This window comes from Chryseobacterium oryctis (genome assembly GCF_025971925.1).
Lineage (GTDB): Bacteria > Bacteroidota > Bacteroidia > Flavobacteriales > Weeksellaceae > Chryseobacterium > Chryseobacterium oryctis.
Map to the genome: position 1 here is coordinate 1 of NZ_JAPDHV010000010.1, position 57,671 is coordinate 57,671.

Sequence of the window (57,671 nt, forward strand, 5' to 3'; positions counted from 1 at the left end):
GTACAATTCATTATTTAAATTTTTTTTCAAAATAAAGAATTAAAAATCATAAAGCATCAACTCTATTTATAAAAATTATTAGTTTTCAGTAATTATTTTTATAAATATTCCTGTTCTAAATTGTTTATTGTACCAAATAATTACAAATAAATATTTACAAAAACTATTTAAGGCATAGTTTTTGTAAATAAATGTTCCATTAAAAAAAATCAAATTCAAAATCAAGACAATTAAACAAAACCTAGAAATATATTTTCTAAGAGTTTTAAGATAAATCTTGATTTTTTACTGTAGAAAATGTTTTGACCCCGAATCTTAACTATAATATATTTTATTATGAAAAGAGATTGACAATAGTCAATCTCTTTTTTGTATAGTTTATCAAATATTTATTAGTTAAGTTACTTTTTTCTTTTTCTTCTTAATTCCCGAAGTTTTAGTGTTAATAATTTTCTCAATTCTGCATGATAATCTCTGTATTTTTTTATACTCCTCTCCAGCTTTTTTTTGTCCTGCAGATAATCTTCATAAAGTTTGGATAATTCTGAAATATTGGTAATAGCAATATCGTTAAACTGATCGTCAGAATCAGCTTTAGCCTCATTCAACAGACCACGATAATATTTTATTCTTTCTATAAGTGTACTATGAAGTTTTGGTTCTATTCCCTGCATTTATTGTTGGATTTTACTATTAAAACTGAATAAAAGGACTATCACTTTGAAATAAAACTTTCATTTTTGTCTGTGAAGTTTCTTTATTCGCAGATTTTGAATAAATTTTATTTAAAACCGAAGAAAGCAAAACCTCATCAGAATCTCCTAAAGGACGCAAGGGTAAGTTATCATATTCATCAACCATTATTTGAGGAGTAATTCCGTTATTATAACCTCCTTCTCCATTGGCATTAAATACTTTATAAATAACAGGATGCATCTGCCAACTGATTTTTTTAGGTTTCCTTTTATCTTCAACAACAAATCCTGCCATATCTTTTCCTAAAGTAACATCGCCTACTTGAATGACTTGTAAATAAGGTTTAAGATTATTAATAACTATTTCGGAAGCTGAAGCCGTACTACTTGAAGTGAGAATATAAACTTTATTAAGATTTAAAGAATTATTATGCAAAGTATTAAAATCTAAAGCATTGGGATCATAAGCAATCTGTTGCGAAAAAGTTCTTTTTACTTCTCCTCCGTTTTTGTTCCCTTTATAAGTAATGAATTGAGAATTTGCTGTAATTCCTGAAGGCATCAGCGAACAAAGTGCTGCAGCCGATGATACCGAACCTCCATAATTATAACGAAGGTCTAAAATAAGTTCCTGAACTCCTTCTGCTTTAAATTGAGCAAATTTTTGATTTAAAATAGGAGTCATTCCATCCGGAAAATCATAAATATATAGATATCCTGTTTTTTTGCCATTTTGATCAAAAATCTTAGACATTAATGGTTGTTCTAATGAATAACCATAATACACAGTAACATTTTTGTCATTAATAATTGAACCATTTTCCCAATTTCCTACAGTTAATTCCAGAATTGTTTTGTTTGTAATTGATAGTGTCAATTGTTCTGCATTTAAAGGGGTAATGGTTTGTCCGTTAATTTTTTTAATCATCATTCCCCTTTCCAATCCGGCATTTGATGCAGGAGAATTTTTTAAAACTAATTTTATAACTGTTGCAATTTCACCATTTGCCAATTGCAAAACAGCATAATCAAAGCCATACATATTACGGACAGATCTAGGATAGGTAGAAGAATCTGTTGTATTAACAATGAAAGAAAATCTATCTTGAGGTGCTAGTAAACTTTTAAAAAAATCTTTTACGGGGAGATGATAATTGGGTTTAACAGGCATTTGATCTGCCCAATAATAATACCTTTTCATACTATCCTGAACCCATACATTTACAGACTCTATACTTCCTTCCGGGAAAACAGGAGCCTCATCATCAGCCCGATTACAAGATAGTATTGTAACTGATAATAGTATAAATGTTGTTATATGAATTTTAAAAAAGTTCTTCATGGAATTTTAAATCATTTATAAATAATCTACAACATCTATTTCTCCTTTTACTTCGAAAGTTCCATTAATCATTTTCTCTTGTAGAACAATTAAATTTGCTCCTATATCTTGTTTTATTTTCACTTTGATAATATTTGAACCCATATAAGGTTCTGTAGTTCCTGGTTTATATAATTCTAAGTAAACAGGTTCTGTAGCACTGAAAAAGGTATAAATTTTTACTTCTGTAAAATCTTTCTTGCCAATATTATTAAATTCGGCAAGTATAGCTCCATTTTGTTTTCTTAAAACACCTTTTACACTTTCTAGCGATGATCCCGAAAACTCTCCAAGGTTTGGAAAAATAAACTCAAACCCGACTCTTCCCAAATTTACCTGAGGTTTTACAACATAAGTCTGTAAAAAAATATCAGGCAAATTGAAGAAATACAAGTTTTTATAATCATCAATATTATTGTAATTTATGTTGTATTTAGCAATTTGATTTCCTGTTTGATTATTATAAATTCCCAGTTCATTAGTTTCGTTTTTATCCAACACAAAGTTGATTTTTGTTTCAATTTTATCTGTATAAGAATTATTTCCATTGATAATTATAGGATTTCCGTTCATTCTCATCTGTATGATATCAGGTTTAGAATACCCTTTTATATTTATTTCTGCGCCTTTCTGATCTTTATCATAAGGCATCAAATCACTATTATCAATACAAGAAAAAAGGATGGTGAATATTACTAATGCTAAAATATTTTTCATTTATAAAATTTCAAATTGTAAAATTTAATCTTAGAAAATGCCCCAGCCCGAAAGCTTGGGGCGATACTTAATTATAAAAAAATCTAATTGGGATATTTTTTTGAATACAAGTTTTTTTGATTCATTTTAGTTTTCATGGTTATTCTTAACCTTACAAAAGGTTAGTTTTTAATAAACTTCAGTTTTTCTGTGATATTTCCATCAGAGATTACCGCGATGTAAGTTCCAACTGAAAGCTGATTTACATTTATATTTTTAGAATATTTTGATGTAAATATTTTTTGACCTGCCATATTATAAATATTTACTAACGTATTACTTTCTTTTAAACCAGAATTCAGTTTTAATTGTAAAGAATTTTTCACAGGGTTTTCTAATATTTTGGTCAAAGCTTTTCCTGTATTGGTTTCATTGGTTTTTAATACAGATGAATAAATTGCCATTTCATCGATATTAATATTCTGAATATTATTCTCATTTGCTCTTCTGTTTGACCACATTCCTATATAAATTTTTTTACCAGCAAAGGCAGAAATATCTACAGTACATTCAGCAAACTGAGTAAGATCATTTGGAAAAGGATTGGTACTAGTTCCTGCTAATAGCTTATATGGGGTTGGTATACTATTTCCGTTATTATCAACCGCCATAGCTTGAAAATCTGATAATTCAGGAACTTCTTTAGCTGGAGTACTCACAAAAATATAAAGATCTCTTCCAAGATTTAAGTGATTTGATCTTTGTCTGCCAATATAAGCAGCTAATGTAAGTGTTCCACCAGCACCTGTAAGATCAATTTGAGGAGAAATAACCCAATCATTTTCTGTAGCAAATGAAGGAGCGCTTCCTGTTGGAACTAAACTCATAGAATAACGAAGGACACCTGCTGTTCCGTAAGCAAGTTGTGTTCCGTTGTAATAAATATTCTGCCCTTGAACCCATCCATTTCCGTTTCCATTTAAATCATGAAAAGTCCAACCTTGAAGATCATTCGGAGTATCAAATGAATTTGACCAAACAGGAAATTGAGCAAATATAGACTGAGATAAAAATATAATAAATAATAAAAATAATTTTTTCATAACAACAGTTATTAATTGGTAAAAAGAATAAAAAGCAGGGAACGCAATTGTTACCCTGCCTACATTTTTAGATATTATTCTTGGATTGCAAAATCATATTTAGTCCAAATTCCTTTGAAGTTTCCACAATCTCTTGGTGAAACGTTCCAAGCTCCACTGTTGAAGAAAGGCTGAGTCATACCAAATAAAGCAGCAGATGATGCAACAATTAGATTAGTAGCAGGAATTCCTGCTGTACCAGCTCCTGTAACAGCAGTTGTAAAACCATGTACTTTTATTGAACTATAAGTAGACGAAGAAGATAATTCTGAACCTGTACCTTCCACTTTAATACCTGTTGGATATCCCGTAATTACGGCATCATTTAATGTTAATCTACCATGTCTTCTGATATGAATACCGTTTTCATATAATGGACCTGAAGGTGTAGTTGTTGGGAATAACAAATTAGTACCTATTCCTACGATAGTAAGATTATTAATAACAGGATGCGTAATTAATGTTGTAGAAGTACCGCTTGAGTTATTATCCAGCTCAATACCGTTAGTATCAGAAACACCTCCACTTAAACTATGTGTAGAATTAGAATCTGCTAATGCAAGAGCACAAGTAATAGTTCCTGTATATCCGTTGTCAAAATCGAAGTTATCATCATCTGACGCAAATGAAACTAGATTAGATGCATTTACTGTACCTCCGAAGAATTCGAAAGAATCATCTTTACCATAAGAAACCTGAATATGGTCTAATGTAGTACCGTTTCCAACTCCTCCTAAAGTAAGACCATTAATTTCGTTTCCTGAATTTGGAGCTAATAAATCATAACCTGCAAATTCAATACGAACATATTTCAAAATTCCACCGTTATGAGAAGGGTTAGTACCTCCAAAGTAGAAATCTGAACCGCTTAGTCCTTCAATAGTTGTAGTATTAGGTACGTTTGTAGGTGCATCTCCTAATATTATTACACCTCCGAAATCCCCTGGAGCTGCAGTTGTACCTTCATCTCCATCTAAAAGTTTATAACTAGTGAATACAATTGGCTGAGATTCTGTACCTACAGCGTTGATTTTTCCTGTTTTAGCAATTACCAAAACACCTGTAGCTGTATTTGAAGTATTTGGTTTTGCCTTAATAAATGTTCCCGGCTGAATAGTAAGAGTAGCTCCGTCTTTTACAGTAATTACACCATCTATTTCTACTACACCGCTCCATGTAGTATTAGAAGTAATGTTACCACTAACGGCTGTTACAGGAAGTGATGAAGCTGTAAGATACTCTGCCGAAGTAGATTTCATCTCAAATGAATTTGAAGAATCTGCTAATGAATCATTTTGACAAGCAGTAAGAGATAAAGCTGCTGCTGCAATTAAGGTTAGTTTTTTCATTGTTACAATTTTTAGACCAGGTTCTTTCTTTTTTAAACCTGTTATTTTGTGATTTTAGAAATATTCTCCTCAATATTCCTTTGATTTGGTTATAATTTTTTACTTTACAATCCATGAGAAGCTACATTGCAAAGTTTCCCTTTTTATACACTATAACTCGGGAATAAGTAATAGTATCGGCTTTATTTAAACCTAGACTTATGTGCGCATCATAAATAATATTGGTTTTATTCTTCAGGATTCCTTGCCTGTACATTTCTATATTTGAGCTCGTTTATTTTTTACAATATTTTAAAAGGTATAAGTCATGCTTAATCCCAATACTCTTCCATTGTAAGCACGAAATAGAATCTTATCAATATTCTTGTCATATTTATTAGATGCTCCCGGAAGAAGTTGCCATGCTTCCCTTTCTGTACTGAGATTACTTCCACCTTGAGAAGCGGGAAGAGAATAGGAATTAAAATTATTGTAATACTCTTTTACCCGATTAAAAAGGTTTCTGGCATTCAGCTTTATTTCAAGGTTTTTATTTTTAAGAAGTTTGTATGAAATTTGGGCATCAGCAACTGCATACGGGCGCTGTATCTCTTCAGCATTATAAGAATATCCTACTGTGATGTATTGGTCACCTTTGGCATTATATAAAAGACTAAATCCTAATCTTTCACCTTCATACATCAGCCCAAGATTATAAGCATATGGAGTTTGCCCGTATAAAGGTCTTTCTACTTTATAAGTTTCATCTGAAATACCTGTTTTTTCTCTATCTTTAAAAGAAACCACTTTTGTATTATTGTAAGTGAAATTCCCACTTATAAAAAACTTATTAAGAAAAGAATCTGTAGCTAGGAACCCTAAACTCTTCCGAACTTCTACTTCAAAACCGGTAAGTTTTGCATTTTTTGAATTTCCGTTGTACAAAAACAGATTCCCTTCATTTGAAAGATATCCTTCTCTTTCAATCGGTCTGTCTATATCTTTGTAATACAATCCTGCCGATAAAATTTCACCCAATCCCGGAAACCACTCGAATTTAAAATCATAATTATTGACAACCGAAGAAGTCATTGCTGTATTATAGATTAGTCCGTTTGCGATCGGATCAAAATATGGCAATCCGGTTCTTTCATTAAATTGTGGACGAATAACCGCTTTGTTATAAGCAAGCCTTACATTAATCTTATTTGTGGGACTATATGTAAAGTTTAATGATGGCATAAACTGCCAAGGTTTATCATCAATTTCAGCTTTATTCAAGTTTCTGGAATCAGTAGGATCCAACTGTTGAGAAATCAAATCATACTTGAAATATTCTGCTCTTAATCCCCAAACAAACCTAAATTTTTGCCACCTATTATCAAACATTACATACATGGCATGCTGCTTAACTTTACCTTCGTATTTGTCATTTTTATAGAGTGCTTTTGTTTCCCATCCAATTCCTCCAGGAACATAATGAGAGCCATCAAACCAATCTGAAAGTGCTCCATTCATCGTTAAATTATTCGCTGCACTTGGCGGAACATTTCTATTTTCGTCAACTCTTAAAAAAAACTTCTGCTGTTGATTTATGTTATTTTTTATCGCTCCCGTATATCCGACTTTAATATCATTCTTTAAATTCCAAAAATCTTTTCTCCATTTAAAAGAAACTCCATAATTGTAGTCCGTCTCTTTATTTTCAATATATCCTCTTGAAAAATTGTTTCCTGAGTTATAGATTTGATGATAAGCTAAAATTTCATTGCCAATAAAATCATATAAAGTCTGATGTTGTGTATAATCTTTAGTATCAGATTTTACATTTGTTCTTGCTGCAAACCAGTCGATATCTACACTCCCAATTTTATGATTACCTTCAAGCTTATTTTGTAAAAGTGTCTGATAAATCGGATAATCTGTATTATCAGTATAAGGCTTATCTAAAGATTGGATTTGAGAAGGATCATTATTCGGGATAATTCCGTTGTAAAAATAATTGTAGGATAATTCTGCATTGCTCGGTAATCCACTACCTCCAGTATATTCGTTCCAACCTGTAACCCGGGTTAATGTATTATCATAAATGTGTGTATAAGAGTTTCTGAAAGAAATTCTGTTTTTTCCTAATTGTAGTCCAAAATTCAGCATTCCTGCAACAGTTGAATTATAGGTATAAGAAACTCCTTTATTTTTAAAATTATAGAATGTAACTGGTTCTCCGCCATTTGTTTGCCAGTTATCTGTAAACTGAGTTGTATCTAGCCAGTTTCCTCTTCCTGTATGATCTATTTCCAGTTTGTTTTGTTCGTTTCTTATGGTTAAAGCTCCTGCAAATCCCCATTTATTACTATTTTTAAGCTGATAATTTCGTCCTAAAGCAATTTGCATATTTGAGCCTAAGTCTGCTTTCGTTCTGTATGTTGTAAAATTGTCATTAACAAACTGTTTTGATTGCTCAAAAAACAAAGGGTTCGTCCAGTTCATAGGCTCTAACCCTCTAGGGAAATCTCTTGTTCCATCATCATATCCCCAATAGTCGTATTTTCCGTGTTTACGCGTTAAAAATTCTTTAAAAGTCGATAAATCATTATAAGAAGTCCCTAAACTTACTGTTGTGAAGTTTTCATTAGGTATGTCTTTGGTTTTTACTTCTACATACCCTCCTGCAAAACTTGCATTCATATCTGGTGTTGCTGTTTTGCTTACAACTATACTTTCAACCATTACAGTCGGAATAATATCGAAAGAAAAATTTTGATTATAAGCTTCCGTACTTGGAAGATTGATTCCGTCCATCGCTGCTGTATTCCAGCGTTCTCCCATTGAACGTACTACTACATATTTATTATCAATTGTTGTAATACCTGTCACTCTTTTCAAGGTTCCTCCGACATCATTATCCGGAGTTTTTGAAATTTGTTCCGCAGAAATTCCATCACTCATTTGTGCAGCTTTTTTTTGCTGAGCCAATAATCCTGCCTGAGTATCTGCCTTTCGTGTGCCTGTGATTACAACTTCTTTAATGTCTGCAACCTTATCAGAGATAGGCTTCATTGCAAAGGAAACTGTATTGGTTTCATTATTATTTACAGCTAATTTTTCTACCCTTAAAGCATTATATTTTGAAGCTTTTACAGTCAGTGTATATGTTCCTGAGGGAAGCTCGATTATAAAATCACCATTATTATCGGTAATTACTTTTTTTCCGGCTATATTTACTTCTGCACCCACTACCGGTTCTCCTACTTCGTCTACAATCTTTCCCGAAATTTTACCCTTTCCAATCACAGAAATACTTGTTCCCTCTCGTTTTATTGAAATTAAATTTCCCTGTAAACGGAACACAACAGGAAGTCCGTTTGTAATATCCTTGAGACAATTATCTACAGGAATATTTTCGCATTTTATTCCGTTTACTTTTATTTCTTTAATATCTGCTTTGGAATAAACCAACCTCATTCCTGTTTTACCTGCAAATTCTTCTAACGTTTCTATTAAAGGTTTTCCTGTTGGTACAGAAAATGATACTTTTTGTACTAATTCCTGCGCTTCTGCTGTTACGGTAAAGAATATTGCAGCTATGGTAAGACCACATTTCAGACTTTTCATTTTCACTCTGACTTTTATTTTAATTTTATCTGACTATTAGATTTTAGTTTTGAATATTATTTCTCTAATAAATAAGTCTGATTTTGTTTTTGAACTTTTAATCCAAGGATAAATGCCAATGCTTCTATATTGGCATCGGTATCTCCACCTGTAAAATCGGCTGTAATTTTCTTTTCAGCTATTTCTTTAGGATAAACAATATTGATATTGTAGTTTTTTTGCAGAACTTCTGCTACTTCTTTCAAAGCGACATCATTAAAACTTAAGGATAATAATGATGGTAATTCTTTCTTAGAATCAATCTCTTTTTTAAATGAAATAACTGCTGAAGTGCGGGCTAACCCGAAATTTGTCCACTTTTGTTGAGGTTTCAAGAAAGTAACAGGAATTCCTTCATAAGAAACAGCCACTTTTCCTTCGTAAAGGTCAACTGCTTTATCGTTTCCAACTTGAGTAATTTTAAAAACAGTTCCTAAAACTTTTGTACTAAAACCATCTGCAATTACAATAAATGGATGTTCTTTTGATTTTGCCACAGAGAAAATAGCATCTCCTTTCAAATCAACGATTCTAGTATCTGCCGGAAAAGATTTATCTACCGTAAGCTCTGCTCCGGGAAATAGTGTAACGACTGAACCATCTGCTAAATGTACTTTTTTATTTCCTGATTTTGCTGTATAAACATCCGGCTTAAAGAAAGTATTATAAGTAAAAATTCCTCCTACTGAAAGAATAAGAAGTATGATGGCTGCGATTTGGTAAAAATACTTTCTAAAGCCATTTGGATGATTAATAATTGTTGGTGGTGTAAAATATGATTCTAGAGTAAGCAATACCCTATCTTTAGATTCTTTCATGTGTTTTTTATCAAGAGATTTTTCAGTATATGCTTTCCATGCATTTAAAAGCTGAGTTTCTTTCTCTGAAATTTTCTCTTCAGAAACCTCTCTCTGCCAAAGTCTGAAAACAAAAGATTGAATATTTTTATATTTAAAGTTTTTCATAAATGTCTTGATGTAAGTACACGGTTACATCTATAAAACAATGAAAATGAAAAACTTCCCTAAGCTTTTGTTAACTTTTGATTCATACAAAAACCAACATATTAAGATTTTCAAGAAATTTCCATCATTTCGCAATATTGACTTCATATTTCACTTTGTATTTTCAGAAATAATTAATATAAAGTCACCCAAAATTCACAAAAGCTTAATTTTTCTTTAGGTAATTTTGTCTCATTAATATGAACCAGACAGATCACATTTTATTGAAGCAAATAAAAACAGGTAATCATTCTGCTTTTACGATTCTTTACGAACGGTATTGGGAAAGTTTGTACAGCTTTGTTTTTACGAGAACCAGAGATAAAGAGGTTACAGAAGAACTATTACAAAATCTTTGGGTAAAAGTACTTGAGAACACTGAAAACATACAAACGGATATCCAAGAAAGCGCAAAAGGATATCTTCTGAGGTATCTTCACTATAGAATTATCGATTATTTTAACAGTCATAAAAAGATATTTGACGTAAACATTGATGAAACTGAAGATTCTATGGACATCACAGACACAGACTATTTTGAAATTCTTGAAGAAAATAAAATTTCGGAATTATTTGCAATGATTGATGAAATTGTTTCACAACTTCCAATTACTGAACAGAAAGTTTACGATTTAAGAATTCGCAAAAATATGTCTGTCAACGAAACTGCCGAAGCATTAGACATCAGTAATAAGACGGTTAGTAATAAATTAAGTAAAACTTTAGGTGAAATAAGAGAAAAAATGAGTGGAGAATATCAATCATCTAAAAAACTTGTTCCATTATTGATTTTATTTGACATATTTACAAAACAATAGTCTCATATTCCGTAAACTTCAATCTAAAAAGGCTACCATAAATGGCAGCCTACTGAATATTTTGGTCTTAATAATTTAAACAAGGTAAAGCATTATTTAGCTTTTGAGGTTATTAATTCCAGTTCAATATCCACGTTTGGTAAAATGTAAAGAGGTTGTGCAGGATCACTGTCCGTTAGCATTCCCCATTTAGTTCTGTCAATTTTAAATTTAGCTTCTACTTTTAAACTTCCATCTGCATTTGTACTCACCTTTGCAGGGAAAGAAATACTATGCGTTTGACCAATCATAGTAAAATCTCCTGTAAGTGTGTAATTAGCACCATTTACAACTTCTTCTTTATTCCCTCCTGAATAAGATGTAACCTTAAGCAAGTTAAATTTTGCGTTAGGGTGTACCGCCATATCAAAGAAATCAGAACTTTTTAAATGATCTAATAATTGCTTTTTTACAGGATCTTCCAAATCATAGTTTTCTATGGAAGAAATCGGAATAGTAAAGCTTCCAGACTTCAATTTTCCGTCACCATCAGCTTTCAACTCTCCTGTTACTTTAAACGATCCTATATGAAAGTGATCCGGAGCCGAACCTTTCCAATTAATAACAGATTCAGTTTCATTTACCTTATGATTTTCCGTTTTATCCTGATCAGATGAACAAGAACTTAGACTAAAGATTAAAGGTAATAACGCAATTTGTAATAGCTTTTTCATTGTTGATTTTATTTATTGTTTATAATTTAGTTTATATTTTTCAGGCATAAGAATACCCCGCCACCTCCGCGGTGGCATATCATTAGTTTTATAGAAATTTTAAGTTAATTAACTGTGGAAAGAATTATCTGACAGTTGATTTGATAGAATATTTTAAAAACTTGAATTATTTTCTAATCCCTAAATGAGTAGATGAGAAATAACACAGGCATTCAACTTTGTTAAGGCAATAGTATTATCTTAGCAGTGTTGAGAACCTGCGTTATTACAATTTCAGCTTTATATAAAAGCCATTTTATTATGAGTGAGATAATTTCTGTTTTCATGGTTAAATTTATTTGTGCAAAGATGAACAGATTCTCACTAAGCTTTCTTGATTGAAATCAAGAATTCATAATACGGCTTAAGGTTTCGGGAGTCATTCTAAGATAAGAAGCAATATACTTTAGAGGAATTTGTTGAAATAAATCAGGACTTCTTTCTAAAACACGTTTCAATCGTTCTGATGGAGAGAATGTCAATAAATCTACTTCGCGATCAAGCTGTTGTGCGATTACTGTTTCTAATAAACGAGCGTAACCCAACAAACTTTCTGCATCATTACTAATGATTTCATTTATCTTTTCTTTGGAAATAACTTTTAAAGTCGTTTTACGCATCGCTTCAATATAGAATTCGGAAGCATCTTCTCTAAAATATGAACTTAAAGAATTAATAATTGCTCCTTCAAAACCAAAACGAATACAATGCTCTTCATTTTCAGATAACAAAAAAATACGTACCGCTCCAGAAGTTATGAAATATAGATTTCTCTCTATTTCCCCTGCTTTAAGAATCAGATCTCCTTTAGAATAGTTTTTTTCAATTCCCGAAGTCTCTAATTCGTTTATCAGATTTTTAATAAAAATATTTTCCAAAATATTATGATACTAAATATTCAACTGGTTATTCTCAATCATAAAACCATAAAAACAACAGTTTTATATTAATTATAAAATACTAAAACATTACTATTTTTAAATCAATTGTAACATTTTGTAAAAAAGTAAATACAAATATCTAAAATTTAACATTATGTTTCGTTATTTTATTACAACAATCGCATTATTTATTCCTTTTATCCTATTTTCTCAAAATATAGTAAAACCAAATATTGATAAATATAAAAAGGACACTTTAATTCTGGTTTCTAAAAATCCTGAGAAAGGGTTTTACAATGACTATCTTTTGTACATACCAAAAGGCATGAAAAAACATAACAAAAGTATATTACTTGTTGAGCCTAATAATACAGGTAAATTATCCGACTCCATTGAATTTCATCAAAAAAGTGCCATAAATCAGGCTAAAGGTAATTCTATAGGCAACAATATTTCAACAGAATTAAAAATTCCTCTTCTCGTACCAATTTTTTCCAGACCTGCATCTAAACCTTTGGTTTATACCCATGCATTGGACAGAGATGTTATGCTTGAAAAAGAAACAGAGCTACAGAGATTAGACCTTCAGCTTATTAATATGATTAAAGATTCTAAGGAAAAATTAAAAATATTAAACATTCCTGTTGACGATAAAGTATTTATGAATGGATTCTCTGCCTCTGCCTCTTTTACCAACCGTTTTTCACTGATGCATCCTGAAATGTTGAAGGCGATTGCAATAGGAGGTTTCAACGGAGCTCTTATTTTCCCCATGAAAAAACTTACGAATACAAAACTTAACTATCCTCTTGGGATAAATGACATCGAAAAAATTTCAAAAACGAAATTCAACAAAGAAGCTTTTCAAAAAATTCCTCAATATATCTATATGGGTGAATTAGACGATAATGATGCGGTTCAGTTTGATGATGCTTATAATCTCACAGAACGAAAAATAATCAATTCGCTTATGGGAGAAACAGTACAAAAAAGATGGAAATTTGGTCAGGAAATATATCGTAAAGAAAATTTAAATGTCACATTTACAACTTATAAAGATGTTGGACACTGGACTACGTCAACCATGAACATCAATACAATATTATTCTTTCAAAAGCATTTAAACTAAAATCATCATACAACAAACAACAAAAGGCTTTAAACCTAAATGTTTAAAGCCTTTTTTAATTTCTTTTACCCCGAAGCCTACTAAGTGTTTCTCTTGATATTCCTATATAAGAAGCGATATGAGTAAGTGAAACACGCTGGAAAAGTTCCGGTGTATTTTCTATCAATAATCGATATCTTTCCATTGCGGTATGCATTTGAAAAAAAAACAATCTGTCTTCTAAAAATATTGCATAGTCTTCAAAGGTTTTGTTAGCAAAGTTTGTTATTTCGTTATCAACATATAAATATTTTTTTAGTTCAGCTAAATTAATCACCACCAAGGTAGAATCTTCCAATAATTCAACAGTTTCTTTTGAAGGAAGTTCATTGAAATTTGATAGAGAGCCTAGCATTTCGTTTTCCATAGAAAAATAAACAGTAACTTCGGTACCATCTTTAAGATAATAAGCTCTTGCAACGCCTTTTACAATAAAATACAAACAATTATGATTCTTTCCCTCATGCATCAGTAGATGTTTTTTCTTAAATTCTTTGACTGAGAAAATTTTTTCTATTAACAAAACAGTCTCTTTATTCAAATTTTTCGAAAAATACTTATTCAGAAAAGACTCAAAACATTTATCCATAAATATTAAGTATGTAACTTTTAGACCAACAAATTTACGATATAAAATTTCTGTCTAAAAAACAATATGACCTCTCTAGAAAGAAAGATCATATTAATAAATCGTTGGATTTTATAGGGCATATTTTATACTCATAAACGTAAAAGGAGTAGCTTTTTTGAATAATGCTGAAGTCTCACCAACATAACTTTCATCATTTTCTAATGACAGCTTTTTAACACTTGCTTTTTCACTGAAATCTAGTTTTTTAAGATCTACAGAAATAAGATTTGGAGTTAAAACATTATCAAAATAATAGACAAGATTTTTGTGATCTGCTACTGTTCTCCAACGTGTAGAAGACATATCTGGCTCAATTTCAGAATTTATTCCGAAAGGAACTGATGTAGTTCTTAAAACACTTAAAACAGACGGAATAGCAATACGTGGGTCATCTACTTTAGGTATTGATTTTGCGTAATAACTGGCTCTTGTAAACCTATCTGAACCTTTGTAACTTCCTGGTATAAATGCATCTCCGGGAATGGCATTCCAATATTTATACAAAGCCAATTGTTGGTCATAAGATGGTGAATTTGTCATTGCAATATATGATTTGTCGTGATAAATTTTCAGCTTACCATCGATATATTCAAATATGGCATTGTCTCCTGAAGCATCAGATATCGACAAGTGTAGCGTAGAAACGGCATCTGTACCAAGAAGATTTCCTGAAAGAATCTGGATTTCATCTTTTTTAAACTCATTCACAGCTTCTGAAACTGTTGCAAAATTATCAAGTACATACTGCGCCCAGCTACAAATTTCCAAATTCTTTTTTCCAGGTGTAAATTGAGATGTCGGATACTTTGATTCCGCCAGCCATAATAAGTTGGCAACCAAACCTTTTTCATTCATTCCATCAACAGAACAAGCGTCCCAAGAAGTTGTTACAAGACTTCCGTATTTTGCCTTCCATTTAACTGAATTATTGGCAACCATACCTGTACGCTCCATACCTCTTGGCAATACCCATAAGTTTGCCGGAATTTCTCCGTCCCAATCCATCGAGCGTGCTGTTACTACAGTTCCGTTTAGTCCGTGATAGACAATCCTTGTACAGGCATATACATATTGAACAAGTACCGCAAAGGCAACAACAGCTAATAATGCAATTTTTTTCATAACTATTTATATTTTATTTGACTAAACAAAGGTATGAGCCAAGAAAATCATAACATTTGACATTTGTCACAAAATGAAATTATGAAACTTGATATTTATCACTAAATAGTGATAATTTAATTATAATTTAGAAAAATTTTAAAACTTGAACAAATAAAATTATTTATTCATCATCTCAATTTACTAGATAATCTGATGTGATATGTTTCGTATTTAAAATGAAAAAACAGCCTTAATATTTTAGATACATACATTATTGTTAGGCACATTGAAAATAATGCAAGAAAAAAAGATAGTTTAAATAATAAATAATGAGATCATGAACTCAATTGATACTGTTGAACAAATTCAGCTAAAAGCTCCGACACCCTTTGCACAGACATATTTTCATAGAAAAAAAGAGGCCTCTTAAAGAAGCCTCTTCCAGCGGAGAGTGAGGGATTCGAACCCCCGGACCTGTTACAGTCAACAGTTTTCAAGACTGCCGCAATCGACCACTCTGCCAACTCTCCTTAAACTTTGATGTTATCGTCGTTTTCAGTGGTGCAAATATAAAACGTTTTTTGATTCTGACAAAATATTTCTCTCAAGATTATCACGAAAAGCACCTATTTATCTAGTTTTCAATAATAAAAAAACTCAGAATAATTCTGAGTTTTTTACTTTAATTATTTTAGCTTTTCACAGGAACGGCAATTTCCTTTAATATTAATTGGTATTTTGAAAGCTGATTAATAATTTTCTCTTTTTCGGCTTTAAAAAAATTAGAACTTTCAAAAAGGTTTTCATAATAAGAAATACCTACTAAAAGATTATCTTTAAAAGTATTCCATTTCTTGATTTGAGAATTGGTAACCTCTTCAGAGAAGTTTACAATTTCATTCTTCAAATGTTCAACATATAATTTCAGCTCATTGATAAACATATTCGGGCGATTATTATCAGGAAGAATATTATCGTTTCCATAGATATGTTTTACCATCTTTGAAAGAGAAACTTCTTTATCGAAGAATGCAAGATTCGGTCCTGGACAAACTACCACACCTTGTTTTTCACCCTTCATTTCTATATTTTGTTCCATATATGCAGCATTTACCAAACCTACACACAAACAAGCCTTTTCCGTTATATTTTCCTTTTTCTTTTGGAACTTTTCAATACTCAGTTGCTCTTTTTCAGCTTCCAATTCTTTAAGTTTAATATCCTGATATTTTTTTGAAGCCGTACAAATTCCTTTAGGAGAAAATTCTTTACTAAGAGCCAATAATTTTTTAGGACAAGAACTTCCATAATGGTTTTTGCTCTCTTTATTCCTTCTAAAAATTTCATTGGAAGTACCTTTCACGGTATTAAACGGAACACCAAGAGGTGAAAGATTACTTAAATAAAAGTCATTTTCCTTGGATTTTGCCAATAATTCTCTTGTTTCATTATCAACAGAAGTTGCTTCCGGAACTAACAGAAAAGGAGAACCCCATCCGATGCTGTCAACATTATAGTTTTTCAACAAAAACTCATGTTCTTCAGCAGTTCCAACCCCACCCTGCACGGTTATCTTCATTTCGAGAGGTTCAGAAATAACAGGTTTGCCTTTTTGTTCTAAAGCCTTAATCATCAAAGAATACGCAGAATCTATCAACTCGTTTTTTCTTTGCTTAAATTCTTCCATGATTGGTCCTAATAACAGACCTTCCGTTGCAAAAGCGTGTCCGCCACAGTTCAATCCAGATTCTATTCTATATTCTGAAACCCAAAGACCTTTTTTAGCCAAAAAGTTTCCCTGAATCATTGCTGAACGGAAATCACTTACCTTCAGAATAATCTTCTTTTTTATATTTCCATTTTCGTCTGGAAAGAAATCATCAAACTCTTCAATATAGCTATACAGACGAGGATTCATACCCGCAGAAAGAACCATTGAAGACGCTAGTTTGCTATTGGCAAAACCGCGCAAAGAAGCATGAGCATCATTGTAAATAACAGGCAATTGCTCATTTTTTTTGAAGTTATCTTTGTCAACTTTCGTCATAATGTTGACATCAATACTTCCAGGACTGAGATGTGTTTCAATGAAATTTTTAATGGCAGAACTAAAGTTTTCCTGACTAAGAATATTAGCCAGATTTTCTTTTATTTCCGAGGTATTAGGAAGCATATCAATAAAACTCATCAACGCAGTTTTATTTTTAGCAATTTCTTCCTTAAACTCTTTAAATTTTTCATTAACGATATCGTCTACCATATCCAAATAAGCGGTAATTCTTTTGGCACGGTAGTCTTCTATCTTTGTCGAAATACTTAAATAGTTCAAATTGAACTTTTTATTATAAAAATTTTTCATTTTTTCTACAATCTCATCATCGATTATAGAAACTACGGATGAAATACCGTATTGCGCTACACGAATAGGACTATCAATCGTATAAGCTAAACCCATTACGGGAATATGGAAATTGTGCAAAGGTTTTTTTATCATTTTTTATATTTGATTAAAACAATTCAATACCTTAAATTCCCATCAACTATTCACAACTGCAAAAATATCAATTATGCACAAAATAGCAAGTTAAAAATCAGCAAAATATTTTAAATTTTATTTAATTGATGATAAAAATCTTTAATAATGATTGCCAAACTACGGATTCATATTAAATTTTACTTTATATTATTTTAATAACAAGATAAAATTCAATATTCAACTTGCAATACCTCCAAAATATTTTCATAGATAAAATCAAGTTCCTCCGAAGTTATGCAATAAGGAGGAACCAAATACATCACATTTCCTAAAGGCCTCATAATAATCCCTCTTGATAAAAACTCTTTATAAAACTTTTTTCCTATCTCATTAAAATAAGATGTTCCTTTTTCAGTTTTAAAATCCCAAGCTAATATAGTTCCTATTTGACGCACATTTTCGACATTTTCCTGATTTTTTAAAATTTGAGAAAAATCTAAATGCTTTTTAGTTATTAATTTAATTTGATTTAAAGTTTCATCTTTCAATAAAAGCTCTAAACTCGCCAAAGCCGCTGTACAAGCTAAAGGATTTGCAGTAAAAGAATGACCATGAAATAATGTTTTGTATTTATCCTCAGATAAAAAAGCATTGAAAATTTCTTCCGAACAAGTTGTAATTCCCATTGGCATTGTTCCACCTGTTAATCCTTTGGAAAAACACATGATATCTGGTTTTTCAGAAAGATAATCTGTAGCGAATAATTTCCCTGTTCTTCCAAATCCAGTAAAAACTTCATCCTGAACCATCAAAATACCTGATTCCCGACAGAATTTCATTAATTCATCTAAATATTCTGGTTCGTACATCAACATTCCTGCTGCACCCTGAACCAAAGGTTCATAAATAAAACAAGCTATTTCATCAGAGAAATTTTTAATTTGGGATTTTAAACTTTCAACATTTTCTGCATTGGGAGTATCAATGAAAATAACTTCAAAAAGCATATTTCCGAAAGGTTTTGTCCAGACACTTCTTCCACTTACAGACATTGCCCCGAAAGTATCACCATGATAAGCATTTTTAAAAGCTAAAATTTTAGATTTATTTTCCCCTTGATTATAAGCGTATTGAATACACATCTTCAAGGCTACTTCCACCGCAGTAGAACCATTATCTGAATAAAAAACTTTGTTTTGATTTTCAGGAAGCAGTTGTAGAAGTTTTTCAGAAAGTTGAATTGCAGGTTCATGGGTAAAACCTGCAAAAATCACTTGTTCCAAAGTATTTAGCTGTTCAAAAACTTTCTCTGCAATATATGGATGAGCATGACCATGCAAAGTAACCCACCAAGAAGAAACCGCATCTATATACCTTCTTCCTTCATCATCAAAAAGATAAACACCTTTGCCTTTCACAATAGGAATAGCCTGATTATCGGTTTTCATTTGTGTATAAGGATGCCAGTTTACAGCTTTATCTCTTTCCTGTAGATTCATTTTACAACTCAGAATTTACTGATTTCTTTTCTTTTTTCTTCATTGGTTTTAAACCTAATGTTTGGAGCAGTTGCATATCTTCCGAAACTCCGGGATTTGGTGTTACCAATAATGTCTCTCTTTCTCCTGTAAAAATAGAGTTTGCACCTGCCATAAAGCACCAACCTTGCTCAAATTCTGACATCTCAATTCTTCCTGCACTCAAACGAACCATTGATGAGGGCATAATGATTCTTGCGGTTGCAATCATTCTTACCATTTCCCAAGTATCAACTTTTTCATTTTTTTCCAACGGAGTACCCTCTACTCTGGCCAAAGCATTAATGGGTACAGATTCAGGGTGTTTAGGCATTGTTGCTAACGTTAAGAGCATAGAAATTCTATCTCCATTTGTTTCACCAAGACCAATAATTCCTCCCGAACAAACAGTAATTCCAGCTTTTCTTACATTATTGATTGTATTAATTCTATTATCAAATGTTCTTGTTGAAATAATTTCTTCGTAATACTGTTCTGATGTATCAAGATTATGATTATAAGCATATAAACCTGCTTCCTGAAGACGAATTGCCTGTTCTTCAGTCAACATCCCAAGAGTACAGCAAACTTCCATTCCCAACTCATTTACTCCCTTCACCATTTCAATTACTCTGTCAAAATCCCGATTATTTCTGACTTCTCTCCAAGCTGCAGCCATACAAAAACGAGATGAACCTCCTTCTTTGGCTTTTTTGGCATGTTCAATCACCTTTTCCGTTGGAAGCAAAGCCTGAACTTTAATATTTGTATGATAACGAGCTGCCTGTCCGCAATATGAACAATCTTCAGGACAACCGCCTGTCTTGATTGATAACAAAGTTGACATTTGAATTTCCTCCGGATTATGCCAAACTCTATGTACTGTAGCTGCTTTGTAAACCAACTCAAGAAGTGGAAGATTATATATTTCTTCAATTTCTTCTTTCGTCCAATCTGTTCTCAAAAAAGTTTTATCTTTTATCATCTTATCAATAATTGTTTTGTTATACTTTCTATATTTTTACTTGTCAAATTTTCTATTTCAGGAATTTTTATAACTTTAGTTTCGGACTGAATGTTTTCACAAATAATTCTTTCGGTATCAAAAGGAAAATCTCCGTTAAGAATTAGATATTCGAGTTTTATTTTTCTTTGGTTTAAAACTGCAATCGATAATAAACTATGATTAATACAACCTAAATAATTTCTTACAACCAAAGCAACCGGAATATTTAGCTTTTCAATCAAATCAATTATGAAATCATTATTATTTAAAGGAACCATTAAACCTCCTGCTCCTTCTACAATCAGATTCTTTTTAGTTTTGGGAATTTTAAATTCATTCAAATCGATTACTTTACCTTCTTCAAAAGCCGACTGATGTGGAGAAGCAGCCAATTGAAAACGATACGTCTCTGAATGACAAACTACATTCTCACCAACCCACTCTTTGATTTTCATAGAATCTGAATAATGCAAATCTCCAGATTGAACAGGTTTCCAATAATCTGCATCAAAATATTTCGTTAAAACTGCCGAACAAACAGTTTTACCTACTTCTGTTCCTATTCCCGTAACAAATAATTTCATCTTAAATAAATTCTCTAATCGTTCCACATAATTCTACAATCTCCTCTTCTGTATTGAAACTATGCAGGCAAATTCTCAATCTTTCCGCGCCTTGCTTCACAGTCGGGCTATAAACTGCATACGTTAAAAATCCATTTTCAAATAAACAATCCTGTAACGCTTTAAGTTTTTGATTATCAGAAATTAAAACAGACTTTATCGGGCTGTTTACCGAGGAAAAAGTTTTCAACTCTTGTTTGTTAAAAATTTCAATGTTTTTTTGAAGCTGTTTTGAAATTTCAGGACTTGATTTTAGGAAATCATACCCATTTTTTATACTCATCCATTGAAAATTCTGCGCAGAAGTTGTATAAATAAAAGGCGATGCAAAATTGACGAGATAAGATTTAATCAAATCATTGCAAAGTATTACTGCACCATGACTTCCCAATGCTTTTCCATACGTCACAACTGTTGCTAAAACTTTATTTTGAAATCCTAACTTATCAATTAAACCATACCCTAAAACTCCAAAAGCATGAGCTTCATCAACAATTAAATTGGCTTGATATTTTTCCGAAATTTCAACAATTTCCTGAATTGGGGCAAAATCACCTTCCATTGAATACAAGCTCTCTATTGCAATATAAACTTGCTTATTTTGTCGCTTTAAAACCTGCTCTAAACTCCCTATATCATTATGCTTAAATTTCAATTTTTTTGCATCAGACATTTTACATGCATCGTGAACTGAACGATGAATATATTCATCAACAATAACACTGTCATGTCGAGTTAAAAGAGAAGAAAACAAAGCTAAATTGGCATTATATCCCGAAGAAAAAAGCAAAGCAGAAGGATATTGATGTTCTTTGGCTATAAAATTTTCAATCGATGTAACTTTACTACTATTTCCGCTTATCAATCGAGAACCTGTACTTCCTGAAAGTAAATGTGGTTTATCAAGAACGTTTTTAAGCAACAAATTCTGTAAATCTTTATTCCTCGCAAAACCAAGATAATCATTAGAATAAAAGTCGATTCCGTCTGATTTTGGTTTTAATTCTCTACAAGTTCCTTCATTTTTTCTTTTTTCTAATGCTTTCTGAAAATGAGAAAGATTATGCATATACCAACAGTTCTTTTCCTATTCCATCAATCCATTCATTATAAAGTTCTTGTTCTATTTTTTGAATATTTTCAGCATGGATTTTCCAATCATCAGAGAAATTATCAAGCTGATGTATCATTTCTTCCAAATGCCCTTCTTCTTCTAAAATAATAGACTTCACCATGATTTTTGATGATACTTTTGTCAAAATATCCTGATAAACAGGATATAATTCATCAGCTCGAACTTCAATTGCATAGGTTACAAAAAGATAGGCTGCAAATCTTAATTTTTCCTTATTTAGATTAAATGTTCTCTGAAGATATTTACAGGCTTTAATATCAAGAGAATTAAGATATTGTTTTGTTGCAATAGGTGCTAAAAGTTCATTATTCTCGTAAGCTTTACAGTAATCAGAATTAAGTTTTAAGATTTGTTTTTTTAAATAAAAAGCATGGCGATGTTCTTCTGCAGCGTGTTTTAACTGTATTAAATCAACTTTTACAGGATGTTCGCAAGCTGAAATTTTTCTTGCCCCAGCATTTTCCATAAAAGAAAGAGTGTTGAGCCATTTTGCATGTATTTCATCATCCTGAACAATTTTACTTAAAAGTACATTAAATTCCATTCCGTTTAGTTTGCCCAAAAGTAGTATATTGCCGGATGGTTAAGTAGTACCAGTTTTGACATTATGGATAGTCCGGCTGAAATTCCTTATAAAAGTTTCATTAAAATAGATAGAAATTCTGACATTTCTATCTATATGCAAATTTCAAATCAGTTGATAAATTCAATTCAAAGAGGATACATCCCTTTCGGAACAAAACTTCCGGGAACGAGGAGTTTAAGTCAGATTTTAGAGGTTCACAGAAATACAATAGTTTCTGTGTATGAAGAATTATTTGCTCAAGGCTGGGTAGAAAGTTTGCCTAATAAAGGAACTTTCGTTATAGGAAAAGAAGAAGTCAAGCCACAAAAAATAAAAGATTTTCAGAAAAATAATCTTGAAAATTATCCTAAAAAAACAGGATTTAATTTTAAAACTTCCAATATTCTCGATAATCCTTTTGAGCATTCAAGCTGTCAATATATGTTTAATGATGGTATCCCAGACATTCGTCTTACACAAATAAATCAACATTCAAGATTTTACAATTCAACCTTAAAAAGAAAAGCCCATAAAACCGAAAGGTACAATCAGGATGGAAGTGAGTTTTTCAAGAAAAATCTGGCACAATACTTAAATTTATCAAGAGGATTGCCCATTTCTACCCATAATCTTCTCATTACCCGAAGTACGGAAATGAGCATTTATATAGCTTCCGAAATATTGCTTTCTCAGGGCGACACTGTTTTAGTAGGAGATTTAAGTTATTTTTCTGTAAATATGATTTTTCAAAAAGCGGGTGTAAATATCATTACCATCCCTATCGACAAAGAAGGAATCATAGTAGATGAAGTTAAAAAAATATGTAAAAAACAGAAAATCAGAATGCTTTATCTCACACCGCATCACCACTACCCTACAACCGTTACATTAAGTGCTCAAAGGAGGTTAGAATTGCTCAATCTTGCTAGTGAATATGGTTTTATAATTCTTGAAGATGATTACGATTATGATTTTCATTATGATAAAAGCCCGATTTTGCCTCTTGCAAGTGCAGACACAAACGGAATGGTAATTTATATTGGTTCATTCGGAAAATCTCTTGTTCCCGGATTCAGAACCGGATTTGTTGTTGCTCCTGAAAATTTAATGGCAGAAATGAGAAAATATCTCGGAATTATTGACAGACAAGGTGATGTATTGATGGAACATGTTTTAGGCGAAATGATTGCAGAAGGAGAAATAAACCGCTATCTAAAAAAATCTTTAAAAATATATCAGGAAAGAAGAGATTACTTTGCATTATTGCTTAACGACCAATTAAAAGACTTCATCGACTTTGAAAAACCCTCCGGAGGTCTTGCTTTTTGGATAAAATGGAGAACTCCTATTAATCTAATGCAATTGAGTAGAAATTGTACTCAAAAGAATCTTTTTATTCCTAAAACTTTATTGTATCAAAACAAAAAACTTACAGCTGTACGATTAGGTTTCGGAAATTTGAATTTTGAAGAAATGGAGAAATGTATCAATATTCTTTCAGAAAGTGTAAAATCGCTTATTTAACCAACTTCTTAGAAAATTAATTTAGAAATAACCTTAAAATCTGTTTAATTTATCACAAAAGTTAATTTTATTACAAAATAATTACTATTTAAATAAAATTTTTAACATTTAAAGAACTATTCAGTAAATTATAAATCTTATTCTTAAAATATTATTATTAAGTATTAATGACTATCTTTACACTATGAATTGGTTTTATTAAAAACACAAAACTGAAAATCAACAATTTAGATGACAAGTAAAATAATCGGTGTAGGAAACTATATCCCCTCTGAAACAATCACGAATTTATTTTTTGATAAACACTTATTTCTAAACGAAGATGGTGCTGCATTGAAAGATAACAATGCTTCTATTACTGAAAAATTAAAAAAAATAACGGGTATCGAAGAACGCAGATACGCAAATAACGAGCAGGTAACCTCAGATTTGGGATTAATAGCAGCTCAATCTGCGATTGAAAACGCCGGAATAGACCCGGAAACTTTGGACTACATCATTTTTGCCCATAATTTTGGTGATGTACGTTCAGGAACAATTCAATCTGATATGGTTCCAAGTCTTGCTTCAAGAGTTAAACATTTATTAAAAATTAAAAATAACTTTTGTGTTGCTTATGATTTATTATTCGGATGCCCTGGTTGGATAGAAGGCGTTATCCAAGCTAATGCTTTTATAAAATCAGGAATTGCAAAAAGATGCCTAGTGATAGGAGCTGAAACACTTTCGAGAGTGGTAGACATCCATGACAGAGACAGTATGATTTATGCAGACGGAGCCGGAGCTGTAGTTTTAGAAGCCAATGAAAATGATGATTCTGGTATAAAATCTCATCTCTCAGCATCATTTACCTTAAACGAAAAAGATTATCTATATTTTGGTAAATCATACAATAATGAAAGCTGTCCTGATATAAAGTATATAAAAATGGACGGAAGGAAAATATATGAGTTTGCTCTTACCAACGTTCCTGAAGCTATGAAAAACTGTCTTGATAACAGCGGGTATTCTATAAATGAGTTAAACAAAATTATAATTCATCAGGCCAACGAAAAAATGGATGAAGCTATTGTAAACAGGTTTTACCAATTGTACAACTCTCCTGTTCCTAAAGATATTATGCCCATGGTTATTAGCAAATTAGGAAACAGCAGTGTGGCAACCATCCCCTCTTTGCTCACAATGATTCTAAATGGAGAACTTGAACAACATAAAATTGAAAAAAATGATATTGTTTTATTTGCTTCGGTTGGCGCAGGTATGAATATTAATGCTTTCGTATATAAATTTTAATCTATAACTCAAAAATTATTAATATTTCAATTTAAAAATTATTTAGGAAGTTGAGGAGGAATAATTCTCTGATTTTTGGTCGATATAGTTCCTAAAAAGGCTTCTATCTGACTTATTTCTTCGTCTGTTAATTCTAAAAATCTTACCATACCCGATTTATTAGAATGTAAAGTTATTCCCTCATGTATTGTTTCTCGTTTACTGGCTGTTTCAGGATTTGCTTTGCTGTAAAATTCTATAACTTCTGTAAGCGTTTTGAACGAACCGTTATGCATCCAAGGTCCTGTTCTTACTACTTCTCTTAATGACGGAACTCTGAATTTTCCGACATCATCTACATTTTTAGTAATCAAATACCTTCCTAAATCCTCATCATTTGTCCCCAAGACAGAAGTTCCAACATTTTCGAATTGGTTATTGGAAAAATAACCCGAATTATGACAGTTAATACACTGTGCTTTAGTTCTGAAAAGATGTAGTCCTAATAATTCTTTATCACTAAAAGCATCACTTTTTCCATCAATAAATTGATCAAACTTAGTTGGTGAACTTTTAACTGTTCTTTCAAAAGTAGCAATTGCTTTGGCAATTTTATCTTTCGTTACTTCTTTACTTCCAAAAGATTTTTCAAACAATGCTTCGTAGCCTTTTATTTTAGCAATTTTACCAGTTGCGATATCAATATGCTCACTCATTTCAAATTTATCCTGAATAGGAACGTGAGATTGTTCTTCTAGAGAACCAACGCGACCATCCCAAAACAATGATTTAGCATAGGCTACATTTAAAATACTCATTGCATTTCTAGTACCAAGTTGTCTATCATGCCCGAACGAGAAAGTTCTGTTATCACCCCAACCTAGTTCAGGATCATGACAAGAAGCACAAGCGATTTGATTGGAGCCGGACAAACGAGGATCAAAAAAAAGAGTTTTCCCTAGCAATGCTTTTTCTTCGGAATAAGGATTATCTTCTGGGAATTGAATATCCGGTAAATGGCCAATTTCTACAAAAAAAGATTCTGCTTCAGGATCAAGTATGGGTTTAGGCCATTTGGATGAATCTCCTGATGAATAAAGTTCTCTCAATTTTGCAATAAAAGCATTTTTTTCTTTTATTTCTTTTTGAACCTTATTATTTAGACAATTATTTAAAAGTGATATCGTTAAAAATAAAATTAATACCCAGCTTATGGTATTCTTCATAGTTCTATATAGTTTAGGCAAAAATAACTAATCTAAAACAAATTACTCTTAAAAACAATTTTGTATAAATCTAATATTCTATGAGGATTTATTATACAAAAAAAGAGGCTTACTGCCTCTTTTTTTGTATAATAACCTAAAACCAAAACTTCTTTATATTAATTTGTGTTTTTTTAATAAGCTTTCAAGAAGCAGACTAAAGGTTATACGAAATTTTCATCATTTACATTTTTCTAGCAACTGTAATCTATTATTGCTATAATTTTTTTTCTTTTGCATAAAAATTAAAAAAGATAAAATCAATCCCAATTGATACGCTTTTGTTTGTGTCATTTTGTTATTGCAAAGTAACAACATAAAGGAGTTCTTTTGCAAACAAAAACAATCGATAGACATCGAGGGCAGCATAGATATTTATCGATAAAAACGCTGGTGATGAAAATTGAAGTATAACCGCGAAACACTTTATATCTTGTGATGAGTATTAATAATATCAATTAGCTCAACAAGATTTTCTATTTTCAGTTTTTCAAATATATTTTTCTTAATTGTACTTACGGTATTTTGCTTTACATCAAGATTGTTGGCAATTTCTAAATTCCCAAGTCCTTCTGCATACATTTCCGCAATCTGTAATTCTCTTTTGGTTAAACGGCTAAGAGGATTAATTAAATCCGGATTGTAAACGAGCTGCACCAATAGATTTCTAGACATTTCAGAAAAATGCTCTCCTTTATGTACAATATTATGAATGGCTTGTCTTACCTCTTCTTCTTCACTTAGTTTACTCAGAAATCCGTTAGCTCCTGCTTTGATAAATTTAAGCACATGCAAATCTTCTTCAAGACCTGAAAAAACCAAGACTTTAACATTTGGTTTTGCTTTTTTTATTAATGGAATAATATGTAAGCTGTTACCATCAGGGAAATGGGCATCAATTATGGCAATATCAACACCTTTTGACTCAATAATTTCCACAATCTGTTGTGAAGATGATGTATGATATACTTTATAATTCGGAACAACATCATCAATAATCATCTCCATCCCTTGTCTTATAATACTGTGATCATCTGCCAAAAGAAATACAATTTCCTTACTTTCAAGCTCTTGCTCCATATTGTTATTTTAAATTTAAATTAACTCTGAATATTACTTTTGTACCTTCATTCAACTTACTTGAAATAGATATATTTCCATTGAAAAGCTCAATAATTTCTTTACATAAATTTAAGCCTAAACCTGCACCAAGATTATCAATTTCACTGGATATTACACCCTGATAATAAGGTTCAAAAATCTTCTCCAGATCAGATTCTGAAATACCCATACCTGTATCTTCTACTGTAGTAACCAGAGAAATTTTGTTTTTATCTATTGGTTCTGTAACCATTTTAAGAGTAATATGTCCGTTTTCAGTATATTTATTGGCATTTCCTAAAATGTTCATATATATCTGATTAACCTTTACTTTATCAGAATCTACAATCGTATTTTCCGGTATTTCGTCAACAACTGAAAACGTATTATTTCTGGTTTCTATGTATGGTGTAATAGCCGTTACAATAGAATTAAGCTCTTCCTTCAAATCAAAAACAGTATTTACCAATTTCTTATCTGCTTCCTGATTTTTTGTATATTCTAAAATCTGGTTAGATTGTATTAGTAAAGTACTATTAGTAAACTTTATTGATTTAAGGTAATCCTTAATCTTACTATCTGTAGTAGATTTATTAATCTTATCTACAAAAATATTTATAATTTTTAACGGAGATCTTAGCTCATGACTCAGCATTCCCAAGATTCTGTTTTTAAAATTAAGGTTCTTTTTAATTTCTTTATTGGCTGCATTTAGTTTCCATTCGTAGATGAAGGCAATTCTTGTAAAATACATTATAAGAATAGATACTATGAACATTAATATCATTAACCCCAATACCAGATTTTTTCTAATTTTAGCATTAATTGAATTCTGCTCATTATATTCTTTTTCTAAATCTGATCTAAATCCTTTAATAGCACCATCGTAAACATTTATCATCTCATTACTATAGATCAAAAGTTTACCAAAATTACTGTAAAAATGTAAATTATCCTTTTGATTTTTTGCAGCAGATAAGTGAATCTTACTAATTTCTGTCGTGTAATATTTATTCATGGACTTGACCGTACTATTCATGGAATTTACCATGCTGTCCATTTTCGATTTTACATCAGCAATATCTACGGCTTTTTTGTTCTTTAAAGTGATTACCGTGCTTTCTTTTTTAACGTCAACATTCCCTGATATTGCATCTTTTAAACGTCCCATAAGACCTTTCTTTTTAATGGTATCAGAATAGGTGTGGGTTTCTATTTCAAAGTTTTCAAAATTATTTTTAAATGTTTTCAGTTCATAAGGTTTCTCCTGAACTTTCACAGGTGGGTTTTTGGAAACTTGATATGCCGAGTCAATTAAAGTTTTTAATTTTATTACTTTAATTGTGTCTTTTCTTTGGGATTTTAGATTATTCTTTAAATCTATATTTGTATTTTCATATTCATCTATTTTATCAAAATTCCCCTTCAGCTTTCCAAGGGATTCAAAATATAATTTTAGATCATTCTCATCCTGACTGGTCATATATTTTTGAAAGTAATTCTGTGCATCTATAAAATCTTTTCTGGAGGTATTGGTTAAATCTCCCAATGCTCTACTTTCTTCCAATCGATCCTTAATAAATTTTAATTTCTTTTCATTTACAAATTCATTATAGAAAAATACAGCTATAATTACCTGTATCAATAAAATACATAGTATCAAAGAATAATGAACAAGCTTTCTTAACTTAAAATTTATGAATTTATTTATCATATTTCCTCTACACGCTAAATTAATTTTCCCAATGCTAATTTTATATAAAATTAGTAATTAATCAGTAATATTACACCCCTTATTATATACCTATAAAACAATATTAGGCGAATAATTATTCTAATACAAAGTTAAATTATTTTTTGTCTATTTATGATACTAATTATCTGATAAAAAACAAAGCCTATATTTTTATATAGATATTGTACACGAAGATAAAGCGAGTGATAATAAAGTCTTAAAAATTCAAACTATATTTGTCTCAATATATACTTAATCAATTAAAATATGTAACTTCGATTATTATAAACATAATAAAGATATGTTAAAGAAATAAAAAAATTATTTATTAATAAAGAACACAGATCTATCACCAAAACCAACCTTTATTTCTGCTTTTAAGTATGAATAGAAAAGAAAAAAGCCTAAGACCATATAAAAGAGGAAGATGATCTAGGCTATAGTTGTGTTTTTAGAATCGGATATCTTTAAGCGCTTAATACTCGACAAAAATAGAAATACTAAGAATGATATTAAATTTTTCACCATAGAAAAATATAAAAAACCGTGTAGATTTTTTTCTATAAAATAGTACTACTTATTTTTTGGTCAAATGTTGGCAGAATCTTTTAAAAGGATAAGTTTTCTAAAAAGTTAGGGATAATCACAATTTTCATTTTACAAACAATAAATATATATCCATACAATTTTCATAATAAATACTAATGAGTTTAAAAATTTTAATTGCCGACGATCATTATATTGTAAGAGTGGGAACGTCGCTCCTATTACAATCAACATATCCTGATGCAGAGATAGGATTTGCCGAAAATTATGAACAAGTTAAAAAGAAAATAACCTCCGAACGATATGACCTGCTACTCTTAGATATAGATATGCCAGGAAGTTTGTACAAAAAGATGATTGGTGATCTAAAAAATCTAAAGGCCGACTTAAAAATTCTTATTTTTTCCGGCTACAAAGAAAAAATTGCCGTACAATATATCAGAGAAGGAGCCAACGGATTTATCAACAAAGAATCGTTTGAAGATGAAATCATTAATGCTATAGAAAATGTCATTCAATCAGGGTTTTATTATCCGGCCGATCTTGTACCGCTTTTGGCACAACAAACAACAGAAATAGATCCTATGAGTTTGTTATCAATCAGAGAATATGAAATCTTTGAATTATTTGCTAAAGGCAATGGCAACTTGGAAATCTGCAATATACTGAACCTTCAAATGTCTACTGTTAGTACATATAAAAAAAGAGTATTTGAAAAACTTGAAGTCAAAAACATTGCTGAACTCATAAAAATTTATGAAAGCTTACATTAAAAGAAGAACTCCTTAAATAAAATTATTAAGGAGTTTTATATTCATCTTAAAATTCCAATTTGTTAAACTTTTCATAGAGAATAGTCTAAACTAATAATTTTTTTTCTTTACAAAAACGATATAAACTTTAAATCTCTTCTCTACCTTAAGCCTTTAAAATTTTTTGAACACTAAAGTATGCTTAATTCTAGAAAAAACAAATGTAAATTATTTATTTTCAAACAAATAAACACATTAATGTTTTATATAAACATTCTCACAGAAGTAAAATAACTCCTATTTTATAGAATTAATTCTACAAAATAAAAAACATAAATTACAGTAATTTTACATTAATAAATTTTTTATGATATGAAATTTATTAGTGTAATTAATTATGAAATTCATTTTTACTATTTTATTGATTTGGTTTAGTCAAATTGCGACTGCCCAAAGATATACTTCTCAATGGTATACAATTGAGAATGGGCTTCCACAAAATAGTATCAAAGACATTATAAAAGATAAATATGGATTTCTTTGGCTATCTACAGAAAATGGTATTGTAAGATATGACGGGCAGTCTTTTACCCAATATAACGAATTTGCTTTCAATAATTTCAATTTTGATAATTTTACCGGAAGTATCTCCAAAGACAGTATTTTTATTAGGAACAATAACGAAATAGATCAAATCCTGATTACTAAAAAAACTCCAAAAGTTTTTCTTTTAAAAAAAAAGGAAAAAACCTATCATAAAATCAAAAACGGTTATTCAAAAAGGTTACTAAAAAATGCTATTAATGCAATATATTTTGATGACACTCAATACTATATTAAACTTAATTCAGAGACCTACTCTTTTTTTAATAATCATATTTTATACGACAATTTAAAGGAGAAAAAGAAAATATCTTTTAATTTTAGCATTAAAAAGCTCCAAAATATTTTCGTCAATAGAGATATTCTTTACATTACAGAGCCTTCTGAAAGAAAAATTTATAAATTCCATAAAGGAAATATTAAGGTCCTTTCTGATTCGTCCATCATTACATCACCTGATACCAGAATATATTGGCAGCAAATAACCAATCAAACTTTTATTGTGCATGACAGCAAAATTTACCTTCTCAGATTTAAAGGAGATAAATTAGAATTAAAATATTTAATTGAATATAAAGATATAACAACATTCTCTCTCAACAGTATTTATTATGATGAAAATTATAACAAATTATACTTGGGAAGCCTAAATAAAGGGTTGAATATTTTACAGTTATCTCAATTCTATGTAGCAAAAAAAAATCTGCCTTTTGCCGATGAAGTATATTACAGCTCGCTACCATTTAGTAAAAACACAATTATTACATATGACGGAACCGAATTTGACCACAACGGAATTGTAAAAAAATATGATTTTGGAAATTACAATGATAAATATTATCTGGCATATGATAATTCAAAGAATATTCTTTTAAGGAACAAAAGCTATTCAAGTATTGTAAGATTTAGTAAAAATACATCCTATAAAAAGACTGATTCTTTAAGTTTTAATCAAAGTGTCTTTTCTTTCATGGAAAGTGATGGTTTATACGCTCTTGCATTGACAGATTTAAGCAATTGTCGTTTCTACATTTTTAATAATGATCAATTTAAAGAACCCATATGTACATTTACTTTTCCGAGCTTTATAAATTCTTTTCAGCATTATAATAATGATATATACATTGTCGGAAGTACAAGTGGACTTTACTCGATATCAATCAATAATAAAAAAATTAAGAAGATTGACTCTCGTCTTAATGTAAGAAGTATCATCCAGACAAAAGATAAAAATATATGGGTTACCACAAAAACAGGATTCTACTTATTAAGAAATGAAAAACTAATCAAAATGCCGAATGATAAAGATGATTATTTGAATTCGGCACATTATATTCTTGAAGATTCATTTGGATATTTTTGGATATCTTCCAACAACGGCTTATTCAAAGTACAGAAAAAACAGCTTTTGAAATTCGCCAATGACGGAAAATCGGATGTAAATTATTACCGCTTCGTAAAAAACGATGGCTTTTCGACCAATGAATTCAATGGAAGTTCAATTCCCAATGCATTTATACTTGATAACGGAGAATTTGTTTTCCCTTCTATGGATGGGTTTGTCTTTTTTAAACCTAATGAAATAAAAACATTCTATCCAGACAAGAATAACATTTTTATCGAAAGAGTGAGAATAAACAATGGAAAAATCATAAATTTTAAAAATTCTCTGGTTTTGAAAAATAATTACAGAAAAGTAGAGATTTTTATTGACATTCCTTACTATGTAAATTCTGACAATCTTTCTATAGAAGCCAAAATAGATGAATTGAACGATACATGGGAGCCTATTCCTGTTGCTGATGAAAGAAAATACACAATTAATCGCCTTGATCCTGGTGAATATACCCTTAATTTACGCATTTTGGTATCTCCCAACGGAGATTATGTATATAAACAGACAAAATTCACTATCAAACCTTTATATTTTCAGGCAATGGCTTTTAGAGTTCTTTCTATTGTTGCCCTGCTTCTTTTGATTCTTGCAATTATACAGTTGAGAACAAATTTTTTGAGAATAAAAAACAAAAACCTCCAAGAAATAATTGATAATAAAAGTATTGAACTTCAGGAAACCTTTCAGGATCTTGAAAACATGAAAAAGAAACTTGCATTGGAAATTGATTATCAAGAAAAGCTAATCTATTCTATTAATCATGATATCACAACACCCATTAAATTTATTACTTATTTATCACAAAAAGCCACAGAAATAACAGATCCCGAACTTCAAAAAAAATACTATATCGGCATTTACCGTTCTGCTGAAGAATTATACAAATTCACCTCTTCCATAAAAGAATATATTCAGCTATATAGAGAAAATAATACATATGGAAAGGATTTAATAAATGTATATGACATTATAGAATCAAAAAAAATGCTTTTCAATGAAATAGCAAAGCAAAATGAAACGGTTATCTTCAATAATGTTGATCAAAAACTTACTTCCAAAATAAACGAAATAATTTTAGGAACCATTATTCATAATCTATTAGATAATGCTGTAAAACATACTGTAAACGGAAAAATTACAATCAATAATAATTTTTCCTCCAGAGTTACCTCCATACAAATAATAGATACGGGAGTCGGAATGTCAGAAGAACAAATCGATTTCTATAATAATCTTATCAATGATTCTGAATATAGTAGTTTCACGTTGAAAAAATTTGGAGTTGGTATTTATCTTGTTGTCTATTTAATTCAAAAAACAGATAACAATATTTATTTTTCAAAAAACTTTCCTTCAGGAACAATTGTTACAGTAGATTTGAGAAATTACTAGAAAAAATTACGTTTCTCATCATTATTTCGAAATAAAAATCACTTTCGATTTCATATTAATAAATAGTACTATAAAACCGATAAATAACTTACCGGTTTTATAGTATTATTTCTACAAAAGGTTAAAAATAATACTACAAACCTTCTAAATAAATGAAAAAAAAAGCCAATAATTTTACATAATAAAAATAGTAGGAAAATATTCTAATTCTTTTTAGAAAGTAAAATCCAGTCTATCCTTCACAAAAAGAAAAACAACTAAAACAAGATATAATGAAAAAGAAAGTACTTTTGATAGCCAAAATCATATACCTTCCCAATTATTTTTCACACAATATAGAATAAATTACAAACACCATTTACATCATTATATTTTCGGTAGGTGGCAATAATTGTTTAAAGTTATGATGAGAAATCTAGATAGGTTATAGATGTATTGTCCCCCTACCTTTTTTGAAAATGTGTAATAATCTTTTTTTTTATCTAAAAACAGAAGGTAATTGTTGAAAATTTATCTGATGAAAACAGGTTTCTACTATTGATACAAAAAACTACTAACAAATTCGGTCATACCCACAATTTAATTAAAAAAATGGACAATTTTAAAGAAATAAATATCGGAAGTCTTATCCAAAAGCGCGTTGATGAACTTGATATTGATATCATCCGTATATGTAATTTCATGAAATGCAATGAAGAAGAAATAGAAAAAATGTATCTAGCAAAAACGATTGACGGTGATACATTATTAAAATGGAGTAAACTCCTTGAATATGATTTTTTCAGAATTTATAGCCAGCACATCATCTTATATGCACCCCAAAAAGGACATAACAATCGGGCAATTGATGCTCATTCTACGCTCCCAAAATTCAGAAAAAATATATATACAAAAGAAATTATAGAATTTCTGTTAGATAAAATCAAGAAAAAGGAAAAAACCAAATTAGAAATCATAGAAGAATACGGAATTCCCAAAACAACACTTTATAAGTGGATAAACAAATATTCTTCTAATTAATCACCAATATCATGAATAAATCAAAACCAAATTACAAGCGAATTTACAGTGAAATTCTTCAGGAAAAGCACCCTGAAAAAATCGAAAAATGTGAAAGAATTCTGAATAAAGCAGAGCTTACAAGTATAGATGTAATAAGATTAAACAAAATAATCTTCAACATCCAGGAAGACACAAAAGTGAACCGTAGACATTCTTTTTATGATAAAAATGCAGTATTTGAAATTTTAAAATATCAAAAAAAGAACCAGTGCACCAATACTGCTCTCTCAAAACACTTTCATCTGAGTAGAAATACAATTACCAAATGGAAAAGATTGTTTTCGATATGAGGATTTAGACAACATTAAAAAAATCAATTTGTATTATTTCCAGGGTAATTTTTATCAAATCAAACAAATTCTAATCGAAAGGAAAATTAAGAAATTGAGGCTTAGATTATATAATCCAAGCCTCTTTTAAATAGTGATAAATCGATTTGAGATCTTATATAATAATTATAAAAATTTTCCTTTGATATTCAATCATTTATCTGTATTAAAATTTGTTCTGCTATTTAACTTTATAAATACAATTTAGATTATTAACCCAACAGATTTTTTGAAACCTGTTGGGTTTGGATCTCATGTTTTTTTTTATAAATTTTTGATTTTCAGAGTATTTATTTCATTTTGTAATTTTTCTGTTACTTTGAGTAATGCATCAATTTTTGATTTTTGCTCATCAATCTCTTTCTGCTGCTCAATAGTATGCAGATAAAGTTCTTCTATTTTTTCTAATGATTGTACAGACAGATCAGTAAGGTTATAAGAATATCCATTCTCTGTTTTTTCTAATGCTGTAACAGGAGTTACACCTGGCAAGTGCTTATTTTCCAAAATAAACTTTTCAGTATCGTAAATTGATTTAAATTTATAATTTGGCTTTAACGTCGATACTCCTTCTAAATAATCTTCAAAAACATAATCCGGATAAGTAGTTGTTGCTGTAACAATACTTCCACTTACTTTTAATTTTTCTGTTCCGCTTAAAGTTTGCGGAACACTATAGCCAATACTTAAAGTGTTATTGATGTTGAATCTGCCATCTCCAGCTATTTGAGCTCTTAAAACAGCATTAGCCCCACCACCAGGACTGGTGCTAAAAATAATTGGTGCTGAAACTGTAGTCTGGTTTGTAGAAAAACTCAAGCCGGTCGCATCATTATCAGCAATAATTTGTGCTTGACTTTCAGGATATACCTGAAGATGCATACGAGAACTCACCCCATTAGCATTATTATCAGCTGCAGTAAAAACCATGTTTGCATACGACGAAAGACCTGTTTGGTAAAGTGTCCCAGCTGTCCCGATTTCTGTCTTCTGTGACGCTCCTTGAAAAGTTAATCTATTTCCTCCCAGTGTTACAGTACGATTGCCTGTAAGCGTTCCATCAGCATTATAAATATTAGCAGCTACTCCCTGAGAAATTTTTTGCCAAACAGAACCATCAAAATAGAAGTAGCCAACCGAAGTCACATTCACTGTTTTTGTTGTTGTACTACCCGAAGCTAAAGCTTCAGTTACATAAACGATTGTACCTGTCTGTGCTGCCAAATACAAAGCATCTTTAGCTTTCAATTCAGAACCCTTTAGCCTCGGAGCAATAAAACCATCTACTTTTGTTGCATCTGTGGGAAAAGATACAACATCTAAAGTAGCTTTTGGAGTTGGAGTATTTATACCTACCTGGGAGAACACAATACCGGAACTAAATATAGCTCCTAATAAAATAATCTTTTTTTTCATTTGTTAAGTTATTTATACTCTGTAAGAAATCTTAAATGATTTCTCTATATAATTAGAAATAGATTTTTATTTATAAATATCCTTATTTAATTGATTATAAATGAATATCATAAGTCTTTGGAAAAACAATGTGATATCAATGTTACATCAGTTAAAAGTGAATTAATATTAAAAAGTGAAAGACCTGATAAAATAAATCCGAAAAGAAATTATCATTCTTTTACAGAATTCCTCTATAAATTTTTGAAAATAGTAAATGAAGTTGTTTCATGTGAATGATTATTTAACAAACATCTATTTTGAATGAGATTCGTAATACTCTCTTAAAATGCATTTTGTTAATATTAAACTAAAATAAATTCTGTTGAGAAAACATTGTTTTTTACTTCTTTTATTCCTTTATACTTTGACTTCACTATCTCTTTCTTTATCATTTATAAAACTTTTATACAGATTATTCAAATGCTAATATAAAGCCGAGAATCAATAGATAAAAATCCTAAATTTTATTAAATTTAAAAATTGATAAAAACTATTTCCCTTTTTTAAAACCATACTAATATTTGAGAATGCAAAGCGACGAATTTTTCTAAAAAAAACAAAAAAAACACCTACTTAATATCTACACTTCATGATTCACAAATGTATCACAATGATTTACAAAGCATAGTAGCTCTATTGTTTTAAAGATATATTTTACAATTTCTATATTCCTAAAACTAAATAAATATATGAGCTTGTGCTTCTCTGTTTCAACTTATCGTTTTATTTACTTTCAATAGAACATTCAATGCATACATTAAAGACTTTGCATATATCGTATTTAATATTTTACACTATCATAAGCTAAACAAAAAAAGGGAGAATAATAATGAAGACAAATAATAATTTGATTTTTTTTAACGTAATATAAGCAGATGATTTTTTTTGAAATAATTGATATAGTCTACAGTATCATTGCAAATAATTTAAGAAAAAATATAGCATTTATACAGTGTTATAAATATCCTAAAAGAATAATTATTTTTTCAAAAATTATGTAGTATTATCAAAAAAAAAGTCTTTAAATACTAGATTTAAAGACTTTCTATATTATTTGGTTACTCTAACCTTGCGGAGAGTGAGGGATTCGAACCCCCGGACCTGTTACAGTCAACAGTTTTCAAGACTGCCGCAATCGACCACTCTGCCAACTCTCCATAAACTTCGATGTTATCGTCGTTTTCAGTGGTGCAAATATAGAACCTTTTTCATTTTCCACAAAATATTTTTAAACATTTTTTAACTAAAATTAATAATTAACTAAAAATCAAGCCAATTATTTTCATTGTTATCTATAAATTTACTGCATAAAAAAACACACCCTTATTGGATGTGTTTATATATTTACTATAAAGTTAATATTAATGTAATTCGGCTAAATATTTTTCTGCATCCATTGCTGCCATACATCCGCTTCCTGCTGCAGTAATAGCCTGTCTGTAGATATGATCCTGAACATCTCCTGCTGCAAAAACCCCTGGAAGATTTGTTCTCGAAGAACCTTTTTCTGTTACGATATATCCGTTTTCATCCAAATCAATTTGACCAACGAAAATATCTGTATTTGGTTTGTGACCAATTGCAATAAAAATCCCGTGAACATCAATTGTAGATTTTTCCTGAGTCTGATTATTGATAACAACAGCTATTTCTACCAAATTGTTTTCTCCTTCAATGCCTATCAATTCATGATGAAATTTCACCTCAATATTAGGAGTATTCTCAACTCTATGAACCATTGCTTTTGAAGCTCTGAACTCTCCTTTTCTTACCAACATTGTAACTTTATTGCATAATTTTGAAAGGTAAGTTGCCTCTTCTGCTGCTGTATCCCCTGCTCCTACAACCACAACATCTTTGCCTCTGTAGAAAAATCCGTCGCAAGTAGCACATGCAGAAACACCACCTCCGTTATATTTTTTTTCGTCATCAAGACCTAAATATTTTGCGGTGGCACCTGTAGAAATTATTACCGATTTGGCAAAAATTTCTTTGTTTCCCGCATATAATTTATGAATACCTCCTACTTCTTTAGAAAATTCAACTTTAGTGATCATTTCATAATGCACTTTTGTATCGAATCTTTCAGCTTGTTTCTGCAAATCCATCATCATTTCCGGACCTGTAATTCCTGTAGGATATCCCGGGAAATTATCAACTTCAGTAGTGGTAGTCAATTGTCCGCCCGGCTCCAAACCTGTATACAATTCTGGTTTTAAATCTGCTCTTGCTGCATAAATAGCTGCTGTAAAGCCAGAAGGTCCCGATCCAATGATTACACAATCTAAAATGTTTTGCTCCATATTTTGCTTTTCTAAAGATTATAAAATTAACGACCGCTAATTTCGTGATTTTTACTATTTATTTAAATTTATTTTAATGATACTTGTCAATACTAAATATAGGTGAAAGTTATAAATTAGAAATTAAGAATTGAAAAACTGCAATAATCATTAATAACTTATAACTAAATTACACCTTCATTTTAATCTTATCAACATTGATAATCTTATAAACCAATTCTTTAATCAACTCTGCCTCACTCATATTTACAGCTCCTAATCCCTTACCTTTCATATCAAACTCTCTTAAAATCGAGATAACTCTTGTTGCGTGTTTTAGAGGATAAAGCCTTGCTGATTCCGCATAATCTTTAATAAAATAAGGATTAATACCCATCTGAGAAGCAATAACCTGAGGAGATTGGCCAATCATTGTATTATAAATAATGACATTGGAAAAATAATTGTACAAACTCGCCAACATCATCACAAAAGGATTATTTTTAGGATTTTTACCCATAAAATGGGCTATTTTAAATGCTGCATTTGCATTTTTAGTACCTAAAGCTTTCTGTAATTCAAAAACATTGTATTCTTTGCTGATTCCGATATGGTTTTCTACAATCGTTCCGTCTAAAACCTCTCCTTCTTTCAGAATAATTTTTAGCTTATTTAGCTCATTCGCAATTCTTGAAAGATCATTTCCAAGATATTCTGCCAACAAATGCGAGATATTTGGTGCGGTTTTTATTCCTAAAGAAATACACTCATCAGAAATCCATTTTGGAAGATTATTTTCTTTAATGGATTCACTCAAAAATAATGAACCTATTTTGTCTAAAGATTTAGTAACCTTTTTTCTACTGTCTAATTTCTTATGTTTATGGGCAAAAACCAAAACCGTCGACGAAACTGGATTTTCAACATAACCTTCAAGAGCTTTTGTTTCAGGTTCATTCAATTTTAAATCCTGAGCTTCTTTTACAATAATTACCTGCTTATCACCCATCATCGGAAATTGTCTCGCCAAAGACAAAACTTCCTGATAAGTAGTATCTTTTCCGTAGACAACAGTTTGGTTGAATGCTTTTTCATCTTCATTCAAAAAGTCGTGTTCAAGAGCTTTTACAGCAAGATCAATAAAGTAGGGTTCTTCTCCGTGGAAAAAATAAATAGGTAAAACTTCTTTATTTTTAATATTTTTGAGGATTAAATCTAATTCTTTCATCTTATATTAATGGAACTTCCAAAACTGAATTTTCAGGAAACTTTTGATTTTAAATTCAAGAAAGACAAAGATAAGTTTTTTATTTATGACTTGGTTCGTAAAACTTACCTTTTGCTCACTCCTGAAGAATGGGTGCGTCAGCACTGGATTCATTATTATCTTACCGTGAAATCCTACTCTACATCTGCTTTAATTACAGAAAAAAAGATAGTTTTAAATGGTTTAACAAAAAGAATAGACCTGTTGGTTACAGAAAAAACAGAACCTAAAATTTTGATTGAATGCAAAGCTCCGCACATTAAACTTACTGAAAAAACTTTTGAACAAACAGCAAGATACAACTCAATCATAGGAGCTAAAGAAATCATTTTGACAAATGGTTTACAACACATTAATGCATATTTCGAGGATGGTCAATATCAATTCTACAAGCAATAATTCTTCCTTTTCTATCTAAAAAAAATCCGAATTTCTTTATATGAACTTTATATTTTCAGAATATTAAAGTTTTAATAATTTGTGTCAATTTAGATTTTCAAATGAAAAACTTGTATGAATTTTGCTGTTTAAATCGCTCAATAAAATTATAAATTTCAATATGAAAATTAAAAATATCATTTTCGATTTTGGAGGAGTTTTAATGGATTGGAATCCTAGATATTTTTTCAAAGATTATTTCAATGACGATGAAAAAATGGAATATTTCTTAACTCACATCGCTACACAAGAATGGAATGAAGAACAAGACAGAAGAAGAAGCCTTGCAGAAGGCACAGCAATACAAGTTGAGAAATTTCCTGAATGGGAAAAAGAAATCAGAGCTTATTATGACAATTGGACAACCATGTTGAGAAGCGATATTCCTCAAAATGTAGAAGTATTGCAAAAGCTAGGAAAAACAGATTATCAACTATTTGGACTTACCAATTGGTCGGCAGAAACTTTTCCGTACGCATTAGAAAATTATGATTTTTTCCAATTATTCGATGGGAAAATTGTGGTTTCAGGAGCTGAAAAACTAATCAAACCAGATCCTAAAATTTGGTATGTTCTTTTAGATAGATATAACATTCAGGCTAACGAATCTATTTTCATTGATGATAATTTCAAGAATATCGAAGTAGCTAATTCTTTAGGATTTAAAACAATACACATCAAACCTGACACAAATTTAGAACAAGAATTAAGAGATCTGGGAATAAAATTTAACTAATAATTTTTATTCCTATTTTTATATCTAAATAATTTACCATATGATACGTTCAATTTTATTTTCAGCATTTTTACTGGCTTCAGGAAGTATTTTCAGCCAAAATCTTAAAACTGTTTCTTATCAAGACGGAACGCAAAAATTGAATGGTCTTATTACCTCCAATTCAGGAAAAAAGCTTCCTGGAGTTTTAATTCTTCCAGCCTGGAAAGGAATTGATGAAGAAGCTAAAACAGCAGCTAAAGAGCTTGAAAAGGAAGGTTATATTGCTTTTATTGCAGATATTTATGGTGAAGGAAATATCCCTACGGATAATGCTTCAGCAAGTAAATCGGCAGGATTTTACAAGCAAAATTATGAAGCTTATCAAAAAAGAATTTCTTTAGCTTTAGAACAATTGAAAAAAAACGGTGCTGTTTCTAATAAAATAGCAGTTATTGGGTATTGTTTCGGAGGAACCGGAGCATTAGAAACAGCCAGAGGAAATTTACCCATTGCAGGTGTTGTTTCTATTCATGGAAGTTTAGCAAAAGACCCAACAAGAAAAAACGAAACTCTAACAACCAAAATATTGGTTGAACATCCTGCGGATGACCAAAGTGTCTCTAAAGAAGATTATGATAATCTTGTAAAAGAAATGAATGAAGGCAAAGCAGACTGGCAAATTATCACTTATGCCAATTCAAAATATACCTTTACTAATCCCCAATCTCCTGATTATAATGAAGTAATGGCAAAAAGAGCATGGAATCACACATTGATGTTCCTGAAAGAAATAATTAAATAATGCAACAATTTATCAGTATACCAATGTAACAATCTTTTTTATCTTAATTATTACATTGGTATATTACATATCAACCTATCCTTCTTCCCTGTTCACTAAATCCATCGAAAATGCAGGAAGACAAATTGCAACATATTCACAATTTTCAGAAAAAGGATTACTATAACGTACTCTTGCTCCTTTTTCAACCAGGATACTTTGTCCTTTTTCCAGAACAACTATTTCTCCGTCTATTTCAAATTGCTTTTTTCCTGAAATAATAATGGTAAACTCATCAAACTGAGGTGTTTGGTGAGGCTCACTCCAATTAGGCGGAGCAACCATATGAGCGATTGAAATATTAGAGTTTTGAGTTGAATTTCCCCAATGTTCTTCAATTAACTTTCCGTCTGTTGTAGGAACTACAAAAGGTGATTTTTGGATTTTATATTTTTTCATATTAATGATTCTCTTTTTTGATTTGGTAAACAAAATTTGTTCGCGTTGGCTCATTGTAATAAGCAACTTCTTCTTCGGCAATTTTTTCTCCACCAATTCTCTCTAATGCGATTTGAGAACGTAGATTATCTTTCCCAATATGAAAGTGAACTGTATCAACAAATTGGAAAATATAGTCAAGCATTAATTTTTTAATTTGTGGGTTAATTCCTTTTCCCCAAGATTGGGTTCCGTAGAAGGTATAACCGATGAAAATACTGTTTTTCTCTTCATCAAAATTATAAAAACGGGTACTTCCCAAAACATTTCCGGTTGCTTTTTCAATAATTTTAAAAGCACCTTGGCTTTCCATTGCTCCTCTGAAAAAACCTTCAAAAACTTCTCGTTGATAACGGTCTGGGTTAGGATGTTGTTCCCAAACTTTTGGGTTAGAGGCTACTTCATACAAAGACTCAAAATCCCCTTGCTGTAAGGGGATTAATTGATATTCCTGATTTTCTAAGATAGGTTGAATAGAAAAATTCATTTCTTAACTTTTTGCTTTTGCAGCGTCAGACTCTATTTTTTTAATTTCTTTCAATTTATCTGAAATTTTGATAACAGCATCTATTTTTGATGGTTTCAAAGGAACTTCAGCCTGAGCATAATCCCATTTCAATACAAGATTTGCATTATTTTCATCAGTTGGGTTTAATGTAATTTCAAACCACTCTTGTTTATCCGTTAATGTATTTACAGGTACAGTAACATCCACAACATCCTGTTTTGGGTCATAAGTATAAGCACCCCACTGTTGGAAATCTTTATTTAGAATAACTTTCCATTCTTTCTCTGTTGGAACAATAAAAAGTCCGTAAGTTCCTGCAGGAACTACTTTTCCACCGAAGTTAACAGATTGTCCGAATGTAATTTTTGTAGATGAATTTGCTCCCGCTCTCCAAACTTGTCCGTAAGGAACCAATTCACCAAAAATTTTGCGTCCTTTCACTCCCGGTCTTCCATAGTCAATTTTAATTTTTGACATTGAAAATTGTTGTTCAACAATCTGACGAGGACTTGCCGCTGGTACAGAATAATCTTGTGCTAAACCTAAAGCCGAAGCTGATATACAAACTGCAATTAAAAACTTTTTCACTTTTAAATTTTTGTTTAAAATTACAAAATCAAAATAAAATAGCCTTCTCCAATTCCAATAATTTTTGTTTTCTCCAGATTCCTCCTGCATATCCTATCAATTCTCCATTTGAACCGATAACTCTATGACACGGAATTAAAATTGCAATTTTATTGATGCCGTTTGCTGTTCCTACTGCGCGAATTGCTTTTGGGTTTCCTAGAATTTCAGATTGTTGTTTATAGGTTCTTGTTTCACCTAACGGAATTTCTCTTAAGAGTTGCCAAACTTTCTTCTGAAAATCAGTTCCGGTAATAAATAAAGGTGTTTGGAATGTATTTCTTTTACCTTCAAAATATTCTGCCAATTCGATTTCCAATTGCTTGAAATGAGGATGATTTCCTTCTACAATTTCAGCATTTAAAGTTGTGGATAAAGATTGTAGCTGTTTTACAATATTTTTTCTGTCTGTAAACTCCAATAAGCAAATTCCTTCATCGACAGAACAGGCAAACATTTCTCCGAGAGGAGTTGCTATGGTTTTACGATATATAATTTCCATTCCAATAAAATTAAATAAAAATTATATGCCCTACTCTAAAATTCAAATATTAGTCAAAACTTTTTTTGCCTGTTCAACATGTCTTAAATTATGATAAATTACAAATCTGAAAGTATCACCCAATTTTAATTTTATTAATTTGGTAATACTGATACTCGTTTTGATTTTATTTAAATCAACATTTTTTGCTTTTTCCAGTAACTCTAAAAGTTCTTTTTGCTGTGTGACAAACTCTTCTACTACCCTTTTATCTAATTTACTGTGAATTGGGTTCATATTTTTAAGCGTTTTCATTTTATTCAGTTTTTCTTTAGGAAGCATACTGTTTGCAAAATAATTTCCTAATAATCCCGGATTGAAAATCAATGATGAAGACGGATTGGCGGCAGCAATTCTATTATTGATTTCCGGAATGTAAAAATCACCGTACCTATTAAGGTGTTCAAGACATTCTAGTACACTCCAACTATCGTTTGTGCGTCTTGAATTTAATTCATTTTCAGACGTTTGCAACAGTTTTTCTGCAAACTGAATATTTTTTAAAGTTATATCCTTTAGATCAAAAATCAATTGAGGGGAAGAAATTTTCATTATTATTTTTTTTGCAAATTTCCTGATAGATTTTCTCTAAAATATTGATTGAAGTCAAGATTTTTAATTTAAATGAAGTTTCAAAAAATGTTATTTCAAAATAGTAAAAATGGAGTTACATAAATATTTTAACTAAAAAGAGACTGTTTTTTCTTACAGTCTCTTTCAATAATTCTTTAAAAGATATTACATCGTTTCCATTTTGAAACTCATACTTTCAATTACTTTTAAAATTGCTTCTACAGTATCCATTGAAGTTAAACAAGGAACTCCGTTTTCCACGCTCATTCTACGAATCTGGAAACCATCTCTTTCCGCTTGTTTTCCTTTTGTCGTAGTATTTACAACGTACTGAACTTTACCTTTCTGGATCAAATCAATCAGGTTTACATCATCCTCTCCTATTTTGTAACCAATTTTGCAAGGAATTCCTTTTTCTGCGAAGAATTTTGCCGTTCCTTCCGTTGCCCAGATTCTGAAACCAACTTCATGGAATCTTGAAGCCAAATCTGCTGCTTCCTGCTTGTGCTTATCTGCAACCGTAAATAAAATTGAACCATGCATAGGAACTTTTCTACCTGCTGCAACCAATCCTTTATAAAGAGCTTTTTCAAGTGTTGTATCTTTCCCCATTACCTCTCCTGTAGATTTCATTTCAGGACCTAAAGAAATATCTACTTTTGTCAATTTCGAGAATGAGAATACAGGAACTTTTACAAAAACACCTTCTTTATTCGGAACCAAACCGTTTTCGTATCCTAAATCTTTCAATTTTTGCCCTAAAATAGCTTTTGTTGCCAAATTTGCCATCGGAACATCTGTAATTTTAGATAAGAAAGGAACCGTTCTTGAGGAACGAGGGTTAACTTCAATTACATATACATTTCCTTCAAAAAGAACATACTGAATGTTCATTAATCCAACTACGTTTAATCCTTTTGCTAATCTCTTAGTATAATCAACTAAAATCTCAACTTCGCTTTGTGAAATATTTTGAGGAGGATAAACAGCAATTGAATCTCCCGAGTGAACTCCCGCTCTTTCAATATGCTCCATAATTCCAGGAATCACTACCGTTTCTCCGTCACAGATTGCATCAACTTCAATTTCTTTCCCCACCATATATCTATCGACCAAAACCGGGTGTTCTGGACTTGCATCTACTGCAAACTCCATATAATGAGCCAATTCACTTTCCGAGTAAACAATTTCCATTGCTCTACCTCCCAAAACATAACTTGGACGAACTAAAACAGGATATCCAATTTCGTTAGCGATTTGTATAGCTTCTTCTTTAGATGTTGAAGTTTTTCCCAAAGGTTGAGGAATTCCTAACTCCTGCAATGCTTTTTCAAATTTGTCTCTGTTCTCAGCTCTGTCAAGGTCTTCCAAAGTAGTTCCTAAAATCTGTACTCCATGAGAAGCCAGTTTATCTGCCAAGTTAATCGCAGTTTGCCCTCCAAATTGTACTACAACTCCTTTTGGTTTTTCCAATTCGATAATATTCATTACATCTTCTTCCGTTAAAGGCTCGAAGTATAATTTATCTGAAATTGAAAAATCTGTAGAAACGGTTTCCGGATTATTATTAATGATAATCGCTTCATATCCCATTTCTTTAATTGCCCAAACTGAGTGTACCGTTGCGTAATCAAACTCAACACCTTGTCCGATTCTTATAGGCCCTGAACCTAAAACAATGATTTTTTCTTTATCAGAAACTACACTTTCATTTTCTTCTTCGTAGGTTCCATAGAAATATGGTGTTTCAGATTCAAATTCCGCGGCACAAGTATCTACCATTTTGTAAACAGGCATGATTCCGTTTTCTTTTCTGAAATTGAAAACTTCACGCTCCGTTACCTCCCAGAGAACAGCGATATTGATATCAGCAAAACCTAACTTTTTAGCTTCTAAAGCAATTTCTTTATTGAATTTATTTTCAGCGATTACTTTTTCGAAATCAATTAGTTTTTTGATTTTCCAAATGAAGAATTTATCGATTTTGCTCCATTCTACAATTTGTTCCCAATCATATCCTCTTCTTAAAGCATCACCTATGATAAATAATCTTTCGTCATCACAAACTCTGATTCTTCTTTCAATTTCTTCCGCCGTTAAAGCAGCAGCTTGTTTTGTTTTTAGACCAATATGCTTAATCCCAGTTTCCAAAGAACGGATGGCTTTTTGTAAAGATTCTTCGAAATTTCTTCCGATTGCCATTACTTCTCCCGTTGCTTTCATCTGGGTTGATAATCTTCTGTCGGCAGTTTCGAATTTATCGAACGGGAATCTTGGGAATTTAGTTACCACATAATCCAAAGCTGGCTCAAAACAAGCATAGGTCTTTCCTGTCACCGGATTCATAATTTCATCAAGCGTTAATCCAACTGCAATTTTTGCTGCAATTTTTGCAATCGGATAACCTGTTGCCTTTGAAGCTAAAGCAGATGAACGAGAAACCCTTGGATTTACTTCAATAATATAATAATTAAATGAATGTGGGTCTAACGCTAATTGTACGTTACATCCACCTTCAATTCCTAAAGCTCTGATGATTTTTAGAGAAGCATTTCTCAACAACTGATACTCTCTGTCAGAAAGTGTCTGAGAAGGTGCAACAACGATTGAGTCTCCTGTATGAACTCCAACTGGATCTATATTTTCCATGTTACAAACCACAATAGCATTGTCGTTTGCATCACGCATTACTTCATATTCAATTTCTTTGAAACCTGCGATTGATTTCTCAATAAGACACTGTGTAACAGGACTATATTTCAATCCTAATTCTGCAATTTCTTTTAATTCCGTTTCGTTGGAAGCGATACCACCTCCTGTTCCACCCATTGTAAAGGCAGGACGAACAATTACGGGATAACCGATTTCTTCTGCGAAAGCAAGTGCGTCTTCTACGGTATTTACGATATCAGACTCTGGAACAGGTTCGTTTAATTCTCTCATCAATTCACGGAACAAATCTCTGTCTTCCGCTCTGTTGATTGCCGAAAGTTTAGTCCCTAAAACTTCCACTTTACATTCTTCAAGAATTCCTGATTTTTCTAATTCTACCGCCATATTAAGACCAGTTTGCCCTCCAAGAGTTGGTAAAAGTGCATCTGGACGCTCTTTTCTGATGATATGACTTACAAACTGAAGTGAAATCGGTTCGATGTAAACTTTATCTGCGATTTCAACATCTGTCATAATGGTTGCAGGATTTGAGTTAATCAAAATTACCTTATAACCTTCCTCTTTCAAAGACAAACATGCCTGTGTTCCTGCGTAATCAAATTCCGCCGCCTGACCAATAATAATAGGCCCTGAACCGATTACTAAAATTGTTTTTATGTCGTTTCTTTTCATTTTATATTTTAGAGAATTATTTAACTAAATTACTTTGCATGATAACTTTTCTAATTTCCTGCTCGAAATAATAAGCAATATCAAAATTATCTGTTGCCTGATTTTCCAATACCACTACAGAAACTTTTTCTTTAGGATAGTATAAATTAACGGCTGTAAATCCTGCCAGAGGTGAAAAACCTGTATGTCCGATTTCAAAAATTTCTGATTTATCATTAATTCTTAAACCGTATCCGTACCCTATTTCACTTTCTCCGAAAAGCGAATGTTGATTAGTAATAGAATAAGAAATCATCTTTTGGTAGCTTTCATTTTTTAAAATTTTACCATTATGTAGAAGATAATTCCATTGTGTAAGGTCTTCAGTTGTAGTAAGCAAATGACTTCCAGGAAATAAATCCTGAGAAAATGGAAATTTTTCAACTAATTTGGTTTCGTCTTTAGAAATAGCATAGCTGTTAACTATCTTATTCTGATTTTGCTGATCAGGATAAAAACTGTTTTTCATTCCATATTTTGCAAAAAGTGCAGTTACCAGCTCTCCATACCTTTTTCCTGTAGCATTTTCCAAAATTCGTCCTAAAGTTGCATATCCGATATTGGAATATTTGAACTGTGTCCCTGGCTCGAAAAGTAGGTTTTCTTTAAGTTCCCATGCATCAATTCCCGAAGAATTATTTAAAAGATGATGAACAGTCACTTTATTTGCCCAATCATATTTCATGTCTTTAAGATAAGTTTTGATTGGCTGATTGAGATTTATCGTTCCTTTTTCTACTTCTAACATCACTAAAGTTGCAGTAATCTGCTTAGCAATAGACATTGTAGAAAACTTATCATCTATTTTGAGCTTTGTTTTGTTATCAAAATTTGAGAAACCAAAAGCTTTTTTATAAATATTATTTCCATCTTTTGAAATTGCAATTGTACCGTTAAATTCTCTAGGATTTTTGACCTGAATCAAACTATCTAATTTTTGAGACAGTTGTTTATCTTCAACAACTTTTGTCGAATTGCAACTCAAAACAATGGAAGCCGTAAATATTAAAAAAAGTGGTTTCAAAATCAACTTACTTTTTAAATTTTTCCATTAATTCAATAAACTCATCGAATAAATAGTTCGCATCTTCAGGACCTGGACTTGCTTCCGGGTGATACTGAACCGAGAAACATGGATGAATTTTATGTTTCAAACCTTCGTTTGTTCTGTCATTCAATGCAATATGAGTTTCTATTAAATCCGTTGCTTTAAGACTCTCTTGGTCAACTGCATATCCGTGATTTTGAGAAGTGATTGCCACTTTATTTTTCTCTAAATCTAGTACAGGGTGATTTCCGCCTCTGTGCCCGAATTTCAGTTTAAAAGTTTTTGCTCCACAAGCTAAACCAATCAATTGATGACCTAAACAGATTCCGAAAATTGGAACTTTTCCTAAAATTCCGCGAATCATTTCAAGAGCGTGTTGGTTATCTTCTGGGTCACCAGGACCGTTTGATAACATTACTCCATCAGGATTCATCAGCAAAATTTCTTCTGCTGTTACATCCTGAGAAACTACTGTAATATCACAATTTCTCTGAGATAATTCTCTGATAATACCTAATTTAGACCCAAAGTCTACCAAAACTACTTTAAACCCTCTTCCCGGATTTGCATAAGGCGTTTTTGTAGAAACAGTTTCTACCTGATTCGTTGGAAAAGTTGTTGATTTAAGCTCTGTAACAACTGTGTTTTCATCAACATCAGCGTTTACTATTTTTCCTTTCACAACTCCCTGGTTACGAAGAATTCTTGTCAGTCTTCTCGTATCTATTCCGGAAATTCCTGAAAGATTTTTTCTTTTAAATAATTCATCTAAAGTTATTTGAGTACGGAAGTTTGAAGGTAAATCACAAACTTCTTTTACGATAAGACCTTTGATTGCCGGCTCAATACTTTCATAATCATCACGGTTAATACCATAGTTTCCGATAAGCGGATACGTCATACACACCATTTGACCGCAATATGAAGGGTCAGAAATCAGTTCCTGATATCCCGTCATTCCGGTATTGAAAACTACTTCTCCTGCAGTTTCCAAATCTGCCCCGAAACCTTCTCCATGAAACACTTCACCGGACTCCAGTATTAATTTTTTCTTCATTTTCTTTATTTAGATTTTCTTTTTTTACTTTCTATTTAATCTTTGTACAAAATCAATTTAAGATGTATAATGTACTTTACTTTTTACAATTATTTGAAGGTATATCCTGCATTTTCTAAGGCCTCTTTTAGGATAGCCATTCTTGCAAAAACACCATTCTGCATTTGTTTAAAAACTCTTGAACGCTCACATTCCACCAAACCGGTATCAATTTCTACCCCTCTATTGATAGGCGCAGGATGCATAATAATAGCTCCTTTTTTCATTGCTTTTTCCCTTTCTTTCGTCAAACCATATTTTCTATGATATTCAGAAGCAGAAAAGTTCATTTGAGCGTCATGTCTTTCGTGTTGTATCCTTAATAACATTAAAACATCAACTTCCTTAATTAATTCGTCTACAGCAAGATAAGTACCGTTAATTAAAGCTCCTTCATTAAACCATTGTTCAGGACCTGAGAAATATACCTTTGCTCCTAATCTTCTTAATGCTTCAGCATTTGAGTTGGCAACACGACTGTGCTTCACATCTCCAACAATTCCTATTTTCAAGCCTTCAAATTTTCCAAATTCTTGATAAATCGTTAATAAATCCAACATACATTGAGATGGATGATTTCCTGTTCCATCACCTCCGTTGATTACAGGAATTTTAATATTTTTTAATTCTTCAAAATATCTATCTTTCTTATCTCTGATTACAACAAGATTCACTCCTAAACTTTCCAGTGTTTTTACTGTATCATAAAGACTTTCACCTTTATTTACAGAACTATTGGAAGCATCAAAAGGAATAACCTGTAAACCTAACTTTCTTTCTGCAATATCAAAACTCGTTTTCGTTCTCGTACTGTCTTCAAAGAAAAGATTTGAACAAAAAACTTCTCCTTCAATTTTAACAGTTTTTCCGTTTGCAAAAGCCAATGCTTCTGTTACTATACTGTTGATTTTCTCGGTGGTTAGTTCTGCAATCGTAAACATAATATTTTAATTTTTTTACAAAAAAAAAGCGAAGAAAATATCTTCGCTTACTATAAATAAATATCGTAAAGGGCGCTGTCGCCCGGTAATTCTAATGATATAAATACTGTGTTATTCATTAGGCGCAAAGATATAAAAATATTGTGAATTTACAAAACCAAAGTTTCAAATAAATTAAAAAACCTTAATCTCTCTTTATTTTCATTTTTAAGTATTATTTTTGTTAAAAATCAATCTTATTTATATATGGATTTAAAGGACAAAATGATTCTCAGTATTATTCAGGAAGACTCTACATTATCTGTAAAAGAAATTTCAGAGAAAATAGGTCTTACATTTACTCCAACGTATGAACGTATCAAACATCTGGAGAAAAACGGAATAATTGAGAAATATGTTGGTCTTTTAAACCGTGAAAAACTGGGATTGAATATTGTTGTTTATTGTAATGTTCGCTTGAAAGAGCAGTCTCAAAAAGTTTTGGAGACATTTGAAAAAAACATTAAAAAACACGACGAAGTTCAGGAAATCATCAGTCTTTCTGGTGAATACGATTATATGCTAAAGATTATAGCGAAAGATATTAATTCTTATAATGACTTCGCCGTGAATGTAATTTCAAATATTCCTAATATCGGGCAATACCACAGTTCTATTGTACTTCATGAGGTTAAAAAATCAACCAAATTTAAAATTGATTTGGATTAAATTTTTATTTCCTTTATAATTTATTTATGCTTCGACTTCGCTCAGCATGACATCTCTAATACTAACTGTTTTATTAACGATTCATTTGTGACGGTGTCATGCTGAGCGAAGTCGAAGTATCTCATCAATAATCCTAAACAATTCTTTTATTTAAAATTAACCCAAGAGTTTACTTATCAATTTGTTAAACTGGTACTCAATTTTATCTAAACAAAGGTTTCCTATGCTTCCCTGATGAGTATGATTTAAATTTTCAATTTCAAAATCAAACTCGTTTTTTTCAATTTCTTGCCCTACTTTTATATAAGCATCACGGAATGAACTTCCATTTTTCACCTCTTCATTGATCTTTTCTACACTGAAAAGGTATTTATATTTTTCATCTTCCAAAATTCCGTCCTTAACCTGAATGTTTGGTAATGTATAATTCAAAATTTCAAGACATTCTTTTAACGAATCGATTGCAGGGAAAAGTATTTCCTTCGTTAATTGCATATCCCGGTGGTATCCTGAAGGAAGATTGCTCGTCAACAACATAAATTCATTTGGTAACGCCTGAATTCTGTTGCAACGCGCACGTACCAATTCAAAAATATCCGGATTTTTCTTATGAGGCATGATACTGCTTCCTGTGGTAAACTCTTTTGGAAAACTAATAAAATCAAAGTTTTGACTTAAATACAAGCAAACATCATAAGAAAATTTCCCTAAAGTCCCTGCTAAAGTTGCCATTGCCATCGAAAGCATTTTTTCAGATTTTCCGCGAGTCATTTGAGCATAAACAGAATTATAATTCATCGACTGAAAACCTAAATTATAAGTTGTACTCTCACGATTAATTGGGAAAGATGAACCGTAACCCGCAGCTGAACCTAAAGGATTTTTATTAATGATATTTTTCACCGAAAACAGCATTTCAACATCATCCAACAATGCTTCAGCATAAGCACCGAACCACAAACCAAATGATGAAGGCATTGCAATCTGAAAATGTGTATATCCCGGAAGTAAAACATGTTTGTGCTGTTCTGCCAATTTAATTAAGATTTGGAAGAAATCACTTGTTAAAGAAGCTATTTCACGGATTTCATCTAATAAATACAGTTTAATATCCAATAAAACCTGGTCGTTTCTTGAACGTGCCGTATGGATTTTTTTGCCTATGTCACCTAACTTCTCAATTAAAATCGTTTCAACCTGAGAATGGATATCTTCCGCCTGCTTGTCAATTTCGAAAGTTCCGTTTTCAATATCATTTAGAATTCCTTCCAAAACAGATAGCATCTGCTCTGATTCTTCATTGGAAATAATCCCAACTTCTGCTAACATTTTACAATGCGCCATTGAACCTTTCACGTCATACTTAGCCAAACGCTCATCAAAATCCAAGTCTTTACCTACCGTAAAATTATTAACCAATATATTGGTGGCATTATTATCTTTTTGCCATATTTTTTTCATAAAATTTCTTTTTTTATTTTTCTAATTTCTTTTGTCTTGAAACAAAAGAAACAAAAATTCAAGACTGGAAACTTTCGCTAAAAAATATTTTTATTCTCTAAAAATCCCAAAACTCGTGCGAATTGAATATTGGTTGTTCGATACAATATTTATGTCGCACTCAAACAGTGGGATTTTATTAACGTTCATAAAATTATTTTTCTTAACGCTCCATTTTCCTAGGTCGTTAATTACACTAATAGACTTCCATCATCCATCATCCATCATCCATCTTCCAATCTATACTATAAAACCTTTTCTAAAATTCGGATGTAAATTTCAATTCCTTCCTCTATTTCATTTATATATATGTATTCATCCGCAGTATGAGAACGCCTACTATCACCCGGACCAATTTTCACAGATGCACACGGAATTATTGCTTGGTCTGAAGATGTTGGCGAACCGTAAATTGTCCTGCCAATTTCTAATCCTGCCTGTACAAACGGATGTTCTTTTTCAATTTTTGAAGAATTTAACCTCAATGACCTCGCCTTTAAATCAGATTTCATTTGTGACTGAATAATTTCAAAAACCTCTCTGTTTGAATATTCATCTGTAACTCTCACATCCAGAGTGAAAGCACAAGATTCCGGAACTACATTATGCTGAACTCCCGCATGAATTCCCGATAAAGTAACTTTAACCTCCCCTAAATATTCTGAAACTTTTGGAAATTTGAAATTTAAAATATTCTGCAAATCTTCCATACATTTCACAATCGAGTTATCGTCATTAGGATGAGCAGCGTGAGAAGGAGTTCCTTTCATTTCCCCATCAATTACCAAAAGTCCTTTTTCTGCAATCGCTAAATTCATCTGCGTTGGTTCACCCACAATAGCGAGTTCTACATTTGGTAGTTGAGGAAAAAGAGCTTCAATGCCGTCAAAACCTGAAATCTCCTCCTCTGCCGTCAAAGCAATAACTAAATTATATTTTAAATCTTCTTTTTCATAAAAATGTAAAAAAACCTGCGCCATAGAAACCAAAGAGGCTCCTGCATCATTACTTCCCAAACCAAATAATTTTCCATCTTTTTCGACAGGTAAAAACGGGTCTAAAGTATAGGCTTTATTAGGTTTTACTGTGTCATGATGTGTATTTAACAAAATTGAAGGCTTGAATACATCAAAATGCTTGTTAACCGCCCAAATATTATTTTTGAAACGCTTCGTAGGAATTTGATGTTTATTAAAAAAATTCTCAATTTCTACAGAAGTATTATACTCATCTTTGCTGAAAGACGGAATTTCAATCAGTTTTTTGAGCAGCTCAACTGCGTTATTCAGTAATTCATTTTTGTTATAAACAGATTTCGGTTCCTGCATGATGGTTTTCTATATGGTTTTTTAGTTGGGTTTCTTTAATTAAGAATACTTTATTCACGTTATTTTTTACAGCTCCGAGAGCATTTTCCAGCTTGGGTAAAATTCCTTTATGTAACTTTCCTTCTTCTTTTAATATTGAAAATTCTTCTTCAGAAACAGTTTTTATCACAGATTTCGGATTATCTACATCTCCTAAAACCCCTTCTTTATCAAAGCAATACAATAATTCCACTTCATATTTTGAAGATAAGGACTGTGCGATTACCGAAGCGATTGTATCTGCATTGGTATTTAAAAGATTGCCTTTTTTGTCATGGGTAATTGCAGAAAAAACAGGAGTAAGACTAAGTTTAAGAAGTTTATTAATCAATTTTCTGTTTACGCTTTTTTCTTCAACATCTCCTACAAACCCAAAATCAATTTCCGCATTTTTTCTTTTTTTAGCTTTAATCAAATTAGCATCTGCTCCCGAAAAACCTATTGCTTTACACTTCTTTTGCTGAAGTTTTGCCACAATATTTTTATTGATTCCTCCAGCATACACCATCGCTACAATATCCAGAGTATCTTTGTCTGTAATTCTCCTTCCGTTGACCAATTTCTGTTCAATACCTAGTTTATCTGCCAAAGTTGTTGCTAATTTCCCTCCTCCATGAACCAAGATTTTCTTTTCTTTAATTTCAGAAAACTGCTCAAGAAACTGATTCAACAATTCATCATCATCAATCAAAGCACCCCCTATTTTCACAACAAAAAGCTTCTCTTTCATGATGTTTTTATTTTCCTGAATTAATTTCATCTAAAATTTCACTGAACACTGTTTGTGCAGAGAAAATTCGGTTTTTTGCCTGTTGATAAATGATAGAATTTTCTCCATCCATCACTTCATCACTCAACTCCAAATTTCTTCGAACAGGAAGACAATGCATCACTTTAGCATTATTAGTATTTTTTAATTTTTCATTCGTCAACATCCAATCTTCTTTTACTTCAGGCATTTCCGCATAATCATCAAACGAAGACCAGTTTTTCACGTAAATGAAATCAGCGTCTTTGAATGCTTCTTCCTGATTGTGAATCACTGTTGTATCTTTAGTAAAGTTTTTATCTAAATCATAACCTTCAGGATTAGTAATAACAAAATCTACATCCATTTCCTGCATCCATTCTGTAAACGAGTTTCCTACAGCATGAGCAATTGGTTTAATATGTGGCGCCCAAGTAAGAACAACTTTCGGCTTACGTTCTTCATTCCAGTTTTCTGTAATCGTGATGCAATCTGCCAAACTTTGAAGCGGGTGACGTGTTGCTGACTCCAAGGAAATAACAGGAACTTTTGCGTGTTTTTCAAATTGGCTTAAAATGCTTTCATTAACGTCATCTTCTTTATTTTTCATTCCTGCAAAGCAACGAACTGCAATGATGTCACAATATTGATTCAGAACTTCTATTGCATCTTTGATGTGTTCAACGGTATTTCCGTCCATAACAGCTCCGTCTGCAAATTCTAAATTCCAGGCTTCTTGTGCTGCATTTAAAGTCAGAACATTTAATCCTAAATTTTGAGCCGCAATCTGGCTGCTCAAACGGGTTCTCAAACTTGAATTTAAGAATACAAGTCCGATTGTTTTTCCTTTTCCTTTCTCTGTTTCGGAAAGAGGATTTTCTTTTATTTGTAAGGCTTTTTTTATGATTTGTTGTAAGTTTTCAATATCACTTACAGAAGTAAATTTTTTCATTTGGTAATTTTAATTTTTACAATGGACAAATGAAATATCCATTTCATTTTGAATTGATTTTCAGAGTTTTTTTAATCTGTATATTCTTTTCATTCCGACGAAGGAAGAATCTATTAATGATATTAAAAAGAGATTCTTCACTCCACTTCTGAACTTCGTTCGTAAACCTTCAGTTTATACTCAGAATGACAAACTGAACATTTTACAGCTTATATATTTTCTAAAACAGTTTTTAAAGCATTGATAAATAAATCAGTTTCTTCATTTTTAATATTAAGCGCTGGAAGAATCCTTAAAACTGTTTTATCATTAGAATTTCCAGTGAAAATATGATGGTCATACAATAAACTTTTCCTCACTTCAGCACAATCTCTATCTAGTTCTATCCCAATCATAAGACCTTTTCTTCGGATTGTTTTAATATGTGGAAAATCTTTAATTTCATTTTCAATATAATTGCCCATTTCACGAGCATTTTCAATAAGACTTTCATCTTTAATAACATCCAACACCGCAATTGCAGCCGCACAAGCAAGATGATTTCCACCAAAAGTGGTTCCTAATAAACCATTACTTGCCTGAAATTTCGGATGAATTAAAACTCCTCCAATCGGAAAACCATTTCCCATTCCTTTAGCTGTTGTGATGATATCCGGTTCAATTCCGAATTCCTGATGTGCAAA

Annotated in this window: 49 protein-coding genes and 2 tRNA genes (1 of these 51 running past the window's edge); 12 read left to right on the forward strand and 39 right to left on the reverse strand. The window is 31.2% G+C overall.

Going from position 1 to position 57,671, the window contains the following annotated elements; all coding sequences use genetic code 11:
- Positions 1-401 precede the first annotated feature (401 nt).
- From OH806_RS15805 to OH806_RS15835, 7 genes are all read right to left on the reverse strand, one after another.
- The gene (locus OH806_RS15805; protein ID WP_264744650.1) at positions 402-674 is read right to left on the reverse strand and encodes a hypothetical protein; all 273 of its coding nucleotides are present in this window, start codon (positions 672-674) and stop codon (positions 402-404) included.
- Positions 675-693: 19 nt separating this feature from the next.
- On the reverse strand, positions 694-2,037 hold the full coding sequence (locus OH806_RS15810) for a S41 family peptidase (RefSeq protein ID WP_264744651.1): 1,344 nt from the start codon (positions 2,035-2,037) through the stop codon (positions 694-696).
- Between the two features lie 15 nt (positions 2,038-2,052).
- A complete protein-coding gene (locus OH806_RS15815; RefSeq protein WP_264744652.1) occupies positions 2,053-2,793 on the reverse strand; it encodes a hypothetical protein in 741 nt (246 codons plus the stop codon).
- Between the two features lie 161 nt (positions 2,794-2,954).
- Complete coding sequence (locus tag OH806_RS15820) at positions 2,955-3,875, reverse strand: T9SS-dependent choice-of-anchor J family protein (protein ID WP_264744653.1); 921 nt, start codon at positions 3,873-3,875, stop codon at positions 2,955-2,957.
- A gap of 74 nt (positions 3,876-3,949) precedes the next feature.
- Positions 3,950-5,263 carry a hypothetical protein gene (locus OH806_RS15825; RefSeq protein WP_264744654.1) on the reverse strand — a complete coding sequence of 438 codons (1,314 nt, stop codon included), beginning with the start codon at positions 5,261-5,263 and terminating at the stop codon, positions 3,950-3,952.
- A gap of 291 nt (positions 5,264-5,554) precedes the next feature.
- On the reverse strand, positions 5,555-8,857 hold the full coding sequence (locus tag OH806_RS15830; protein ID WP_264744655.1) for a TonB-dependent receptor: 3,303 nt from the start codon (positions 8,855-8,857) through the stop codon (positions 5,555-5,557).
- Positions 8,858-8,913: 56 nt separating this feature from the next.
- Positions 8,914-9,861 (reverse strand): FecR family protein, encoded by a 948-nt coding sequence (locus OH806_RS15835; protein ID WP_264744656.1) that lies wholly within the window; start codon positions 9,859-9,861, stop codon positions 8,914-8,916.
- 239 nt (positions 9,862-10,100) lie between these two features.
- On the opposite strand from OH806_RS15835, the gene OH806_RS15840 reads away from it, so the two are divergent.
- The gene (locus OH806_RS15840) at positions 10,101-10,718 is read left to right on the forward strand and encodes an RNA polymerase sigma factor (protein ID WP_264744657.1); all 618 of its coding nucleotides are present in this window, start codon (positions 10,101-10,103) and stop codon (positions 10,716-10,718) included.
- 92 nt (positions 10,719-10,810) lie between these two features.
- Here OH806_RS15840 and OH806_RS15845 read toward each other — a convergent pair whose 3' ends face one another.
- Together OH806_RS15845 and OH806_RS15850 are read right to left on the reverse strand one after the other, a co-directional pair.
- The gene (locus OH806_RS15845; protein WP_264744658.1) at positions 10,811-11,431 is read right to left on the reverse strand and encodes a YceI family protein; all 621 of its coding nucleotides are present in this window, start codon (positions 11,429-11,431) and stop codon (positions 10,811-10,813) included.
- Positions 11,432-11,814: 383 nt separating this feature from the next.
- Positions 11,815-12,348 (reverse strand): Crp/Fnr family transcriptional regulator, encoded by a 534-nt coding sequence (locus OH806_RS15850; RefSeq protein ID WP_264744659.1) that lies wholly within the window; start codon positions 12,346-12,348, stop codon positions 11,815-11,817.
- Between the two features lie 157 nt (positions 12,349-12,505).
- Between OH806_RS15850 and OH806_RS15855 the strand changes: the two genes are divergently transcribed.
- Positions 12,506-13,480, forward strand: coding sequence for a hypothetical protein (locus OH806_RS15855; protein WP_264744660.1), 975 nt, complete (start codon positions 12,506-12,508; stop codon positions 13,478-13,480).
- A gap of 55 nt (positions 13,481-13,535) precedes the next feature.
- On the opposite strand, the gene OH806_RS15860 is transcribed toward OH806_RS15855, so the two are convergent.
- From OH806_RS15860 to OH806_RS15900, 9 genes are all read right to left on the reverse strand, one after another.
- On the reverse strand, positions 13,536-14,060 hold the full coding sequence (locus OH806_RS15860) for a Crp/Fnr family transcriptional regulator (RefSeq protein WP_264744661.1): 525 nt from the start codon (positions 14,058-14,060) through the stop codon (positions 13,536-13,538).
- 159 nt (positions 14,061-14,219) lie between these two features.
- Positions 14,220-15,272 (reverse strand): linear amide C-N hydrolase, encoded by a 1,053-nt coding sequence (locus tag OH806_RS15865; protein WP_264744662.1) that lies wholly within the window; start codon positions 15,270-15,272, stop codon positions 14,220-14,222.
- A gap of 427 nt (positions 15,273-15,699) precedes the next feature.
- A tRNA-Ser gene (locus OH806_RS15870) sits at positions 15,700-15,784 on the reverse strand.
- A 161-nt stretch (positions 15,785-15,945) separates the two neighbouring features.
- Entirely contained in the window at positions 15,946-17,748 is a 1,803-nt protein-coding gene (locus OH806_RS15875) for a hypothetical protein (RefSeq protein WP_264744663.1), read from the reverse strand.
- Between the two features lie 212 nt (positions 17,749-17,960).
- On the reverse strand, positions 17,961-19,229 hold the full coding sequence (bioA, locus tag OH806_RS15880; RefSeq protein ID WP_264744664.1) for an adenosylmethionine--8-amino-7-oxononanoate transaminase: 1,269 nt from the start codon (positions 19,227-19,229) through the stop codon (positions 17,961-17,963).
- Between the two features lies 1 nt (position 19,230).
- The gene (gene bioB / locus OH806_RS15885) at positions 19,231-20,232 is read right to left on the reverse strand and encodes a biotin synthase BioB (RefSeq protein WP_264744665.1); all 1,002 of its coding nucleotides are present in this window, start codon (positions 20,230-20,232) and stop codon (positions 19,231-19,233) included.
- Positions 20,229-20,837, reverse strand: a complete 609-nt coding sequence (gene bioD, locus OH806_RS15890; protein ID WP_264744666.1) for a dethiobiotin synthase — start codon at positions 20,835-20,837, stop codon at positions 20,229-20,231. Before bioD ends, bioB begins: the two co-directional genes overlap by 4 nt.
- A 1-nt stretch (position 20,838) precedes the next feature.
- Positions 20,839-21,945 (reverse strand): aminotransferase class I/II-fold pyridoxal phosphate-dependent enzyme, encoded by a 1,107-nt coding sequence (locus OH806_RS15895; protein ID WP_264744667.1) that lies wholly within the window; start codon positions 21,943-21,945, stop codon positions 20,839-20,841.
- The gene (locus OH806_RS15900) at positions 21,938-22,555 is read right to left on the reverse strand and encodes a hypothetical protein (protein WP_264744668.1); all 618 of its coding nucleotides are present in this window, start codon (positions 22,553-22,555) and stop codon (positions 21,938-21,940) included. The genes OH806_RS15895 and OH806_RS15900 overlap by 8 nt, the downstream gene beginning before the upstream one ends.
- Positions 22,556-22,618: 63 nt before the next feature.
- Here OH806_RS15900 and pdxR point away from each other — a divergent pair, with 63 nt between their 5' ends.
- Together pdxR and OH806_RS15910 are read left to right on the forward strand one after the other, a co-directional pair.
- On the forward strand, positions 22,619-24,100 hold the full coding sequence (gene pdxR, locus OH806_RS15905) for a MocR-like pyridoxine biosynthesis transcription factor PdxR (RefSeq protein ID WP_264744669.1): 1,482 nt from the start codon (positions 22,619-22,621) through the stop codon (positions 24,098-24,100).
- 231 nt (positions 24,101-24,331) lie between these two features.
- Positions 24,332-25,393 carry a 3-oxoacyl-ACP synthase III family protein gene (locus OH806_RS15910; RefSeq protein ID WP_264744670.1) on the forward strand — a complete coding sequence of 354 codons (1,062 nt, stop codon included), beginning with the start codon at positions 24,332-24,334 and terminating at the stop codon, positions 25,391-25,393.
- A gap of 38 nt (positions 25,394-25,431) precedes the next feature.
- On the opposite strand, the gene OH806_RS15915 is transcribed toward OH806_RS15910, so the two are convergent.
- From OH806_RS15915 to OH806_RS15925, 3 genes are all read right to left on the reverse strand, one after another.
- Complete coding sequence (locus tag OH806_RS15915) at positions 25,432-26,598, reverse strand: cytochrome-c peroxidase (RefSeq protein ID WP_264744671.1); 1,167 nt, start codon at positions 26,596-26,598, stop codon at positions 25,432-25,434.
- A 465-nt stretch (positions 26,599-27,063) separates the two neighbouring features.
- A complete protein-coding gene (locus tag OH806_RS15920) occupies positions 27,064-27,717 on the reverse strand; it encodes a response regulator (RefSeq protein ID WP_264744672.1) in 654 nt (217 codons plus the stop codon).
- 4 nt (positions 27,718-27,721) lie between these two features.
- The gene (locus OH806_RS15925) at positions 27,722-29,452 is read right to left on the reverse strand and encodes a sensor histidine kinase (protein ID WP_264744673.1); all 1,731 of its coding nucleotides are present in this window, start codon (positions 29,450-29,452) and stop codon (positions 27,722-27,724) included.
- 725 nt (positions 29,453-30,177) lie between these two features.
- On the opposite strand from OH806_RS15925, the gene OH806_RS15930 reads away from it, so the two are divergent.
- From OH806_RS15930 to OH806_RS15945, 4 genes are all read left to right on the forward strand, one after another.
- A complete protein-coding gene (locus OH806_RS15930) occupies positions 30,178-30,792 on the forward strand; it encodes a response regulator transcription factor (protein WP_264744674.1) in 615 nt (204 codons plus the stop codon).
- A gap of 376 nt (positions 30,793-31,168) precedes the next feature.
- A complete protein-coding gene (locus OH806_RS15935; protein ID WP_264744675.1) occupies positions 31,169-34,162 on the forward strand; it encodes a ligand-binding sensor domain-containing protein in 2,994 nt (997 codons plus the stop codon).
- Between the two features lie 591 nt (positions 34,163-34,753).
- A complete protein-coding gene (locus OH806_RS15940) occupies positions 34,754-35,182 on the forward strand; it encodes a transposase (protein ID WP_264744676.1) in 429 nt (142 codons plus the stop codon).
- A gap of 11 nt (positions 35,183-35,193) precedes the next feature.
- Positions 35,194-35,514, forward strand: a complete 321-nt coding sequence (locus tag OH806_RS15945) for a helix-turn-helix domain-containing protein (protein ID WP_264744677.1) — start codon at positions 35,194-35,196, stop codon at positions 35,512-35,514.
- Positions 35,515-35,817: 303 nt separating this feature from the next.
- Here OH806_RS15945 and OH806_RS15950 read toward each other — a convergent pair whose 3' ends face one another.
- The 4 genes from OH806_RS15950 to holA all read right to left on the reverse strand — a co-directional run bounded on the left by OH806_RS15950 (position 35,818) and on the right by holA (position 40,521).
- Positions 35,818-36,969 (reverse strand): hypothetical protein, encoded by a 1,152-nt coding sequence (locus tag OH806_RS15950; RefSeq protein ID WP_264744678.1) that lies wholly within the window; start codon positions 36,967-36,969, stop codon positions 35,818-35,820.
- 1,114 nt (positions 36,970-38,083) lie between these two features.
- Positions 38,084-38,168: transfer RNA gene (locus OH806_RS15955), tRNA-Ser, on the reverse strand.
- A gap of 204 nt (positions 38,169-38,372) precedes the next feature.
- Positions 38,373-39,314 (reverse strand): thioredoxin-disulfide reductase, encoded by a 942-nt coding sequence (gene trxB, locus OH806_RS15960; RefSeq protein WP_264744679.1) that lies wholly within the window; start codon positions 39,312-39,314, stop codon positions 38,373-38,375.
- Positions 39,315-39,483: 169 nt separating this feature from the next.
- Positions 39,484-40,521, reverse strand: a complete 1,038-nt coding sequence (holA, locus tag OH806_RS15965; protein WP_264744680.1) for a DNA polymerase III subunit delta — start codon at positions 40,519-40,521, stop codon at positions 39,484-39,486.
- 9 nt (positions 40,522-40,530) lie between these two features.
- Here holA and OH806_RS15970 point away from each other — a divergent pair, with 9 nt between their 5' ends.
- The 3 genes from OH806_RS15970 (at position 40,531) to OH806_RS15980 (ending at position 42,518) form a co-directional block, all read left to right on the forward strand.
- A complete protein-coding gene (locus tag OH806_RS15970; RefSeq protein ID WP_264744681.1) occupies positions 40,531-40,959 on the forward strand; it encodes a type I restriction enzyme HsdR N-terminal domain-containing protein in 429 nt (142 codons plus the stop codon).
- Positions 40,960-41,119: 160 nt separating this feature from the next.
- Positions 41,120-41,734 (forward strand): HAD family hydrolase, encoded by a 615-nt coding sequence (locus tag OH806_RS15975; protein ID WP_264744682.1) that lies wholly within the window; start codon positions 41,120-41,122, stop codon positions 41,732-41,734.
- A 40-nt stretch (positions 41,735-41,774) separates the two neighbouring features.
- Positions 41,775-42,518 (forward strand): dienelactone hydrolase family protein, encoded by a 744-nt coding sequence (locus tag OH806_RS15980; protein ID WP_264744683.1) that lies wholly within the window; start codon positions 41,775-41,777, stop codon positions 42,516-42,518.
- A gap of 75 nt (positions 42,519-42,593) precedes the next feature.
- Here OH806_RS15980 and OH806_RS15985 read toward each other — a convergent pair whose 3' ends face one another.
- The 9 genes from OH806_RS15985 to OH806_RS16025 all read right to left on the reverse strand — a co-directional run bounded on the left by OH806_RS15985 (position 42,594) and on the right by OH806_RS16025 (position 51,713).
- On the reverse strand, positions 42,594-42,956 hold the full coding sequence (locus OH806_RS15985; RefSeq protein ID WP_264744684.1) for a cupin domain-containing protein: 363 nt from the start codon (positions 42,954-42,956) through the stop codon (positions 42,594-42,596).
- A 1-nt stretch (position 42,957) separates the two neighbouring features.
- Positions 42,958-43,482, reverse strand: coding sequence for a GNAT family N-acetyltransferase (locus tag OH806_RS15990; protein WP_264744685.1), 525 nt, complete (start codon positions 43,480-43,482; stop codon positions 42,958-42,960).
- Positions 43,483-43,485: 3 nt separating this feature from the next.
- Positions 43,486-44,091, reverse strand: coding sequence for a DUF2911 domain-containing protein (locus OH806_RS15995; RefSeq protein ID WP_264744686.1), 606 nt, complete (start codon positions 44,089-44,091; stop codon positions 43,486-43,488).
- A 28-nt stretch (positions 44,092-44,119) separates the two neighbouring features.
- Positions 44,120-44,632: a methylated-DNA--[protein]-cysteine S-methyltransferase gene (locus OH806_RS16000; protein ID WP_264744687.1), complete on the reverse strand. Its 513-nt coding sequence runs from the start codon at positions 44,630-44,632 to the stop codon at positions 44,120-44,122.
- A 42-nt stretch (positions 44,633-44,674) separates the two neighbouring features.
- Positions 44,675-45,223 (reverse strand): DinB family protein, encoded by a 549-nt coding sequence (locus OH806_RS16005; RefSeq protein ID WP_264744688.1) that lies wholly within the window; start codon positions 45,221-45,223, stop codon positions 44,675-44,677.
- 186 nt (positions 45,224-45,409) lie between these two features.
- Complete coding sequence (gene carB, locus OH806_RS16010) at positions 45,410-48,589, reverse strand: carbamoyl-phosphate synthase large subunit (protein ID WP_264744689.1); 3,180 nt, start codon at positions 48,587-48,589, stop codon at positions 45,410-45,412.
- A 16-nt stretch (positions 48,590-48,605) separates the two neighbouring features.
- Complete coding sequence (locus OH806_RS16015; RefSeq protein ID WP_264744690.1) at positions 48,606-49,652, reverse strand: serine hydrolase domain-containing protein; 1,047 nt, start codon at positions 49,650-49,652, stop codon at positions 48,606-48,608.
- 7 nt (positions 49,653-49,659) lie between these two features.
- Entirely contained in the window at positions 49,660-50,733 is a 1,074-nt protein-coding gene (locus OH806_RS16020; RefSeq protein WP_264744691.1) for a carbamoyl phosphate synthase small subunit, read from the reverse strand.
- Positions 50,734-50,822: 89 nt separating this feature from the next.
- Positions 50,823-51,713 carry an aspartate carbamoyltransferase catalytic subunit gene (locus OH806_RS16025; protein WP_264744692.1) on the reverse strand — a complete coding sequence of 297 codons (891 nt, stop codon included), beginning with the start codon at positions 51,711-51,713 and terminating at the stop codon, positions 50,823-50,825.
- A gap of 246 nt (positions 51,714-51,959) precedes the next feature.
- On the opposite strand from OH806_RS16025, the gene OH806_RS16030 reads away from it, so the two are divergent.
- On the forward strand, positions 51,960-52,421 hold the full coding sequence (locus OH806_RS16030; RefSeq protein ID WP_264744693.1) for an Lrp/AsnC family transcriptional regulator: 462 nt from the start codon (positions 51,960-51,962) through the stop codon (positions 52,419-52,421).
- 156 nt (positions 52,422-52,577) lie between these two features.
- On the opposite strand, the gene argH is transcribed toward OH806_RS16030, so the two are convergent.
- The 5 genes from argH to OH806_RS16055 all read right to left on the reverse strand — a co-directional run.
- Positions 52,578-53,882, reverse strand: coding sequence for an argininosuccinate lyase (gene argH / locus OH806_RS16035; protein WP_264744694.1), 1,305 nt, complete (start codon positions 53,880-53,882; stop codon positions 52,578-52,580).
- A gap of 284 nt (positions 53,883-54,166) precedes the next feature.
- The gene (locus OH806_RS16040; RefSeq protein ID WP_264744695.1) at positions 54,167-55,249 is read right to left on the reverse strand and encodes a M20 family metallo-hydrolase; all 1,083 of its coding nucleotides are present in this window, start codon (positions 55,247-55,249) and stop codon (positions 54,167-54,169) included.
- Complete coding sequence (gene argB / locus OH806_RS16045; RefSeq protein WP_264744696.1) at positions 55,224-56,018, reverse strand: acetylglutamate kinase; 795 nt, start codon at positions 56,016-56,018, stop codon at positions 55,224-55,226. Before argB ends, OH806_RS16040 begins: the two co-directional genes overlap by 26 nt.
- Positions 56,019-56,025: 7 nt before the next feature.
- Positions 56,026-56,988 carry an N-acetylornithine carbamoyltransferase gene (locus OH806_RS16050; protein WP_264744697.1) on the reverse strand — a complete coding sequence of 321 codons (963 nt, stop codon included), beginning with the start codon at positions 56,986-56,988 and terminating at the stop codon, positions 56,026-56,028.
- Positions 56,989-57,197: 209 nt separating this feature from the next.
- A protein-coding gene (locus tag OH806_RS16055; protein WP_264744698.1) for an aspartate aminotransferase family protein crosses the window boundary here: on the reverse strand, positions 57,198-57,671 show its end. It continues 666 nt past the right edge of the window; the window shows 474 of its 1,140 coding nt (coding positions 667-1,140); the start codon falls outside the window, past its right edge; its stop codon occupies positions 57,198-57,200.

Bases quoted from the DNA above. Each gene is read 5' to 3' on its own strand.
- OH806_RS15805 (WP_264744650.1), bottom strand. From the start codon at position 674: ATGCAGGGAATAGAACCAAAACTTCATAGTACACTTATAGAAAGAATA.
- OH806_RS15810 (WP_264744651.1), bottom strand. From the start codon at position 2,037: ATGAAGAACTTTTTTAAAATTCATATAACAACATTTATACTATTATCA.
- OH806_RS15815 (WP_264744652.1), bottom strand. From the start codon at position 2,793: ATGAAAAATATTTTAGCATTAGTAATATTCACCATCCTTTTTTCTTGT.
- OH806_RS15820 (WP_264744653.1), bottom strand. From the start codon at position 3,875: ATGAAAAAATTATTTTTATTATTTATTATATTTTTATCTCAGTCTATA.
- OH806_RS15825 (WP_264744654.1), bottom strand. From the start codon at position 5,263: ATGAAAAAACTAACCTTAATTGCAGCAGCAGCTTTATCTCTTACTGCT.
- OH806_RS15830 (WP_264744655.1), bottom strand. From the start codon at position 8,857: ATGAAAAGTCTGAAATGTGGTCTTACCATAGCTGCAATATTCTTTACC.
- OH806_RS15835 (WP_264744656.1), bottom strand. From the start codon at position 9,861: ATGAAAAACTTTAAATATAAAAATATTCAATCTTTTGTTTTCAGACTT.
- OH806_RS15840 (WP_264744657.1), top strand. From the start codon at position 10,101: ATGAACCAGACAGATCACATTTTATTGAAGCAAATAAAAACAGGTAAT.
- OH806_RS15845 (WP_264744658.1), bottom strand. From the start codon at position 11,431: ATGAAAAAGCTATTACAAATTGCGTTATTACCTTTAATCTTTAGTCTA.
- OH806_RS15855 (WP_264744660.1), top strand. From the start codon at position 12,506: ATGTTTCGTTATTTTATTACAACAATCGCATTATTTATTCCTTTTATC.
- OH806_RS15865 (WP_264744662.1), bottom strand. From the start codon at position 15,272: ATGAAAAAAATTGCATTATTAGCTGTTGTTGCCTTTGCGGTACTTGTT.
- OH806_RS15875 (WP_264744663.1), bottom strand. From the start codon at position 17,748: ATGATAAAAAAACCTTTGCACAATTTCCATATTCCCGTAATGGGTTTA.
- bioA (WP_264744664.1), bottom strand. From the start codon at position 19,229: ATGAATCTACAGGAAAGAGATAAAGCTGTAAACTGGCATCCTTATACA.
- bioB (WP_264744665.1), bottom strand. From the start codon at position 20,232: ATGATAAAAGATAAAACTTTTTTGAGAACAGATTGGACGAAAGAAGAA.
- bioD (WP_264744666.1), bottom strand. From the start codon at position 20,837: ATGAAATTATTTGTTACGGGAATAGGAACAGAAGTAGGTAAAACTGTT.
- OH806_RS15895 (WP_264744667.1), bottom strand. From the start codon at position 21,945: ATGCATAATCTTTCTCATTTTCAGAAAGCATTAGAAAAAAGAAAAAAT.
- OH806_RS15900 (WP_264744668.1), bottom strand. From the start codon at position 22,555: ATGGAATTTAATGTACTTTTAAGTAAAATTGTTCAGGATGATGAAATA.
- pdxR (WP_264744669.1), top strand. From the start codon at position 22,619: ATGGATAGTCCGGCTGAAATTCCTTATAAAAGTTTCATTAAAATAGAT.
- OH806_RS15910 (WP_264744670.1), top strand. From the start codon at position 24,332: ATGACAAGTAAAATAATCGGTGTAGGAAACTATATCCCCTCTGAAACA.
- OH806_RS15915 (WP_264744671.1), bottom strand. From the start codon at position 26,598: ATGAAGAATACCATAAGCTGGGTATTAATTTTATTTTTAACGATATCA.
- OH806_RS15920 (WP_264744672.1), bottom strand. From the start codon at position 27,717: ATGGAGCAAGAGCTTGAAAGTAAGGAAATTGTATTTCTTTTGGCAGAT.
- OH806_RS15925 (WP_264744673.1), bottom strand. From the start codon at position 29,452: ATGATAAATAAATTCATAAATTTTAAGTTAAGAAAGCTTGTTCATTAT.
- OH806_RS15930 (WP_264744674.1), top strand. From the start codon at position 30,178: ATGAGTTTAAAAATTTTAATTGCCGACGATCATTATATTGTAAGAGTG.
- OH806_RS15935 (WP_264744675.1), top strand. From the start codon at position 31,169: ATGAAATTCATTTTTACTATTTTATTGATTTGGTTTAGTCAAATTGCG.
- OH806_RS15940 (WP_264744676.1), top strand. From the start codon at position 34,754: ATGGACAATTTTAAAGAAATAAATATCGGAAGTCTTATCCAAAAGCGC.
- OH806_RS15945 (WP_264744677.1), top strand. From the start codon at position 35,194: ATGAATAAATCAAAACCAAATTACAAGCGAATTTACAGTGAAATTCTT.
- OH806_RS15950 (WP_264744678.1), bottom strand. From the start codon at position 36,969: ATGAAAAAAAAGATTATTTTATTAGGAGCTATATTTAGTTCCGGTATT.
- trxB (WP_264744679.1), bottom strand. From the start codon at position 39,314: ATGGAGCAAAACATTTTAGATTGTGTAATCATTGGATCGGGACCTTCT.
- holA (WP_264744680.1), bottom strand. From the start codon at position 40,521: ATGAAAGAATTAGATTTAATCCTCAAAAATATTAAAAATAAAGAAGTT.
- OH806_RS15970 (WP_264744681.1), top strand. From the start codon at position 40,531: ATGGAACTTCCAAAACTGAATTTTCAGGAAACTTTTGATTTTAAATTC.
- OH806_RS15975 (WP_264744682.1), top strand. From the start codon at position 41,120: ATGAAAATTAAAAATATCATTTTCGATTTTGGAGGAGTTTTAATGGAT.
- OH806_RS15980 (WP_264744683.1), top strand. From the start codon at position 41,775: ATGATACGTTCAATTTTATTTTCAGCATTTTTACTGGCTTCAGGAAGT.
- OH806_RS15985 (WP_264744684.1), bottom strand. From the start codon at position 42,956: ATGAAAAAATATAAAATCCAAAAATCACCTTTTGTAGTTCCTACAACA.
- OH806_RS15990 (WP_264744685.1), bottom strand. From the start codon at position 43,482: ATGAATTTTTCTATTCAACCTATCTTAGAAAATCAGGAATATCAATTA.
- OH806_RS16000 (WP_264744687.1), bottom strand. From the start codon at position 44,632: ATGGAAATTATATATCGTAAAACCATAGCAACTCCTCTCGGAGAAATG.
- OH806_RS16005 (WP_264744688.1), bottom strand. From the start codon at position 45,223: ATGAAAATTTCTTCCCCTCAATTGATTTTTGATCTAAAGGATATAACT.
- carB (WP_264744689.1), bottom strand. From the start codon at position 48,589: ATGAAAAGAAACGACATAAAAACAATTTTAGTAATCGGTTCAGGGCCT.
- OH806_RS16020 (WP_264744691.1), bottom strand. From the start codon at position 50,733: ATGAAGAAAAAATTAATACTGGAGTCCGGTGAAGTGTTTCATGGAGAA.
- OH806_RS16025 (WP_264744692.1), bottom strand. From the start codon at position 51,713: ATGTTTACGATTGCAGAACTAACCACCGAGAAAATCAACAGTATAGTA.
- OH806_RS16030 (WP_264744693.1), top strand. From the start codon at position 51,960: ATGGATTTAAAGGACAAAATGATTCTCAGTATTATTCAGGAAGACTCT.
- argH (WP_264744694.1), bottom strand. From the start codon at position 53,882: ATGAAAAAAATATGGCAAAAAGATAATAATGCCACCAATATATTGGTT.
- OH806_RS16040 (WP_264744695.1), bottom strand. From the start codon at position 55,249: ATGCAGGAACCGAAATCTGTTTATAACAAAAATGAATTACTGAATAAC.
- argB (WP_264744696.1), bottom strand. From the start codon at position 56,018: ATGAAAGAGAAGCTTTTTGTTGTGAAAATAGGGGGTGCTTTGATTGAT.
- OH806_RS16050 (WP_264744697.1), bottom strand. From the start codon at position 56,988: ATGAAAAAATTTACTTCTGTAAGTGATATTGAAAACTTACAACAAATC.